This is a genomic window from Sorangium sp. So ce426 (assembly GCF_051475585.1).
Classification (GTDB): domain Bacteria; phylum Myxococcota_A; class Polyangia; order Polyangiales; family Polyangiaceae; genus Sorangium; species Sorangium cellulosum_B.
This window is the reverse complement of sequence record NZ_CP150341.1, coordinates 4,694,965-4,752,635: the sequence shown is the minus strand read 5'-3', so window position 1 is coordinate 4,752,635 and position 57,671 is coordinate 4,694,965. Positions and strand designations below refer to the sequence as shown.

The window sequence follows — 57,671 nt, the reverse complement described above, 5'->3', positions numbered from 1 at the left end:
ATGGACGGCTGATCACGTACCGCCACGATCGTGGGGGGCGGGTCGCGCGGATCGACTATCCCGACGGCGAATGGCGCGAGCTCGCCTACGACAAGCTCGGGAACGTCGTGGAGGACCGCGGGGCCGACGTCCAGATCACGTTCGAGCGCGACGCGCTCGGGCGGATCGTCCGCGCGGTCTGCGCCGACGCCACGGCGAAGGTGGTGACGGAGATCGAGCGTGACAGCCTGGGGCAGGTCGTCGCCGAGCGCCAGGACGGGCGCACCATCCGCTACGAAGTCGACGCATGCGGCCGGCGCACGGCGCGCATCGCGCCGGGAGGCGAGCGGACGGAGTACCGCTATGACGACGACGATCTGCTCGTCGGGATCACGCACGAAGGACGAGCTGTATCCATCCAGCGCGACGCGGAGGGCCGGGAGCGGCGCCGCGACTTCGGCGCCTTTCGACTGGAGCACGACCACGACGCCCTGGGGCGGCTCGTGCAGCAGCAGGTGATCTCCACGGAAGCGGCGGGCGCCACGAGCCTGGTCGTGAGGCGGCGGTATGGCTATGACACCGCAGGCCGCCTGACGTCGGTGAGCGACGGGCCCGACGGGCAGGGCGGCACCACAACGACGTACCGCTACGATCGCGCGGATCAGCTGCTGGAGGCGGCGAGCGGCAGGCTGCGGGAGGCGTTCGAGTACGACCCCACGGGCTCCCTCGTGGGCGCGGTGCGCGGTGGTGGATCACCGGATGTCGCGCGACGCTGGTCGCTCGGCCCGGGGAACGTGCTGAGAGCGGCGGGCGGCGCGCGTTATCTGGTCGACGGCCGCGGCAGGCGTATCCAGCGCATCGAGAGAGGCGCGGGCGGCGGCGAGGAGGTGACGATCTACGGCTGGGACACCAGGGATCGGCTCAGGGAGGTCGTCCTCCCCGACGGCAGGCGGGTGCGCTTCACCTACGACGCGTTCGGCCGGCGGGTCCGGAAGACGGTCCTTTCCCCCTGGGATCGCTCGTCCCTCGAGGGCGGGGCGAGCGGAGGCGCGGTGGTGGAGGCGTCGGTCGACTTCCTGTGGGACGGCGACGTCGTGTGCGAGGAGAGACATGCCACGGCCGAGGGGCCGCGATCCCGGATCCACGTGCACGATCCCGGCACCTTCACGCCGCTGCTCCAGGTCGAGCAGGGCATGGTCTTCGGCGTCGTCGTCGATCAGGTCGGCACGCCGAAGGAGCTCGTGGATGAGCGCGGGCGCGTGGCCTGGCGAGCCCATCACGGCGCGTGGGGCGACGTCGTATCGGTCGAGAGGGACCCGCGCGCGTCGCCCGTGGAGAGCCCGTTCCGGCTCCTCGGCCAGGTCGCGGACGACGAGACGGGCCTCTGCTCCACGAGGTTCAGGTACTTCGAGCCGGCGTGTGGAAGATGGCTCTCGCCGGATCCGATCAACATCCATGGCGGGTTGAACCTGATGGCGTTCGGCGGGGCGCCGACCGAGACGGTAGATCCCCTGGGTCTGGCGTATGACCCATGGCAGCCGCACTCCCCCGGTACCCAGGACTGGAACGACGGGAAAGGCACGCACTTCTACACCAACAACCCGGGCGTCGAGCTGGGAGTCCGGACCGACGGCAGGGGCAACGTCACCTTCGAGCGTGTCACGGGCACCGAGAGGAGACCTGGACCGGTGCAGACCGAGATCAACACCGCGAGGGAGAGGCTGAGGACCGACGCGGGCTGGCGATGGCAGCTGCTCCGGAACCTCTGTGAGGGCATCCAGCGCGCCTCGACAGGGACCCCGAGCGACAGGGCCCTGGCTGCGAGGATGGATCAGGTCAGAGCCGCTCTGGCGAGGCTCATCGCCCACAAGGGTCATTGATATGCTCCTGCCGCGACCCACCGTCGACTTCATGAACGAGCTCGCCGCGCGCCGCGCGCCGGAGATCGAGCTCTACCAGCAGCTCGGCTTCCCGGACTTCTTCTTCACCGACGGCGAGCTCTCCGGGCCTCCCTGCGAGGTTCAGTTCCTCACGTATGGACCTCGCGCGTGTGAGGTGATGCTGAAGGGGAGCCGGGTGCTCGGTCATCCACACACGGTCACGACGGACGAGGCCGGCGGGGTCCCATGGGATGGTGTGGCGCGGCCGAGGACGTTCCGGGAGTACCGAGCGCACGTGCAGTCGCTCGCGCCGTCGATCGCGCCGAGGTCTCCCCTCGGACGCGCGCTCAAGGAGCTCCGGTCGGTGGACCGACGCTTTCGCAGCGCAGAGTGGCTCCGGTTGATCGACTGGTGGGCGCTGAGCCGCGTGACGCGCGAGAGGCACCTGGAGCCGCTGCTGAAGAGCGCGCTCCAGCAGATCGGAGCGGCGTTCCACGGCGGCAGCTTGACCGCTCTCCGGCTCGCCGCGGAGCTCGTCGCGCCCGGCTTCGCGAGGCAGACGCTCATCGACGCGGGCGTCTGGCCTCCGTCGCGCCTCGGCGTCTCCGAGGCACGTCTGACCGAAGCCTTTCCCGCGAACCACCCGGACCGATACAGGGTCTATTGCCAGGCGACCGGGGAGCACCTCGGCCCCCTGTACCAGGTGCGGCCTCGGCTCGACCGCGATCTTCAGGAGGAAGAGCTCTTCGCCGAGGAGGATCGGCAGACGAGCTGGCGGCTGGGCGCCACCGGCTACGTCCTCACCGGCGACGGCAAGCTCTGGCGGCCGGAGAAGCACGGATGGCGTTGCTTCGGCCCCGCGATGGACGCGCTGCTCGTGCGGCCCCCGAAGGCCGAACGAAGGCGCTCGGGCTGACGCCCATGCACGTCACGCTCTCCCTCGATCCCCCGGCGACGACCCGCGCCATCGCGCTCCGGGTCGCGAGCGCGCTCGGCGGCGCGACGCGCGCCGAGATCGACGTATCCGCGCCGGAGCCGCTCGACTGCGAGGCCCTCACGGGGACGCCCGCGCGCATCGAGATCAGCGGCGACGACGGCGCGACCGCGGTGCACCACGGCATCGTCGCCGGGATCACCGCGAGCGCCACCGTGGACCCGGGCGCGCAGCGGCTCTACACGCTCGACGTCCGCTCGGCCATCGAGTGGCTGACGCTGCGCAAGGACGCCCGGGTGTTCCGCAAGACGACCGCCGCGGCGATCGTGGAGGAGCTCCTCGCCGGTGTCGGCATCCGGGACGACGCCTTCGTGAACGAGGCAGAGCCGCCGCCCGAGCGCGAGCACGTGACCCAGTGGGAGGAGACCGACGCCGTCTTCCTGCGCCGCATCTGCGAGGAAGAGGGCCTGTTCTTCCGGTTCGATCCGAAGGAAGGGTTCGACGCGTTCGTCCTGTGCGACCGGTCCGACGCGGCGCCCGACGGCCTGTCGGATCCCCTGATGTTCGTCGATGAATCGGGCCTGGTTCCGGGGCAGCGCGTGGCCTTCGCCCCCAGGCAGATCCGCAGGCGCCGGCCCGGCAAGGTGGCCCTCCGCGATCACGACCCGGCCAGGCCGGCCGTGAAGCTCGAGGCCAGGGCCGAGGGCGGGCTCGATCCCGAGAAGGCCGTGGAGGTCTACCAGGCGCCCGGCCGGTTCCGGACCGACGGCGAGGGGGAGCGCGAGGCGACGCTGCGGCTCGAGGCGCTGCGGGCCGACGCCGATGTGCTCGAGTTCGACACGACGGCCCTCGAGCTCCGCCCCGGCGTGCAGTTCGAGGCGGACGCGACGCTCTCCGCGGGGCTGGCGCCGAGCGGCAAGTACTTCGTCGTCGAGACCTCGCTGGCGTGGCGCGCGGGCGAGCCGGAAGGCCGGATGTCCGTGAAGGCGATCCCGCTGGGCGTGCCGTACAGGCTCCCGCGCGCCACCCCGCGCCCGCGCGTCCCGGGGATCCTGAGCGCCACGGTGACCGGCGCGAGCGGCGAGGAGATCCACACCGACGCGGCCGGCTGCGTGCGCGTCACGTTTCCCTGGGATCGCGGGGGCCCGAAGGACGAGACAGCGAGCCTGCCAATCCGCGTGATGCAGGCCCATCTCCCGGGGTCCATGCTCGTCCCGCGCGTGGGCTGGGAGGTCCTGGTGGGCTTCGAGGACGGCGATCCGGATCGGCCCTACGTGCTCGGGCGCTCCTTCAACGGCCGGCAGCTGCCAGCGTTCGGGTTGCCCGCCAACAAGACGATGACGGCGTTCGGCACGGTGAGCTCTCCCGGCGGCGGCAAGGCCAACATGATCACGCTGGAGGACGCCGCCGGGCGGCAGCACATGGTGTGGCACGCCGGCTTCGGCAAGACGACGACGGTCGGGGCCGACATGCAGAACCAGACCGTTGGGTTCGAGAACATCCACATCAAGGGCGCGCAATCGTGGCAGATCGGCGGCAAGGAGACGCTGTCGCTCGAGAACGCGTGGACGGTCGGCGTCGACAGCCAGACGGCCTCCGTGGGTGGCAATCAGGACATCACGATCAACGCCACCGGCATGACGAAGGTGGGGAGCGAGACGGTCTCGATCGGCGCGAACCTCATCGAGCTGGTGGGTGATCCGATCAGCGGGCTCAAGGGTTTCGCGGAATCGGCGGTTCTGGCCGGGGTCGGCCAGATCCCCGGGGTCGGCGCCGCCCTCTCGAGGGGCTACACCTGGGGAAAGGCGCTGGGCGAGGGATACCGTCGAGGCGGGTGGAGCGGCCTGGGAACGGCCGCTGTGCGGACGGGCCTTGGCGAGGTCGCCGGCCGGATCCCCGGCGGCGACGCCATCGTCGCGGCCGCGGACAGCGCCGGGCTCACGCCGTGGTCCGAGCAGGCCCGGCAGCGCGCGGCCGAACAGGAGGGCGGAGGCGGCGCTGCGGGCCCAGGCGGCGCGGGCGCCGGCGCGGCCGCCGCCGCGCCGGGGCACCGGAAGCTGGTCGTGAACGGCACGACCACCGAGGTGATCGGCGCCGTCCATGCCATCCAGACGCCGGGGTCGCTCAAGTGGACGACCCTCGGCGCGTCGAGCTTCGCCATCGGAGGGAGCCACGCCACCTCCGCCGTCCGCATCTCACGCCTCACGATGGCCGCGTCGGCGGACACCGCGGCGGCGACCTCCCTCCGGGCGAGGGCCGGGCTCGGGCGCAACGTCAAGACCGCCCATACCCTCAAGGCGGGCGGCGCCATCCAGCTCGATGCCGGCGCGGAGTTCGCCGTGAAGGCCGGCGGCGCGCTGTCGATCCAGGCGGGTGGGGCCATCACGCTCGACGGCGGCACCGTGGTGTTCGACGTCGGCGACGGCGCGTCCACGGTCTCGGTGCACGGCGGCGGGCTCACCCTCGAGTCCGCGACGATCACCATCAACGGCAAGACCCAGCACACGGGCAAGGAGAACGCCGGCTGATGGCGCTCTCCGTCGCCGAGATCGCCCTTGTCTCGCCGCTCGGGTCGAGCCCGAGCGAGCACGTCTTCTTCCATCGAGCGGAGGTCAATCCGCACGCGAGCGGCGCGTTCACGACCCGCGACGGGGAGGCCCTCCCCGTCCACCACTGCCCGTGGATCGCCGCTTCACGCCCGTGGTCGTCGCGGATCCGCCTGCTCGCGAAGCAGGCCCTCGCGCGCGCGGCGCCCGGGTCGAGGAAGACACCCATCCTCCTCGTCGCGCCCCGCGAGGCGCTGGAGGGCGAGGCGGACGTCGCGCGGTTCCTGACGCTCGCGGGTCACGCCGTCGTGAGCCAGCGATCGGGGGCAGCGGGGTATGTGCCGGCCCTGAAGGAAGCGCACGATCTTCTCCGGCAGGATCCAGAGGTGGTGGTGCTCGCCGTCGACTCCCGGATCCACCGGCCGGACATCGAGCGGTGGCTCGAGCTGCGTTATTCGGCCTTCACGCGCAATCCGCTGCCCCCCTCGGAGGGCGCCGCCGCGATGCGGCTCGTCGCGAGCGCGCAGGCGCCGCTCGCGGGCAAGGTGCACTCGTACGCCGTCGCGGAGAGCGAGGCGCGCGACGACAACGATCTGCCGACGGACGGCGCCGCGCTCACGCGCGTGTTCGCGGCGCTCCGGCTCCGTCCGGCGGTGCCGCTCGTCGTCGGCCCTCGCGACGTGGATCCGCTCCGGATCCGCGATTTCCACCTCGCCTCCGTGCGTCACCACGCGAGGCTCGGGCGCGCGGAGATGCCGAGCTTCGAGGGGCAGATCGGCGCCCTCGGCAGCGCCGCGGGCCTGATGTCGGCGGTCTTCGCGCTGGCCTGGCTGCGGCACGGGCTCCCTCTCCCCGGGCCGGCGCGCGAGCGTGTCGCGCTGGCCTGGGCCCGATCGCCCGACGGAACCGTGGGCGCCGCGCTCGTGGGAGACGAGCGGTCATGAGCGTCCGGCAGGCTTCTGCTGGGCTCCGGCGGGTGCTCCCCTCCCCGCCGCTCACCGAGCGAGAGCCGCCGCCCGCGGATCGGGATCTGCACGCGCTCGCGTGGCAAGGCGAGGTCCGCCTCGACGCCGAGCGGGCAGCGGGGGTCACCGCGGCGCTCTGGCAGCGGCACGTGCGGACCGGTCTCCTGGAGCGGGCGCTGGTGCTGGGGGCCGATCACCGCGCGGGGCCGCACCTCGATCGGCCCGAGGCCGCGCGCCGCCTCCTCGCGCACATCGACGCGCTCGCGGAGGCCGGGTTGACGCCCGTCGAGCTCGCCGCGTTCGCGGAGGAGGCGGACCTCGATCACCCGGGCACCTTGTGGGCGCTGGCGCTCCTCTTCGGCTGCCTGGAGGCGCGTGGCGTGGAGGACGCGTTCGAGGCGTGGCTCACGTCCCTGGACGGCTCGGCCTTCCCCACCTACCGAGGCATCGTCGAGCTCGCCGACGCGATAGCGACCCAGCCGAGCGCGGATCTGCGCGAGCGCGCGCGGCGCTGGGCGGCGCGCCTGGAGCAGCCGGTCCTCTCCGCGATCGCGCTCGAGGTGACGCCTCCCGGCGAGCTCCCGGGTGACGCGCTCGCCGCCCTGGCGCGGGCGCAGAGCCCCATCGTCCAGGCGGCCCTCGAGCGGCATCTCTCGCGGGCGCCGCGTGGCGCCGCGCTCGCCGCGCCGGGCCGCGCGTCGTGGCTCGACGTGGCGACCCCTGCGTTCGCCCACGAGGTGGCGCGCGCGCGCATCCTCCAGCGGGACCTCGAGCCGCTGCACCGGGTACGGAGCATGGATCCTCGCGCCGTCGCCGCGCTCGGCCCGTACGCGCTCGACGTGATCGCGCTCGCGGGGGATGCGGGCGATCAGGCCCTCGTGCGCGATCTCGCGGCCGGGTTTCCCACGACCCCGCGCTCGCTCGACGCCATGGGGCGGATCGGGCTGCCTTCCCTGTTTCCGCGCCTCCTCGCGGCGGTGGGGAGCGACGAGCTCCACGAGGACGCGCACGGCGCGCTCGTGACCGCGCTCGGATCGCGCGTCGCGCGGCCCTCGGTGAAGGCGTGGGAGGAGGTGATCGCGTCCCTCCCCGCGACCGCCGCGCCGACGCGCCTGCGGGGGGGCGAGCCTCATTCTCCGCGATCGGTGATCGAGGAGATGAGGCGCCCGGACCTGTCCGCCGAGGCCTTGCGCGTGCGCGCCGACGAGCTCCTCGCGCGGGCCGGCCGACCGGCGCAGGTGGCGTGGGACGCGTTCGGGGCGACACTGGAAGGAGCCTTGTCCGAACTGGCTCGCCTCGCGCGCTGAGGGCTTATGTCACAGGAGACGGTCATCTCGCTGGAATCGTACGCTGCCGTGATGGCCGGCCTCGGGGCGGGGCTCGACCTGCGGAGAGCCCTCGCGCACGCCGGCGTCGCTCCGGCGGCGTGGGAGCAGGCTTCCGAGCAGTGGCAGGCCAGGATCGACGAGAGCGCGGCGTCGGATCTCGCCGTGCTGGTGGCCTTCGACGCCGCCCTGCTGACCGCGAAGCGGCGGTTCGAGCCGACGTTCGAGCCCATCGAGTCGGATGTCCGCGCGTGGGCCCATTTCCGCCGGCACTTCGTGACCGCGGCGGAGCCGATCGCATTCCTCGCGCGCCACGACCTCGATCTCGCGACGTACGCGCGCATCGAGGCGGGCTGGGCGAACCGCGTCCTTCTGGATGAGATGCTCGCCGCGACGCTTCGAGGCCACATGGAGGGCGCTCTCGAGGACTGTCCTGCCCTGACGAGGACGCCTTCGCCGCTGCTCGCCGCGACGGACGCGGAGCCGGCGCCGGCGCCGGCCGTGGCGTCGCCGACGGTCGTGGGTTCGCCGGCGGTCGTGACGTCACCGGCGGTCGTGACGTCGCCGGCGGTCGTGACGCCGTCCGTCGTGGCGCAGCAGGTCGTGGCGCAGCAGGTCGTGCAGCACCCCGCGGTGGTTCAGGCGCAGGTCGCGGGCGAGATCGCGGAGCCGCCTCGGTCGCCGCCGCCTCCGCCGCCTCCGTCGATGCGCGACGCTCGTGCTGCCCCGCGGAGCATCCGGATGGGGACGACCGTGGCGGTTTCGGCCGTCCCGTTCCCCGAAGGCCTGCCGTTCCAGCGGCCCGCCCCGCCGGGTCAGGCGAAGGCGGAAGAGGGGCCGCCGCCCATCCCGCTGGAGCGGTATGCGGTGATGCTCGCCGACCACACGCTCTTCGGCATGACGGAGGCGCAGCTCTGCGAGAAACACCAGCTGACGCCTGCGCAGCGGGCGCAGGCGTTCCAGTACTGGAAGGGTCGAGTCGACGCGGACGCCGCGCTCAGGGGCCGCGTGAAGGTCGCGGTGGATCGTTATCAGGCAGCCCGCGCCAAGGCGGGACAACACGCTCCCGAGCGCTCGTCCCCACGACAGCCGGTCATCGCGCAGGCGCCCAACCCTCCGGCCTCCGAGCGGCGCGTCGACTTCAACAGGACCGTCGATCCGGGCGAGGTCGTGATGTCGCCCGTCTTGCCGTTCCTGGCCGGTTCCTCGCCCGCGCCGAGGCCGACCGCGAGCACGCGCGCCGAGCCGCAAGGCGGCGCCGGCGGGCCCGGTCAGCTCTCGCTGGAGCAATACGCGTCGCTCACCGTCGATCTCTCGCTCGATCCGGAGCGCACCCCGGAGACGCTCCGTCGCTACGGCCTCACGCCCGCGCAGAGGACGCTCGTGGACGCCACCTGGACGGCGAGGCTCGCCCAGAACGCCGCCGAGCGCAGCGCGTTCGAGGCGGCCCGTGCCTCGTACCGAGCGTGGCGCCTCCGCAACACGAGCAAGCCGTGATCGTGCAGGCGCGCTGGTGCGCGATGCGCGGCGCGCGGCGCGCGGCGCGCGGCGCGTGAGAAGCTCCCGGTCTCGACAGCGGGTGGCGACGAGCAGTTCGATCGCGGCAAGCGAGACCATGATCTGTGCTGAAATGACACAGGTGACGTTCCCTCGCGCGGACTACTGCACGCAGAGGAATGGATCTACGGATGGGGTGTCCAGGGAAGATTGGAGGACACGCCATGAAGACTGTCATCATTCGGAAGAACGCCTCGGAGTCGGACGCGTGGACGCTCGCCGAGCGCCCCGCTCCCAAGCCCGGTCCGGGGCAGGTGCTCGTGCGCGTCCGCGCCGCGTCGATCAACTACCGTGACCTCATGGTCGTGCGCGGCCGGTACGGCGGGGAGCGCAAGGACGAGCTTGTCCCGCTCAGCGACGCGGCGGGCGAGGTGGTCGCGGTTGGAGCGGGCGTGCGGCGCTGGAAGGAGGGAGATCGCGTGATCTCGACGTTCTTCCCGACGTGGGCCTCGGGGCCGTTCCGCGGGGAGTACCGCACCACGACGCTCGGCGCGGGCGGGAACGACGGAGTGCTCGCGGAGCTCGTGGTGTTCGGAGAGGACGCGATCGTCCGCGCGCCGGCGCACCTCGGGTTCAACGAGGCGGCGACGCTGACGTGCGCCGGGGTGACGGCGTGGACGGCGCTGTTCGAGTCGGGGCCGCGGCCGGCGCCGGGGGCGACGGTGCTTGTCCAGGGGACCGGCGGGGTGTCGCTGTTCGCCGCGCAGCTGGCGCGCGCGGCGGGGCTGCGCGTGATCGCCACGTCGTCCAGCGCGGCGAAGATCGAGCGGCTGCGCGCGCTCGGCGTGACCGAGGCGATCGACTACCGGAAGCAGCCGGAGTGGCACGAGGAGGTGCTGCGGCTGACGGGGGGCGAAGGGGTGGACCGGGTGATCGAGGTGGGCGGCGCGGGGACGCTGCCGCGATCGATGCAGGCGGTGAAGACGGGGGGCGTGGTGAGCCTGATCGGGCTGCTCAGCGGGGTTGGGAGCCAGATCGATCCGATGCCGATCCTGTTCCGGGCGATCCGCGTCGAGGGGACTGTGGTCGGGTCGCGGCAGGCGACCGTGGAGCTCGGGGCGGCGCTCGAGCTGCACGGGATCCGGCCGGTGGTTGATGAGGTCTTTCCGATCGAGCGGGCGAACGAGGCGCTCGCGAAGCTCGCGGCGGGCAAGCATTTCGGCAAGGTGGTGATCGGGATCGACTGAGCGAAGCGGCGGCGAGGGGGGAGTGGTTGCGATGGCCGAGCCACCTCACCCTGGAAACGCGCACCAGCAGATGCGCAGCGGTCCCGCGTACTCCATCACCGCGTCCGAGAGCGTCAGCGGATCCCCGGCTCGCAACGCAGGTGTTCACCGCGGCTCGTGGTGAAAGAGAGCTCCGCGAGCTCGCTTCGCAAAGGGGCCCGCAGCACGTTCACCGTGCGCCCCGTCTCATCGATGATCTCCAGCGATCCATCGAGCCGCTCGACACGCGCCTGGCCATTGTAGAACGGCTCCACCATGGCGAACCGCTGAGCATACGCAGGCTGCCCGCGGCCATCCACGTGCATCCACCCCCGCTCGTCGCGGGCGCGCGCAAAGCCCTTGTGGAACACGTCCAGGTCGAGATAACGGCGACCGTGGACGAGCTCGCCGCGCGCATCGATGTGCGTGGAGCGGCCATCCTCGCCCTGCGCGACAGCGGCGCCGTCGCGGTAATCGCCCGCGTAGCGCCACCGCGCCGCATACAGCGGACGCCCGGCCTGATCGATGTGGCCGTAGAGTCCCTCGCTGTCGCGGACCACGCACCGGCCGTCCTGGTAGTTGCCGCACCAGGAGTACCGCTCTGGATAGAGCTCAACGCCATCCGGCAGGATGTGATGCCAGCCCTCGGGAGCCGAGACGGCGGCGCGCCCTTCATAGAAACCGAAGGTCCTCTCGAACCTCCGCGCATAGGCGGGCTCCCCGCGCGCATCGATGTGCCAGGCCGTGCTGCCGCACCGCACGGGCGAGAGGCCCGGGGCGTGGAACGCGAGCACCTCCTCGAAGCGTGCGGAGTAGAGCGGCTCGCCGTCCACGAGGTGGTGCGTCCTCTCCGGGGCGACCCGGGCACGTCGCCAGTCGTTCATGGCTCACCGGCCGGCCGCCGCATGTTGCACCCAAGGCAGAGCGCACGGCTCCGGTAGGTCTTGAGCATCCGCAGGTAAGGCTCGCCGTTCCATATCTCCATCAGCCCCGCCTCGTGGAGATTGCCGAAATCGCCGAGCGTCCTGCGCTCCGCGTCGGGCGCGCAGCACGGGTCGAAGCGTCCCTCGGCGCTGATCCACACCTCCTGGCCAAGAAACGGGCAGCGACCTCCCGGGGCCAGGTCTTGGGGGGCCGACTCGTCGAGCAGGAAGATGTTCTCCAGCAGCACGTGCTTGCCGTTCGGCAATGCGCGCTCCGACGCCGCCTCTCGCGCGGCCAGCACGGCCTCGTTCCAGCGCCGGATCGCCGAGGCATCGCGGCGCATCGAGAGCGGCTTGATCTCCTCGAAATGCGCCCACAAGTGATGTCCCTTGACGCGGTCAACGCCGAGGCGGATCGCGAGCCGCACGATGTCGGCGAGCTCGGCGACGTTCGCCTCCAGGAACGTGAGCTGGAACGTGACCCTGCAGCGGTTCCCGCCGTCGGCGGCGTGCGCGTCGCGGACGGCGATGAACGCCTGCACGTTCTCGAGCACGGCTTCCCAGCGGGCTCCAAGCATGATCAGCTCGTGCGTCTGCCGCGTGGCCCCGTTCCAGGAGATCTTCACGTCGGAGGTGATCGGCACCAGCCGTTCGGCCCATTCCCGGGCCCCCCGTCGCGGGAAGGTCCCGTTCGTTGTCAGGTTGAGCTTGACCCCGTGCTCCCGGCAGATGTCGACGATCTCGTCGAAATGGTCATACAGGAGCGGCTCGCCCATGGTGGAAGGGATCACCTCGCGGAGGCCACGGCCCGCCGACTGGGCGATCACGCGACGCACGAGCTCGATCGGCATCAGCCGGCGCGGCTTTCCAGCAGCCTTCCGCGCCTCCTGCAGAGGGCTGTAGGGCGAGTGCTCCTCGCACATGATGCAGCGGAGGTTGCAGGTGTCCGGGTTCGTGTCGAACGTGATGCGCCACGGCCCCTGGCCGGGCTCGATCCGAGCGGCGTCGCGGCGGGCGATGACCTCGGCGTAGATGCGCTCCATCGCCTCGACGTGGCCTGCAAGGTCGGGCACGTGTCCGGACTCGGACTGCGCGTACCCACGCTGGCCGAGGCGGCGGGCGAGCGCCGGCTCGTCTGCGAGGCGCTGCATCTGGCGCGACATCGAGGAAGGGTCGCGGTGCTCGAAGAGGAGGCCGTTGACCTCGTGGTGCACGTACTCGGCCATGCCGCCGGCGTTCGCGGTGATCACCGGCACGCGCGCCTCCAGCGCCTCGTGGATGACGAGGGGTGAGTTCTCGACCCAGATCGATGGCACGACGATGCAATCGACCCTATCGAAGACGTCGCGCACGATATCCTCGTTGCGGTACTCGGGCAGCCACTCCACACGAGCGGCCGCGTCGCCCGGCAGCCTCTGCGCGATCGCGCGGAGCGCCTCGGTGTCCTGCCCGCGCGGTCGACCCCAGATGCGGAGCCGAGCGTCTCCCCTCACCTGGCCAAAGGCCTCGAGGAGCTGGTGGATGCCCTTCGCGGGGATGTGCGTCCCGATGTACCCGAACGTGAACGGCTCCCCCGGGGTTCGGGCGCGCCCGACGAGGCGGGAGAGATCGAAGCCATAGTCCAGGTAGACCAGCTTGCGCTCGGGCAGACCGAACGCCTCCCGGTACCGGCGCTCCAGGTAGCGCGCGGGCGCGATGAACACGTCGACGAGATCGGCCATCTCGCGCGCGTGGCGCATCCGGCGCGCGACCCAGCCTGTCCAGTAGGCGACGTCTTCCTCGCGCTCGTCCGGCGCGCCCGAGAAGAAGCGCGCGTAGCAGCGCTCGGCGCATTTCCGGTCCTCCTGGCCGTCGCACGCCGCCCACAGATCGTCCGGGTTCGTTGGGTGCGTCTGCATGAACTGCCCGCGCGGGCACATTACCCAGTAGTCGTGCAGCGTGTACACGATGGGGATCCCTCGCCCGGAGGCCTCCGCGACGAGCGAGGTCGAGAGGTGATTGAGGTGGCCGATATGGACCACGTCGGGACGGAGTCGGTCGCAGAGCTCGGCGAAGCGCTGGTCGACGCCAGCATGCCGGTAGCCGTCTCGAACGCGCGGCGTGTTGACGAGGTGGAGCGAGATGCGCGGATCGTCGGTGTCCTTCTCGTGGCGGAGCGCATAATCCGGCGCGAACGGGTCCTCCTCGCGCGTGAAGACGTGGACCTCGTGGCGGCCGGCGAGCCCGCGACAGAGCGTCTGCGTGTAGACCTCCGAGCCCGCGTTGTAGCGCATGGGATAGCCGTGGATGACCTTTAGGATCTTCATGAGCTCTCCTCGATACGGCCGTAGGATTCCAGCTCTCGCCAGAGATCGCGCCGCTTCAGCCCCATCTCGCGCGCTTCCTGACGGCCGAGATCCGCCTCCCTGCGGACGCCGGCGTGATCGCCCTGCGCCGCGCAGAGCCGCGCGCGGAGGGCATGAAGCCACGGGACACGGACGCGGTAGCGTGTCTCACGGAGGAGCGCCTCGGCGACATCAAGCTCCTTGGCCGCTTCCGTCAGCATGTTCTCGGCGAGGGCCACACGGGCGGTGATGAGCGCCGCGTCAGCTTCGATGAGGAGGAAACCACACCCTTCGAAGATCCGCCGCGCTTCAGCGAGATGCCTCCGGGCATGGTCGGCATTCCTGTCTGCCCAGAACAAGGCACAATCAAGGTAACAAGGCGGCAGGTGGTCCCACCGACCTGCATCGCGAACGATCTGCGCGGCCTCCTCGAACCGCTGCATTGCCTCGTCCGTACGCCCCAACGCAAGGGACGCCCGGGCTAACGTACGCATGGACAGGCCGCGATTGAGCAACGAGCTGGCGCCGGGATCGTCACTGTACGCCAGCTCGACGGCCAGGACCGCGCGGTCGTGGGCGAGCTCCACCTCATCGAGGTCGAGCAGCAGCACGGCGTGGTTCGCGAGCGCGTAGTGCTCCATCCCCACGTGGCCAGCGATCTCTCGATCTCGGATTTGCTCGATCTCCTCGAACGCGGCGTGGGCCTCGTGCAGTCGGCCGAAACGGTGCAGCAGGTGGGCACGGAAGTCACGCGCAATGACGCGAGGACGCAGCTTGCCAGAAGCATCGGCGTGGCGCACCGCGCTCTCCACGCACGCGATCGCCTCCGTGAGATTGCCTCTCAGCGAATGCACGGAGGCCAGGTTGCGCACGGACTCTGCTGCTTCCGCTATGAGACCAGCGCCGTTCGCTGTCCTGACGGCGTGCTCCAGGAGGCGCACGGCGTCGAATGTCTCGCCGTGCGCGCGGAGGAGCACACCGGCGCTGTTCTCAAGCCAATGGCGCTGCGCGGGGGCGAGGTCTCCCGTGACATCAAAAGTTCTCCGGTCGAAGAAGGCGAGAAAGGCGCGGCGGTCTTCCGCCACGGTGCCGTGCAACTTGAGGCTTCTGTGACGCTCCCCTTCACGGATACGGTCGTGCAAGACCTCGAACGACTCGGACCATCGATGGGCTTGAAGGCCGTGTGCGACCGCTGCATAGAGCGGATCGAGGTCCTCGCGGCGGACCGTGCCGTCGCTTGCGCGAGGAGACAGGTCGCGAAACCAGTCGAACAGGCGCTCGTGCGCGGAGCGGACCCCCGCGGGATCACTCGCTTCCAGCCGGTGTCGCCAGAAGCCACGCATGAGGGGATGCTGATCCCAGGCGTCCGTTTCGGTCTTCAAGAGGAGCGCGGTTTTCTCGAGGCGTGCGCAGATTCGCCGGAGCTGCTGGAGCGATGCTTCGCCGAGCGCCGAGGCGAAGCCGGAAGCGCCTGCCCGGGCGCCGAGAGCGGCGAGCGTGGCGAGATCGGTGGGCCGCTCGCAGAGCGCGACGATGCCGAGCACGGCGCGCTCCTCGGGCTTCAAGCGTTCTTCATAGAAGGAGAGGATGCGCTGGATCCGGCCGCCGTCGTCGATATCCTCCGCGCCGAGATCGAGACGGTCGGCCACGACGACGTCGCCTCCGTGCGCCTCGTTCAGGTAGTCGCCCACGAGGGCGAGCGAGAGGGCGTGGCGGCGCAGGCGATCGGCCAGGCGCCCGAGCTGCTCGTCGGACCCGCGCACGCCTCGGCTCCGCAGCACCTGGACGGCGGACGCGCGGTCGACGGGGCCGAGCTGGATGCGGCGGACGCCGGCACCTTCGAGATCGAAGGGGGGACGCGTGGTGATCACGCACAGCCCGCCGTACATCTGAGATGCCAGCTCGCGAACGAGGATCCCCATGTGCCTGTCGATCAGCTTTCCTCGGGCGTCCTGCAGCGGCTCCAGCCCATCGATGACCACGATCGTCCGGCGATCGCGCACGCGCCGGACCAGCCGGCTCACGTTCTCCATGGGATCTGCCGAGGGTGTCTCTCCGATCGAAGCGAGCAACACGGACACCGCCGCCGACGCAGACGGCGCTCCCCCGCCGTCCTGATCTTCGATGGAACAAGAGATCACGGCTTCGACCCCGCCATAGACCGGTTGCATGCGGTCGAGCCAGGTTCGGACGAGCTGCGTCTTGCCGGCTCCCCCCTCGCCGACCACCACGACGACTTGGACGGCGTCATTCACGAGCGCGTCATCCAGCGATCGCTTCTCCTGCTCGCGGCCCACGATCTCCCGTTCAGGCGGAGGGAGGCGGCCGAGCGCGACACACCTCGGACCGAGTCGAGCCGCCCGCAGCGCCTCGCCGACGCGACGCGCGATCGCGACGAGGGCTTCGCCGGGGTCGATGACGGTCGCCACCGCGGGATCCAGGATCGGCCCGAAGCGACGGAGCACCAGGTCTTGGTCGTCGACGCAGGCCCTCCAGCGCACGAGCGAGACTTCGGCGCGCCGCCGGTGAGCGAGGGCACGATGAGCGACGCTGCGCCATGCGGGCCAGTCGAGCAGTCGCGCAGAGACAAGGATGACGACATGGGTTGCCGCACGGAGGCGCTCGTCGATCCCGTGCTCCACGTGTTCGCCGCCCACGAGGCAAGAGTCCAGCACCTCGCCACCTTCTCCGCGGCACACCTGCTCGATGTGAGGCCGGAGAGCCCTCGCGCCGTCGTCGTCGTCCGGGCAGTGAAGCAGAAGCAGCTGCATGCGGACGAGAGATTCGCACGGAACACACGCGGCAGGACACCCTGCCGTGCGTTCCGTCCCCTGCGCAAAGACCTCGCCGGCTTCGTTCGAGAAGCGTGCCTGCTCGCTGCACACCCGCTCGCCTACCAGCGCGACGTGATCCCAGCCGAGTGCCAAGGTCCGCCGGCGGAGCGACGACAGGACGTGCTTCGACCAGACGACGGCCGGGCGGCTCGGTCAGGCGCGACAGACCGCGCCGCGTCGAACCGCTGGCGAGGGTCCGATCTCGGAGGCTTCGTGGTACAGGAACGTCCGCTGCCATGCCGACGAGTCCCCTCAGCCCGCTCAGCTGGCCCGTGCGCGAGATCGCCCGACTCGAGCGCGGCGGCCTTGTACCTGGAGACGTCGTGATCACGCGCATCTACATCGACAACTTCCGCACGCTCGTCAATTTCGAATGGAAGCCGGGGAAGCTCGCCCTGCTGCTCGGCGAGAACGGGTCCGGCAAGTCCTCGGTGATCGATGCCTTGTGGGGCATCCGCGCGCTGGTCGCGGAGCAGGGTGAGCTCCGGCGCTGGTTTCCCGGTGTATCTCGCGCGCGGGTGGGACGGTGAGTGATCGCGCGCAGTTCGTCGTCACGGCTATGTCGTCGCGAGCTACCCTCGCGAAGTGAAGGCGTTTCGCAGGCAGAACGCCAGCGCCTCGACAGGGCTGGTCGCGCACATCGACGCGGACCCCACCCATACGGTCGCCGCGCGCAGCTCGCGGCGGAGCTGCTCGGCCCCAGCTCAAGGCCCGAGCACGTCGAGGAGGCGACCGAGATCCGGGCAGCGGCTCAGCACCTCGGCGCGTCGAGCCGGGCCTGGCCTGATCCGAACGCGCAGGAGATCCTCGTCGTCGCGCCCCTTCTTATAGCGCCGCTCGGAGATGATCTGGAATACCCGGTCCAGACACTCCGCCGGCTTGCGGTACTGGACTGCGAACTCCTCGGCGCCGAGCGTCGCCGGAGGAGGGACACACCTGTCCAGCAGCGCTTGAACCTGTTCGCGGCGACCTTCGGCGTGCTCGAGGAGGGCGTCGGGGCACGCGACGAGCAGACTCTCCTTGTTCCAGCGGATACAGCGCACGTACAACCTCGACGACTTCTCCTCCGAGAGCGCAGACTCTCGCACGAGGTGGTCTTTCCATGACGCCTCGAAGGCGATCACCCATTGGTGCAGCGCTGCGCCGTCCCCTCCGGCGGACGCTGGCCGCGCGCCCGGAACGAGGTTTTGCGGCCTGTCGGCGTCCGCGAGGCAAACGACGCGATCGGGCGGGAGCTTCGTCTGCTTGAGCGGCGTCCGCAGGAGCCTGGGCGCCTCGTGCACGAAGTTGCCGGTGCCGCGGACGGGTCTCCCCTCCACGATCATCTCGGGAAGACCACGGTCTCTGCGCATGGCCTTGACGAGCAGGTGCAGCTCTTCGTGGTAGTCGTCCTCGTAGGCGATGACGATCGATCTCACGACACGGACGTCCCGTCTCGAGGAGGCGACTCCAGCATGCCTCGGGCGCGCAGCTCCGACAGCGAATATTCCTTGAGCCAGGCGTCGAGCAGCTCGCCGTCGAGCGTCTCCACGGTGACGCCGGCGTCGCTCGAAAAGCGCGTGATGCCGAGCGACGCGGCGGGGTCCTCCAGGTGATCGAGCAGGCGGTCGGCGTGCGTGGCCGCCAGGATCGGGGTCTTCTCCGCGCGCGACTCCATCACCTTCACGAGCCGCCGCATCGCCCTGGGGTGGAGGCTCCGCTCCGGCTCATCGAACGCGATCAGCGCGGGGCTGTCCGGCGCGTGCAGCGCGGCGAGCAGCGCCAGGTAGACGCGCATGCCTTCGCTCATGTCGTCGAGGTAGAGGGTCGCCCCCGAGCGCTTGTCACGCCACGTCAGGGTGATCACGCCTCGGCCGGGCCCGGGAGGGAATCGCATCTCCTCGCACCAGGGAAAGACGGCCTGCAGGTCGGCGAGCAGCGCGCTCCACGTGTCCGGGTATTCCTGCGAGAGGGTGTGGAGCGCGTTGAGGAGGTCGCGCCCAGACCGCTTGATGCGGCGCGTCCGCTCGACGGGCCGAGCGCCGATGGGCTCGTGCGCGCCCTCAACGCCGTCGGGGGCGGCGCCGAGGGCGAACGACGGATAGAAGGCGATGCTTTGCAGTGCCTCCTTGACGTGCATCGGCGTCGGGTAACGCACCTCGTCCGAGATGGCCGCGAGGCTGGAGTTCGTGAGCATCGCGCTGTCCGACTCCACCGGGGCCACGACATCGTTCTTCCTCGTCTGGACGTTGGCCGCCCAGGACGCGGCGCCGCCCTTCAGCGCGATGAACGGACGCTGCTCGAAGCCGTTTTTGTAAACCCGGACTTCTTCGTCGAGGACGGTAGGGCTCGCCCGGACGCTCCCGAAGCGGATCATGTATTCGACCGGCGCCCTCTCCCGCTGAAAGACGGGCGAGCGCTCCGAGAAGCGGGCAAGCAGCTCGATCTCGGTGCTCGTCCCGGCCCAGGCGACAGCGGCCCATCCGCCCCGATCGAGGATCGCCCGCCCGGCCCGCCCGCCCGCGGCCGCGCAGATCATCGCGACACCATCCAGGATGGAGCTCTTGCCGCTGGCGTTCTCGCCGATCAGCACCAGCGGTTTGCCTGGAGGCAGCGAGATCTCCACGTCCTTGAGCGCGCGGAAGCCTTGGATGCGGATCTTCTCGAGCATGGCGGCGCTCGCCGTCTATCGCGCGGATACGGTTCGTCGTCCAGATCTCATGCACGCCGAAGCCACCGGGACGGGCCCAGGACCCCCACACGCTGCGCAGCGGCCGATCGCTCGGAGCGCCGCCGACGATCCGTTCGCCGCGTTCGACGAGGCGTCGAGCGCCTCGCAGGACGGGGCGGCGAGCGACCGCGGGTCGCAGGCCTCCTCGGAGACCGCCGCGCAGGCGGCTGCCTCCGGCGCGAAGAAGCCGTGGTTCGCGCTCCTGTGGAACCTCACGGAGACCGGCGCCAGCGTCGACCTCGAAAAGCGACGACCGTGTGGATGCTGACTACACCGCCAGCCACCGCACCGTCCCCGCGATGTCGAGCAGAAAGCTCTCGACGACCTCCAACGCGAATCTCTCGGGGAGGCAGTCCTGGAACTTCGATAGCCGGTAGCCCGGCAACCTGGCGAGCACGGCCTGGCGCAACTCGGGTGCGTCCCAGAAGGCCGATGACGACATCCTGCCGATCGTCCCACGAACGCTCTCGTGACCGATCCCGTCACCCTCGATGCGAAGCTGAAAGTTGTCGGCAACGACCTTCCAACCTTCCGCGACCTCAAACCCGTACTTGAGCGTGTGATTCACACGGCCTCCCGCGAAGGTCCACCAGCGGGCGACGCTGCCGTCGGTCTGCACCGCGTGGCCCGCTCGCCGGAGCAGGTCGCCCAGATCTGCTCGCTTCTCCTCGATGTGCTTCATCCCGCGCTCGTCGACGTACGGGTAGCGAACGGCCTCCGTGAGCACCCGCTTCATCCTCTGGCACAGCTCGAACCCGAGGAGCTGCGGGATGAACCCGCCCCAGCTCGGCTTCACGCCGGCCGGCGCTTCGCGAACGACGACGACGCGGTCCCCGTGGCGCACGCGCTCGACGGTCCACGCACGGCCGCCGAGCAGGAACGAGCTCATCTGTTCCACGAGCCGATCCACGAAGTCCTGTTCGAGCGATCCGAGGTCACGCCCCGCACCCGTCACGACACGGTAGAGCACCGGCGACGAGAACACGGCGTACAGCTCCATGAAGTTCTTCTTGCCGTACGCCCGTTCGGCCTTCTGTCCCATGGACAGCAGGCCTCCCGCCTCGAAGAGGAAATCCTGCTCCTTCATGTGCCCGACGACCTCGTCGAACTCGGTCCGCGTGATCGACCGGAAATCGGGGGTCTTCTCGAGCTGCTCCCAGCAGCGCTCGGCGCTGATTGCGCCATATTGGAGCGTCATGGCGAGGAGCTGGTGAACCAGCACCGGCCAGCACCGCTCGTGCTTGGCTACCCGTTCGACCCAGCCTTCCCGGGCCAGCTCGATCAGCGCGACCGCCTGGAGCACGGCCTCGGGATCCTCGCAGAGGAACGTCGTGTTCGCGACGGTACCCGCCCGGCGGCCCGTTCGCCCCATGCGCTGCATGAACGATGAGACCGAGCTCGGGGCGTTCGCCTGGAACACGAGGTCGAGGTCGCCGACGTCGATGCCCAGCTCGAGGGTGGACGTGCAGACGATGCAGGCGTTCGTCCCATGCGCGAACCGCTCCTCCGCAGCCCTGCGCTCTTCCAGCGATACGGAGCTGTGGTGAACGAACACGTCGATGGACCGCCCGCGCATCCGCTCGGCGACGCTCTCTGTGAGCGACCTCGACGGGCAGAAGAAGAGGCTCTTCTTCCCGGAAGCGCGAGCCGCAGCCTCCACGGCCAGGCCCGCAACGCTGTCGTGCAAGCCGACGAAGAGGTCCCGCTTGGCCGGGATCTTCGGCGGATCGACGACGACGCCATCGCGCCTGGACGAGCCCGCAAGCCACGCGAGGATCTCCGTGGGGTTACCCACCGTCGCGGACAGCCCCACGCGCTGGACGTCGTTCTGGCTCGACGGAGCGAGCCTCTCGATGACAGACATCAGGTGGGCGCCGCGATCTGTCCCTGCGAGCGCGTGGATCTCATCGATGACCACGAGGCGGAGCTCTTTGAACAGTCGCTGCACCGGCGACTTCGGCGAGACGAGCATCACCTCCAAGGACTCCGGCGTCGTCATGAGGATCTCCGCCGGCTCCTTGATGAACCGCCGCTTCGCCTGATCGGTGACGTCGCCATGCCAGACGAAGCGCCGGAGCCCGACCATCTCGGCGTACGTGCCCAGGCGCTCCTCCTGGTTGTTGAGGAGCGCCTTGATCGGAGCGATGTAGATGACGCCCACGCCCTCGGGCTCGCGCTCGACGAGGCTCGCGAGCGCCGGGAACATCGCGGCCTCCGTCTTTCCGCCGGCTGTCGGCGCGAGCACCACGGCGTTCTTCCCGTCGAGGATCGCCTCGCCCGCCATTTCCTGGACGGGCCGCAGGCTGATCCAGCCCAGGCGGGACACGATGGCCTGCTGGAGGCGGGCGGGGAAGCGCGCGAACGCCGTCATGTGTGACCGCAGTCCTCCGCTCAAAACTCCACGGATGCCACCGGATAGCCCTTCTCGTCGTCGGGCTCCGGCTGGTATTCGTAAGGTCTCTTTCCCTCCGACGCGCGCTGCTCCTCGACCGTGGGCTGCGGCTCGGGGAGCGATGCGTCGGGGTTCTCCGCCACGGTGTCGAAGAGGTTCACGAGCCGGCGGAGGAACTGACGTGGAACGACGCCGACGTCTCCGCCGAAGCCCCGGCTCACCTCGTCGACAAGCGACTCGATCCGCTCCGGCGTCACCTTCTGAGCGACGATGTTCGGGTCGCCCATCGGGTAGAGCTGCTGGAGCCGGAGGCCGACGTCCTTCAGGCGGCCCTTGTCGAAGGGCTTCAGCTCCAGCTGCGGCTGGCGCATCGTGACGAGACCGCCCTCGTTCAGGAACTGGATGCGATCGTGGAGCGGTTGCAGCCCCGCGACGCCCCGGCGCGCGTCGAAGAACTCGGGCGTGCCCGTGAAGATCCAGAGCAGCCCCTTGTAGCGATCGGCCGCGTCGATGATCTGCCGGACGCCGTTCAGCGACTTGCCGCGCACGTCCTGGCGCATCCGCAGGATCGTCTCCGCCTCGTCGATGACGATGACCAGGCCGTTGTAGCCGGCGGCCTTGACGATCTCCAGGACGCCCTGGAGGTACGCCATCGCGTCCTTGCTCGCGATGTCGCCCTTGATGCCTGCCGCCTTCTTCTCGGACGCGCTGACGTTCTCGCTGCCGGAGAGCCACGACAGGAGCGCCCCCGCCTCGCGCACCTTGCCCGCCTGCTTCAGCTTGAAGACCTCGCGCAGCACGCGCCCGAGATCCTCGGGCGCCTTGCCGCCGGTCATCGAGGTGATCTCCTCCTCGATCCGCTTCTGGACCTTCTGATCGAAGTCGGGCGCGCGCTCGTCGGCGCCTCCGTCGATGAGCGCGTTTTCGACCTTGGCGATCCAGCGGTCGATGATGTCGCCCAGGGCGCCCCGCGGGCACGAGCTGGTCCCCAGCTCCTGGACGACCTTCCGGTACACGTCGTCGAACTTGTGAAAGTGCAGGTCGTTGTCCGAGACGACGACGAAGCTCGTGGCGAATCCCCTCGCCTGCGCGTCGAGCAACGCGAGCCGGGCCATGAAGGTCTTGCCGCAGCCGTAGCCGCCGCGGAGGAACTTGAAGACGCCCTCGCCCGACTTGGCCAGGTCGAGCAGCCGGCCGATCTCCGCCCGCTGCTTCTCGATGCCGACGGCGAACGCCTCCAGGCCGCGCTCCGGGACGACGCCGGAGCGGAGGCGCTCGAAGATGTGCTCGCGGTCTCGTTGGCTCGTCATCGGTCACCCTCTCGCACGTAGCGCTTGCCGCCTTCTCCAGGCTCGATCCGCACCTTGAAGGGGAGCTTAGGCAAGTGGGTCTCGAACTCCAGCGAGAACCTCCGGAAGGCGCGGGCCGATCCGAGGAGGTTCGTCACCTCCGGCTCCGTTACCACGCCGTGCTTCTCGATGTGCAGGAACACCTTGCGGATGCCCTCGTCGGCGATCGTGCTCGCCCACCCCTCCGGCGCGGGCGGCGGGATCGTGGGCGGCTTCGTCCCGCGGGAGGTGCCGCTCACCGCGTACCACCGGTCGGGCGTTGCGCCGTGGACCTTCTCGGTGCTGTCCGGGTGGTACACCTCGACGCGGACGCGCTCGTCGGCGGGGCCTTCGAGGCCGAAGAACACCTCCGTCCAGGCCTCGCCGACGGTCACTTGCAAGCGCCCGGGCCTGAGCGACGACGGCCCTGCCACGTCCTTGATGATCACGCGGATTTGAGGGCGGTCGGGGACCCGGAGCGCCAGATCGACGGCCCGCGCCGCGGCGAACCCGAGGCTCGTCGTCGTCTGCCGGGCGAAGCCGATCCGCAGGCGCAGCCGGTGGAGCCCCACCACGTCGTCCTGGGGCTCGACCTCCACGGCGTACTCCGCGTAGCCGGCCTGCTCGGCGCGCTTCCTCGTCACCGTGAGCACCGGGATCACCCGCTCCTGCGGGCTGTTCCCGCCGTGGACGAACGAGGCGCCGGCGTTGCCCGTCGCGAAGACGGCCGTGTCGTCCCGGAAGAGCAGGTAGCCCGAGATCCCCTCGTACCCGAGCGACGAGACGGACACGTTGACCATGCCGGCCTCGGCGCGGGGGTGCTCGTCGAGCACGTGCCTCCGCTGCGGATCGCTCTTCTTGCCGAACGGTCGGACCTCCGTCGTCTCGTCCTGGAGGAGGAAGCCGTGGTCCGCCGTGAAGACGCAGCTCTTCACGCCCGCGAGCTGAAGGTGGTGCCAGGCGGCCTTGATCTGCCGGAGCGTCGACTCGAACGTGGGGAGTCCGACGTTCGCTTCGCCCGCGTCGTCGATCTCCTGGGAGTGGACAACGATGAGCTGGTGCGCCTTCACGCTCTTCGTGAGGGCCGCCGTGCTGTCCTCGCAGACCTTGGCGAGCGTCAGGCGGAGGGCGGGCTTGCCCGCGCTGCGCATCCCCATCGCGCGGGCGCGATCCTCCGGATTGCGCACCGTGAACTCGCCCGTCTTGAAGCCCTGGAAGCTGCCGGCGACGGTGAGCCGGTCGCCCTGGGCCACCGGCGCGAGGACGTTCATCCCCACGGCGGTGATCGTCGGCAGCTCGGCGAGCCGGGGTTTCAGGTCGACGACGGTGCCGGCGCCCTTCAGCTCCTCGACGAGCTCGGTCGCCATCTCGTAGCGGAAAGCGTCGATGACGAAGACCGCGACCTTCTCGCTCGCGAGCGTCAGGGGGTGGACGACCTGCTCGAAGAGGCTCCGCTGCCGCAGGTCGGCGGACGGCAGGAAGCCGTGCTCCTTGCAGAGGGCGGCGAAGTCCTTCGCGAGCTGGTCGGCCCAGGCGCGGTGGGCGCGTCGCAGCTCGGTGGCCACCTCGCGGAGGGCGCCGTAGTGCGGCAGGCGCGAGTCCAATAGAGCGAGCCGACGCTGCTCGAACCGCCGGTGGGCTCGGTCGACCTCGAAGGCGGACGCGGCGTACCGCTCGACGGCCTCATCGAGGCTGCGGGCGCCCTCGAACGGCCTCGGGTGGCGCGCGAGCGTCTCCCCGAACTCGGCGGCCTCCGCCACGAGGCTCCACGCCCACCGCCGGAGCTGGTCGCGCTGGAGCCAGAACGACCGATCCCCCTGGCGCACCTCGCACCAGGCCTTCGCCTTCGACCACGCGCCGGCGCGGAGCGCGTCGACAGCGCCCGTGAGGACGCGGTTCTCCTCCTCCTGGAACGTGTCGATCTGCCCGAGGTCGTCCGGGGTCATCGCCGCGAGCTCGTCGGCGAGGAAGCCCTCGACCTCATCGGCCATCCGGGCGTAGGCCTCCGCGCTGTCCTTGCGGAGCTGCGCCGCGAGGTCGCCGCACGCCTTCACGAGCGGGGCCGACAGGCTCCGGAGGCGTCGCAGGTGCTCGTCGTGGGCGGGGCGCCGGAGGTCGTTGACGTACTCGACCGCGAGCACCCAGCCGACGAGCTGGTGGAGCAGCCGGTCGAGCTCCCTGGCCTCTCGCTCGCCCGCGTAGAAGGCCTCCCAGGCGTTGTCCATTCCGGTGAGCTTGTGGATGTAGCTCCGGAGGGTCGCCATCTCCTCGGGGCCCGACACGCGGGGCGCGAGCGCGCCGGGCTGCGCGAGGGCTTCGGCGAGCATCCGGGGGCCGAACTCGTCGAGGGCGGCGGCCAGACCGAAGGTGCTCTGCGAGACGGCCGAGGTGAGCCAGGCGTCGGCCTCCTCGAGCGTGGGCTGCTTCGCGACGAGCTTCTCGATCTCGGCGGGGGCGAGGCACGCGGCGGCGGCCTCGCGGATCAAGGTGTCGAGCGCCTTCCGGAACCGGACGCCCGGCTCGTACAGCTCCAGGACGGGCGTCTTGCGGATCGTGTCCTCGTTGAAGCCCGGCATGTGGATGAGGAGCGGCTGCTTGTCGAGCCCGCTCCCGAAGTGCTCCAGGTGGAAGAGCAGGTCGAGGAAGCTGCCGCGGAAGCCGACAACGGGGAACGGGAACTCGCCCCTGGCTTGCCTCGCCGCGAGGTCGTCGACGAGGCGCGTGTAGTGGGCGTCCTTGTCGAGCCAGACGACTATCCCCTGTCGGCGGAGCTCGCCGAGGACCTCTTGCTCGATGGCGGCGGAGACCGGGCCACGCCCGGTCGTGGAGGGGTCGCGTGGCTCAGTCATCGGGCTCCTCCGGGGCGTTCTCGTCCTGCTCGAACAGCGGACCCGCGCCGCCGTCGTCGTCTGCTGTGGCCGACGCCGCGGTCTTCTTTTCGCGGCGCTTCAGCTCCTTGGCCAGGATCTCGCGCGCCTCACGGTCGTGCTCGGCGAGGAACTTGGCGCGCGCCGCGTTGGAGGCGGGCTCGTCGATGATGAAATCGGGGCGAATCTCGTCCTGGAGGCGGAGCTCCCAGGCGTAGGCCTTCGCGGGGTGCAGCTCCCAGAAGCATTTGTGGGCGACGGCGAGCGAGGGGTCGTCGTGGCACTTCTTGCGCACGCGCGCCGGGAAGTAGCGGGCCGCGAGGTGGGACCAGTCGTAGTCCTTCTTCCCCTGGGCGGTCGCCAGCTCCTTCCACCACTTCTTCGGGTCCTTCCACTGCGGCTCCAGGAGCGGCCAGAGGGCGGCGCTGTTCACCATCACGCCGTCGTCGAGATCCATGACGTAGCGGGCGTCGACCTCGCGCTTCGGTGTCTTGTCGTCCGGGGGCGGCGGGCCTTTCTCGGCGATCTCGGTGACCTTGGTGATGAAGTCGTTCAGCTCTTCGACGAGCTTCTGCACGTCGGTGAAACGCCGCTCGGCCTTGCCCTTGTTGGCTCCGGAGGCACGCGCGGTGCGGAGGTCGTCCAGCTCGCCTTCGAGGCGACGCTTCGTTGGCACCAGATGATCGGCGAGCAGGACGTTGAGCGTGTCGTCGGCCCAGCGGTGGATCGAGATGCAGGCGACGAAGCTCTTCTTCGCTGAGGATAGCGGGAAGTAGATCGGGCGGTTCTCGTAGAGCTTACGGTGGTAGTCGAAGAACGATTTGCGGAGGTAGGTCCGGAGATCGTCACCCTCGCCGATAGGTGCTCCGTGCTCCTTCCATGCCGCAATGATTGGCGCACAGGGAGTTTGGTCAACGCTGTCACCTCCCTCGGACGAAACGAAGACTATGCCGCTCGGCAGCGAACCTGCGGGCGCTACGTCGAGGATGCCTTGGCCGTTCGCTTCGAAGCGACCGAGGGCAACGCCGACGGCAAAGGAGACGGGGGCCTCCGGGGCGGGCGGGTCGTGGACGGGCTCGTAGGGAGGGAGGGGGGAGCCCTCCGGGCGATCGACGGCGCGCTGGGCCCAGTCCTGGGCGTGGCGCCAGGGGGACGGGCCGGGGCGGCGGAACTCGACGGAGGGTTCGCGGTGGGATTCGTGGTCGGTGAACGCGCGGTTGATTATCCTGTAGATCTGGTCGGAGTGATGAATTCGAAAGACAGGAATTCGCTCGACGTCGCCCAGCTCAAAACCAATGCCTGGATTCAGTGACTGTGCAACTTTTTTTGCGGTGGCGCTATTGAGGAGACAGACCAAGTCCTCGGTGTTGTCGACTAGTACGGATGATCCCTTATTGCCAATGATGCTGGGGACACGGTGTGCGCGTGCCCTGAACGTGTTCCCCACTTGAGAGAACGCGATTCCGCCTCGTAGATGAATCGCTGGATTCCTTAGGCGAACACTGACGGACACTTCTGCGAAGCATTCTATTTCAATAGCGCAATATCGCCAGTTGATGACGGTTCGCGCTGACTCAAACCACGCGGCGTCCTTGCCGCCCATAACGAACGGTAGCCACTTTCGCTCGCTTCCTATTCCAGTCTCGAACGCAAGCCTCGTGAACCTGACGTCGTTCCCCGTAACAACGCCCTTTCTGATAGGGAACAATTGTCCCAATTTCGGCGCCTTACCATACTGATCGAGGAATTCCTTCCTCCACCAGTAGACGATCGGTTCGCCATCGATGACCTCGAACCCACGCGGGTCGAACTCATAGCGTCCGACGTGGACCAGAACAGCCGCCCGTTTTCGGTTCGTCCGCTGGCGATCATAGGATCTGTCATCCAGTGGAGTTGGCTGCATGGCGACGCTCGCGACCCGTGGATGGGGCGCCCGACGGAAGATGGGGATGCAGACAGCCAACACTTCGTTGGGCACCTCATCGAAGGCGCCGCGGTCGAAGTCACCGATGGATCTGAGGTCATTCGTTTTCAGGAGATGCTTGCGGAGCTCGGCGAACTGGCCAAGGAACATCCATCCACGCATGGTGAGGAGCGCCGACGCTCCCCCGGGTCGTGCGAGTTCCAGCCCTCGCTCCAGAAACGCAGCATAGAGATCCGCCTTGCCCTTTGGGTACGTCGCCACGACGTACCCGAGCGAGTTGGTCTTCGAGAGCCCCTGGTACGGCGGATTGCCCATCACGATGTTGTAGGTGCCCTCCTTCGCCATCCTCACGAACCGGACCCCGGCCGCGAGTTGCTCTCCGTCGAGGCGAAGCCCGAGATCCCCCGACTTCGAGTGCTTCGCGAGGAACTGCTCCAGCTTCTCGAGAACCGTCGCTTTTGCTACCCCAACGGACAGCTTCACCTGCTGCGCCGGGAACCCGCGGAATAAATCCCCCTGGCCGTGGCTCCGCTCGAACTCCAGCTCGACGTCCCTGATGGCCTCCTCGACGGCGGCGTCGACCTTCAGCAGCGAGCCGAGGTAATCAACACCGGCCAGCGATGTGAGAAGCCTTGTGGTCAGCTCCTCGGGGATCCCCACGTCGCGCTTCAAATCCCTCCGCAGCGCCACGATCGCGGGGTCGTCGGCCGGCAGGTTCCCCAGCTGAAGGACCGGCGCGACAAGGTTGACCCTCTTCGGCCGGGCCGCCTTCGCGAGCGACCTCGCCTTGAGGTACAGCCCCGCCGCCGCGATCTGGATAGCTCGGGAATCGATGTCGATCCCATAAAGATTGTTCTCCAGGATCGACTCCGCGATCTCGCGGTCCGTCACCGTCGTCCCGAGATGCCGTGCCTCCTCGCGGTAGAGCGCAGCGAGCAGGTCGAACGCGATCACGAGGAAATGCCCGCTTCCACAAGCGGGGTCGAGGATCTTGATCGCCCGGACCGACTCCGGCGCTTTCTCGACCGCATCGTCGGGGATCGGCTGCGGCACATAGTATTTCCAGTGCTCCTCCAGCTCCCCCTCGATGGGCATCAACGCATCCAGCGCCACCTCCCCGGCCTCTCTCCTCTTCCGCCACTCGGCCCTGCGCGCATCGAGCACCGGCAGGACACGCTCGGCCTCCGCCGTCCACCCTCGCTTCTTGCACATCGCCAGCCACGTCAGGCCGAGGCTGTTCTGCAGCAGCCACTCGACCATGTAGCGCTCGGTGAACATCTGCGTCTTCGACGCGATCTCGTGCGGCTCGATCTTCCCCCCGCCGTTGATCTTCGCGTCGAGCGCCTCCCGGTCCGGGTCGTTCCAGTACTGGTAGACCCACCCGAGCGTGGTGTCGTCGGTCCACGCCGACGCGAGCCCCGGCGCGTCGAGCCGCTCGATCACGTCCCGCAGCGTCGCCGCCGGGATCGGGAACAGCCGCGTCAACCCCACCTCGCCGAACACGCCGGGCAGGTCGATCGCCAGCTCATCAAACACGAGCTCCAGCAGCGTCCCATACCCCTCCGTCGCGTCCGTCGTCCCGTCGGTGCAGAGCGTGGGCGCGAACTCGCGGAACTCGCGGTATCCCTTGCTGTTCCACCCTCCGGTGACGACACCTGGCCTGGAGAGCCCGAGGGCCTCCAGATGGCGCAGCAGGACGAGCCGGTTGACGGCGGTCGCCGCCGCCTCCTTCTCGGCCTGGGCGAGCAGGCGCTCCTTCGTCGCCTTCAGCTCGGCCTTGTTCTTCGGCTTCGCAGCCCGCGCGCGCTCGTCGATCCACGCCTCGATGCGCTCCCGGCGCCTCCGGTGGGCCTCGTCGAGGCCGGCGTCCCCGATGGACACTGCGAGCCGGTAGCGCCGGTCGGCCTCGTCGTGGATGGCGCGGAGGAGCCGCGCGCGGATGCCCTTCTCGGGGTCCTGCGCCGTCCCTCGGATCGTCTCGGCGAGGAGCTTCTTGGCTTCGGGGGTGAGCGGCATGGTTCAAACGATCCGTACGCGAGCGCCCTTGTCGAGGAGCGGGCCGATGCGGTCTTCCAGCTCGCTGAAGACCGCGCGCAGCTGCTCGCGGCTGGCCACCTCGCGGCCTCGGAGGTGGGTCTCGACCTTGACCACCTGCCGATCGGTCTCCTTGCTCAGCTCCTCGTCGAGCCGGTCGTTCGCCAGCTCCTCGGCGGGCTGGAGGCGGCTCGCGAAGCGGTCCCGCACCTCGACGAGCGTGGGCGAGATGGCCTCCGCCGTCGTGTCCACGAGGACCTCGGCGACCGGCCGGAGCACGCGGTGGGCCTGGTCGGCGTTGAGCTGCGCGAAGCCCGGCCGCGTCTTCACACGGCCCCTCACCGCCTCGGCCTGCGCGTTCTGCTTGTTCAGGAGGCCCCGGCGAACCTCGACGTAGCGGGCGCGGATGCGGTCGAGGGCAGGCTTGAGCTGGCTCGCTTCACGCCACGGGAGCTCGGCCGACAGGTGATTCACCACGACCGCGGCGTCGTCCTCGATCCCCGAGAGCTCCTCCATCTGGCGGAGCTGCGAGAGCTCGTGATCCCGGATGCGCGCGGCCTGATTCACCGTCTCGATCGCGCCGGGCGTCAGCTCCGAGCTGCGCAGCCCGAGCTGCTCCAGGCCATCGCGGAGCACATCCAGGTTCCGCTTCACCTCGGCGACCGTCTGCTGGACGAACCGCGAGCGGCAGCAGTCCTCGAGGGCGCGCCCGAGCTTCTGGAGCGCCTGCGGGAGCGTCGGACGCCCCGGGAGCGCGTCGAAGCGCCGCTCCAGCTCCCTCAGCCGCTCGCGGTACGCCGGGAAGTGCAGGAACACGGTGTCGGCGATCGGCTCGTCCTCGGGATCCTGGTCGACCTGGAGGTACTTCTCGAACAGCTTCCGGATGGCGATGCGATCCTTCTGCGTGACGTCCCCCTCCGTGGCCGGGAAGAACTCGGCCCGCCGGAAGTCCCGGTCGCCTTTGAAGAGGTCGCGAACGCCCGGATCCTGGTGCGACTTGATGTCGGTGCCCTGCTCGGTGCGGATCCGGACCTTCTTGCCGCGCAGCAGGCCGGCGCAGCACGCCTTCACGAGATCGGGCGCGTACCCGTACGGCGGGCTCACGAACGTGGCCACGAGCGTCTGGCCGGAGAGCCCCCCGTGCTGCGCGATCTCCTGGGCGATCCGCGTCGGGAAGAGCCCGGCGCACGAGGCGACGTACTTGCCGGCGTCGAGGGAGAGGATGCCGAGCCCGCCGTCCATGAACTTCGTCGACGGCCCCGTCAGCTCCTTCTCCAGGAGCTGGCTTAGCTCCGTCGGGGAGATCGCGATCTCCGAGAAGTGCGGGTACAGGTCGGGGAGGAGCCGCGTGGCCATGCTGGAGAGGGCCGGGCCGAACGCGCTCCCGGCGTCCCGGGGACGCAGCGGCTGCCCGCGGAAGTAGGCGGAGCCTTCGAGGAAGGCCTCGGCCACCGCGGCCTTGACGCGCGCCTCCAGCTCGTCGAACCGCGCCTCCTCCTCGGCGAGGAGGCGCAGCTTCTCCGGCCTGAGGGACTCACGCCGGGGCCGGTTGCGTTCCAGCATCCGCTCCGAGCGGGCGAGCTGCCGCGCGTGATCTTCGATCGCCCCCGACTCGCCGACGACCCAGACAAGGCGGTTCCGGAGCTGGTCCTGGTCGCTCCTCGGCACCCAGACCGAGGAGGCCCGCTCCTCTTTCTTGCCGAGGAAGCGGAAGTCGACAGCCACGGTCGAGTCCTCGCGGGCGTCCTGGAGCTTCACGTCGTGGGCGTGGCGCCCATCGGAGAACCAGAGCGTCCACGGGAACGGCCGCCCCTTCCACCGCAGGCGCTCCTGCATCGAGCCCACGAGGTTCTTCAGCGCCTCCTGGGCGATCTTGCTGATCTGCTCCTGCGTGACGCCGATATCGTCGCGCTCCCGCTGCCACTCCTGGCCGGCGGAGCTCTGGATCTTGAACCCGTGCTTCTCGGAGTAGGAGAGCAGGCTCAGCGAGCGGAGCTTCTCCAGCGCCTCCGTGACCGGCTGAACGCGGTTGCCCTCGCCGAGCCGGCCGTAGAGGCAGGCGGCCACGAGCGGCGGCATCGTCGGCGTTTGCTCCTGGATCAGCTCCAGCAGGGCGACCGCCTTGGCGACGCGCTGGGCGAGCGCGTCGTCGCGGACCTGCGGGTCGTTGAAGAGGCGCGCGAGCGTCGTCTGCACGTCGGCGTCGAGCGCCGAGTGCTGGACCTCGAAGATGGCGTCGAGCGTGACGAGCGAGCCCACCTCGCCGTCCGCGAGCTTCTGCTCCCGGAACAGCTCGCCGAGGAGCTGCAGGAGGCCGCGGATGGCGTGGTCGTCCCCCTGCACGCGGGTCGAGCGCGTGCGGAGGTTCGAGGTGACCTGCATGAGCAGGTCGATGTGCCCGGGGAGCATCGGGTAGACCTCGACGAAATCCTCCTCGGTGATCTCCTCGCAGCCGTAGCCGTAGAGCTTCAGGTCCCCGCGGTGCTTCTGGAACAGGTCCCGGAGCGTGCCCTCCAGCTCGGGCTTCTTCTTGAGGAGCCGCTTGTGCACGACGTCGCGGATGTTCGTCGTGCCGAGGTGCACCCGCAGGTGCGTCGGGAAGCGATCCTTGAGCTTGCCGAGGTTGTTGCTCTCCGCCTGGTCCTCGAGCTTCTGCTGGCCGGTCGCGAACAGCCACACGCGCCCCTTGAGCCGCTGGCCCAGCTCCGACACGAACGACTGGAGCTTGAGCATCCGGCTCTCGTCCTGGTGGACGTACTGGCTCACCTCGTCCACGACGATGAACAGCGTGTTGTCAGCCGCGCGATTGTGGGCCATCGCGTCGATGGCCTCGACGACCTCGCGGACGCTCGTGCCCGCGCCCGTCCGCGCGCCCGCCCGGCTGTCGATCCAGCTCGTCGGATCGGGATAGCGGTCCGGCTTCATGACATGGAGCACGTGCGAGAAGTGGTCGTCGGCCTGCTCCTCCTCCTTCGCGGCCTTCCAGTCCTTGCCGAGGGTCTTCTTCGCGATCTGCACGAAGGTCTCCCACTCGCCGTCCCGCTCCAGGCGCAGCTCGAAGTCCGCGACGAGGTTGCTCTTCGAGCAGTACCCGAGCCGCGCCTGGACCAGGCGGAGCACGGCCGAGTGCACGTGCTCGCCGTCGCGGGCCACGCCGCCGATGTCGAAGACGACGGCCATCGGCGCCTTCACGTGCTTCGCGAGCGCGTGCCACGCCTCGACAAGCTCGTCCCTCCGGGGGGAGTCGTCCCGCTGGAGGAGGGCGGACCCAAGGGGCGTCCCGTCGGGGAGCACCACGCCGTCGAGGGAGAGCCCAAGGAGCTTCGCGAAGCTCGATTTACCGGAGCCGTAGAAGCCCGATATCCAGGACGCCGGCAGCTCGGGGCCGCTCTTCTTCGCCAGCTCGTGCGAGATCCCCCGGAGCAGGTGCACGAACTGCTCGTGGATGCCTGATTTCACCCGCCGCGCTCGCGGGTCGTCCTCGCGGTAGCCGCCCGTGATGATGTATTCGCTCACCTCCGCCTGCAGCTTCGCGGGCGACTGCTCATGAAAGTACACGACCGGCGGGATGTCCCGGGTCACGTTGGCGACGAAGAGGTCTCGGATCTTCATGGCAGCCTTCACGGGTAGATGCGGGGGCGGTAATCGCGGTCGGCGTCCAGCTCGCCCATGAAGGAGAGCGCTGTCGTGTCCTTGCGCTCGCCCGGGTAGAGCAGCACGACGGGGATGTTCCTCGTCTTGCCGTCGATATGCTTGAGGAGCGCCGAGGACCGAAAGAAGGGATAGAGCGCGCCGGCGCGGCCGAGGAGGACGAGGGTACGGCCTTCGCGATCCGGGTTCTGCTGCGCGAAGTCGGCGATGAGCTTCGCCACGTCGGCGGCGATCCCGCTCGGCCCCTCGATGTGGGGAGCGATCTTGTCGCGCAGGTACTCCAGCGCTCGCTCGGGGCTCTTCTCGTGGAGCCGCTTCTCCCGGCTCATGAGCGCCGCCACGTTCGCCTCCCCTGTCGCCCGGATCCGATCGAGCAGGAGCCTCTGGAGCGAGATGGGCAGGACCCCCCAGTCCTCGGCGCGCAGCTCGTCGGTCAGGCCGCGCATGAGCCGCCGGAGCTTGAACTCGTCCTTGGGGCGATACGGGAGGATCGCGAAGCGGTAATTCCGCATCGTGCTGATCTGGGGGCCGTCGGCGGCGAGCAGGTCGCGCCGGAGCGCGGCGACGGCCTCGTCGAGCGAGTCTTGCTGGAAGAGCGGTTGTGTCACAGCGTCGCCTCCGCCCAGGCGCCGAGGGTCGGCGCCTCCCATTCGAACTCGGTGAGATGCGCCATCCGGCGGAACTGGATGCCCGGAAGAGCGCGGAGCCTTTGATCGAGGAAGCCGTCCACGAGGCCCACGGACGCGAGATAGGGGTTCTCGGTCAGGGTCCCGGCGAAGCGGACGCCTCGCAGGAGGTGCAGCAGATAAGCGAGCGCGAGCTCGGGCACCTTGGGCAGGAGGAGCGCCCGAGGATCGCGCTTCGGCGAGAGGAGACCCGCCTCGGACGCGGCCGAGAGGAGCTTGCTCGCGAACTGCACGCAGGTCGCCGCGGACCACCGCTCGGGGAACTCGTTCTTCACCCACCGGAGCACGATGTCCCGGTCCACCTTCGGGTCCCGCAGGGCCCGGCGCTCGACGAGGAACATCCCCGTGAATCGCCGGTACAGCGGGTCGGAGAGCTGGAGGTGCCAGTGGCAGATCACCTGCCTCGTCGAGGCGTCCATCGCGTTCCACCGCCGGAGCACCCCGAGCGCCTCCGGGAAGGTGTCGTAGCGGTGCACGAAGCTCGAGAGGAGGAAGCGGACGCGCTCTAGGCTCTTGCTCCCGAACCACCGCTGCTCGAAGGCGAGGAGGGCGCGCTCGACGGCAGGCACGGCGGGGTCGATGTGCTCCCAGTACGCGCGCGAGTCCTCGATCCCCAGAGCGAGGCGCAGGATGCGCGTGTGGATATCCGTCGCCTCGGCAGGGCGCTCGGCCGGCGCGCCCGTGGGGTCTGTCGCGATCGTCACGGCCTCCACCCTGGCGGTCACCCCTCCAGCTTGTAAAAAGGCAGCGGGTATTGCTCGGCGAGCGGCACGAGCGCGGCGCCGAGGCGCCTCACGAGCACGTCGGTCGCGTCGGGCCGCTTGCCCTTGAGCTGCCGGCCGCCCGGGACCGTGGTGAACGCCGCGTCGCCTCCCTGGAGCGCCGAGACGAGCTTCTCCTTGGCGAAGTCGGCGGTGAGGGGTAGCGGGAGCAGCAGGACCTCGGCCGGCGGGCGCCCCGAGCGTTTGTGGGCTGCGAAGCGATCTCCGAGCTGCTCGTCGAGCTCGAAGCCGAGGAAGTAGAGCGTCCGCAGCTTGTCGGGATCGGCCATCTTGGCGCGCGCCTTCGCGTCGGTCCGCCGGGCCGCTTCGCGCACCGCTTCGAGGGACGCCCAGACATGCGTCTGCGGGAGGAGCCGCGCGAAGAGGTCACCGCCGCCCGCGTCATCGATCAGATCCGTGTCCCACCAGCCGAGGCGGCGCGGCGAGCAACGACCTTCACCCGCCCACGCGATTGTCACCTGCATCGCGAGGATCGCGTCGAGCGTCTCATCGGGGACCAGGGTTGCCATGCGGACGGTCGACGTTACGCGCAGGTTGCCGATCTGATCAAGGTTCGTTAGCATCGCCCCCGGTGCCACGTCGTCACCATCGACCAGAGCCGACCGAGCTGATCGCGACTGCCGAGGCGACGATGCTGCCCGGCGTCCACCTGCCGGCGTCGCGCCGGTGGGACGGGAGCGCGGAGTTTCCCACCCGCTGCCACCCGATCAACGCATATCGGATGGTCCTGCGCTTCGATGGGATGGAGTTGCGGAAGAAGAGCCTCAATGGGAGGAGGGCAGTGTAGTGCCGGGTCGCTCCGTAAGGCTGTTTCTGATCGACGGCAGTCCCCAGGGCATGCGCACGGCCGAAGTGGGCAACTGGACAGGGCTGGCCCTCGTCTGCCCTCGAACAGATCTCGCTCGCCTCGCGCTGCGTCCCGAGGTGAGGAAGACCGGCCTTCATGACCGTTCCAGGCGTCTCGCCAATGGCCCGCCCGGAACGACCTGCTTGTGGATCAGACTCCCGCGGCAGCTCAATCTCCGGGCAATGCCGAGACGAGAGCCGGCGGGTGGTTCACTTAGGTGCACCGCAGGCGCGCACTTTGTCCGCAGAAGCGGACAAGGTTCCCCTCACGCCACCGCCGCCGCAAACGACGCGAACAGGTCCCCCGGCAGCGCATGCTTCAGCCGCCACGTGATCGCCATCGGCAACTCCGACTCATGCCGCACATAGCTCGCCGGCCCCAGGAACCAGAACGCCCGCTCGTCGCTGCGCAGCCGCGCGAACAGCATCACCGCCGTGCCGAGCGCCTCGTGCTGCTGGTAGCGCTGCCCCGTCTCGCTCTCGGCGCGGGTGGTCGACTGGCTCTCCCAGTGGATCAGCTGCCGGTTGATGGCACGGTCGCGGTAGCGCGTCGTCGGCGAGAACTGCCCGTTCGTCTTGTCGAGCGTGAACGCGAGCAGGTCGGCGCGGGCGTCCTTCGCCCAGTACACTCCTGTCTGCCAGGGCGCGACCTTCGCGCTGCCCCCGACGCCGAACGCCGCCAGGATTTCGATGCGCGAATAGCGCGCGTGCACCTGGAGCGGCACGTCCGGATGGGTCGCGAGCCCCCGGTGAACGTGGCCCACGCGGGCGGCGAGCACGTCCATCACCTCGACGAGCTCCGCGCGCACCTGGGGGTGCGCCCAGACGAGGGCGCACGCCTGCGCAAGGGTGGTCGCCTTGTCGATGGCGCGATCGGCCACGGTGGCGACGAGCATGCGCAGGAGGCGGCGCTCCCGCACGCTCATCGCCCCGGGATCGGGGCACGCGTCGGACGCGAGCAGCCGGCGAACCACCTCGATCCGCACGAAGTCGTCGACGTGGAGCAGCCGCCCGCACGCGCGCCGCAGCACCTGCTCGTGCGGTCCTACGCCGAGCGACGGGAGCCCGGCGTCACCACGGAGGTCTGACCACGAGCGCTGCCCTGCATAGACGTCCTCGAGCTCGAGCCCGGTCTCTTCGAGGAACCGCGCAAGGCTCACGTCGCCGCCGCGGGCGAGCCGCCGCAGCTCGTCGACCTTGGCCGTCCACCCCGACGGCACCGCTTGCCGGATGTTCTCGAGCACGAGCTCCGATGCCTTCTGGTCGAGCTCCATGTGGCAGCCCGCGGGCAGAAACGGGAACCCGCCTTCGATCTGCTGAACGAGCTCTTTCCGGCTCCCGCCGAGCAGGGCTGCGAAGCGGCGATCGAAGCGGAACTCGCGCCGATGGTGCCCGACGAAGTCGAGCACCGTGCAAACGGTCTTGCCGGCGCTGCGCCGCAGGCCGCGCCCGAGCTGCTGCAAGAAGAGCGTGGGGCTGTCGGTCGGGCGCAGGAGGATCAGCGTGTCGACCGCAGGGACGTCGATGCCCTCGTTGAACAGATCCACGGAGAAGACAACGTTGACCCGCCGCGCGCCGAGATCGGCGAGGGCCGCGCGCCGCTCGTCATCGGCGCTGTCCCCCCACACCGCGCTCGCCGCGACGCCGGCCTCGCGAAAGACGCGCGCCATGAACCGCGCGTGCTCGATGCTGACGCAGAATCCGAGCGCCCGCATCGTTCGCGTGTCATCGACATGCGCGGCGAGCTGGGCCACCACCTGCCGGGCCCAGACGTCGTTGGCGGTGAGCAGCTTGGAGAGGCCATCGACGTCGTAGCCGCGCCCGCGACGCCAGGGCACATCGCGCAGGTCCAGCCCGTCGTGGATGCCGTAGTAGACGAACGGAACGAGCCGGTGCTGATCGATCGCGTCCCAGAGCCGCAGCTCTGCGGCGATCCGGTCATCGAACCAGCCGAGGAGCGGGAGCCCATCGCTTCTCTCGGGCGTGGCCGTGAGGCCGAGGAGCTCGACGGGACGCACGCGCTCCAGCAGCGCGCGGTACGACGGCGCGGCGGCGTGGTGAAACTCATCGATGATCACCACGTCGAAATGGGCCGGATCCAGGTCATCGAGCCCTGCTGCCGAGAGGCTCTGGATCGACGCAAAGACATGCTCGAAGCGCCGCGGGTGACGGCCGCCGACCCACAGCTCGCCAAAGGCATGATCGCGCAGGCCGTGACGAAACGTCGCGAGGCTCTGCTCCAGGATCTCCCCGCGGTGCGCGACGAAGAGCAGGCGTGCGCGGGGGAGCGCCTCCCGGAGCCGGGCGTAGTCGATGGCGGCCATGACGGTCTTGCCGGTGCCGGTCGCCGATACCAGCAGGTTGCGGTGATGCCCGCGCTCGCGGGAGAGCGCGATCTGCTCGAGCAGACGTTCCTGGAACGGCTCGGCGCGGAGCTCGATCGGGCCGAGCATCACCGGTAGCGCCGCGTTCGTCGCCTGATCGACGCGCTCCAGGAACTCCGCGCGGTCGTACGGCACGAAGTCGCCGCTGTTCCAGTAGCTCTCGAAGACGGCGGCGACCTTGGCGACGACATCCGGGTTGCGGGCGCCGGACACGCGAACGTTCCACTCGAGCCCGCTCGTTTGCGCGGTGTGTGTCAGGTTGGAAGAGCCGATATAGGCAGTCGAGAAGCCCGACGCGCGATGAAACAGCCAGGCCTTCGCGTGCAGGCGGGTCGTCCCCGTGTCGTACGACACGCACACCTCGGCGCCGATCTTGCGGAGCGCCTCGAGCGCCGCCGCTTCGGTCGATCCCGTGTACGTAGTCGTCAGCACACGCAGCGCGCGGCCCGCCTGACAGTGCACGCGGAGCGCCTCGAGCAGCGGGGCGATGCCGCTCCGGCGGACGAACGCCATGACGACGTCGATGCGGTCCGCCGAGCGAACCTCGGTCAGGAGCTGGTGGCCTACCCTCGGCTCGCCAGGCGCGTTGGTGAGCAGCGCCGTGTCGAGGAGCGGGATGAGCGGCTCGGGGATCGTCTCCGGCCTGCCGTCCGGCTGGCGCCCGACGATGGCGTGGAGCACCGTCGCCGGCTCGACGGGCGCCTCGGGCTGGAGCTCCGCGCCGGCGATCACCTGGTCGATCTGCTCGACGAGCCTCCGCGCCAGACCCACGCCGACGGCCACACGCTCCGCATCGGGCACGCCGGAGAGGGCGCGCTGCACGAGGCGACCCAGGTGCAGTGCGATACGGTCGGCGGCCTCAGCGGCCCGGAGCGCCGCGGTGCGGACCTCCAGGCTGGCGTCGAGCTCGCGCAGGCCGGACGCCAGCGCCTCCGTGATCAGATCCTGGTAGAGACCGCGCCGGTTCGCCGTCATGGCCAGCGAGTCTACGGCAGGCGAGCGCACATCCAGGCGGCATTCGACCGGTCGCTCGCCGCAGCGCCGCTCACGCTCGTCAATGACCGACGACGGAGAGAGCCATCACCACGCAAGCGAGAATGAGCGCCGAGCAGATGGGCACCACGATCCAGAAACCGAGGTACGGCGTGGAAGGGTGACGGACGCGAACGAGACTCACGACAAGGACGTAGAGCGCAGAGGTCAGCGTGAAGGTGAACGCCAACGGCCTGAGCATTTTCGTCCCTTCAATCGAAAAGACGTAGAGGGAAAACAGAGTTGGCAGCGCGAGCAAGAGGACGATGAGGATCTTGAGGAACATGCCGAACGCTCGTCTTGTCGGTCAGGGTTTCAGGTCCACGGCAACAGCAACTTTGCGCGGGATCAGGACAGCGGCCGCCTCACTCGAGCCGGCGGCTCACGACCGATTGTGTGGCGTGCGGCTCTGGCGGCCTCGCCATGCGCTCACGCGCACCACGAGGGCACGCGCTCAGCCCCTGGCGGCGCAGATCGTCGGGGTCTCACGGGGCGGCGGTGTACGTGCCGCTAGCGGTCTGACCGAAGGGATCGCGACAGGCTACCGTCACGCTCACCGGACCAGTGAGCGTGTCGGCGGCCTTGACCTCGATGTCCACCCGGCCATCGCCGTCCTCGTCCTCTGCCGCCGCCGCTCCGGCCATGAGATCATGGCCCGCCGACGTCACCGTGATGCCCTGCGCCGGCGTCGCCTGGCAGGACTCGACGCGACCTTCGGTGTCCGCGGTCACTCGGATGGCCTGGGACGGCCGCAGCGCGCTGGACGAGGGGAAGAGCGAGGGCCGGTCGGCGACGAGGATCTCCACCGGGGCGGCGCTCGCATCACCTGCTGTCGCCGTGACCCACGCCCTCCCAGGCCGGGTCGAGGTGAAGGTGGCCGTGGCCACGGCATTGGCCGTTCCGTCGCCCGCGAGCACGACCTGGTTGGCGACCGTGGCGCCCAGGGAGCCACCCTCGCTGGTCTGGAACGTGACACGCGCGCCCGCGGCCGCGGGAGCGGCGGTGATCACGAGCGTCGCGTGAAACTTCCCGTTCGCCGGGATATAGCCCTCGCCGTCCGGGTAGGTGCGGACGAGCGCGAGGTTCTCGACGGGAATACCGAGGTTCACCAGGAAGTCGGCCCTGGCTTCCTCCTCACACGCGTCGGTCGCCACAACGGGGACGCTCACCAGCCCGCCTTCCCCGGGCGGGAGGGACCGGAGGACCGCCAGGGGCACCGTCGCCGTCCAGCTCCGGAAGTTGAAGGCGTCGCGCGTCGCCGCGACTCCGGCCACCATGATGTTGCGAATGGTCAGATCCGCCGAGTGCTCGGCCGTGCCCCGGACCAGGAGGTCGGATCGCACGATTCGCTCCGGGTTCTGCTCGAGGACCTCGATCTCGATGTCGTCGCCCCGGCACTCGACCTCGACGTCCGGGGGTTCCTCGTCGAAGTCGCACGCGGCCACGACGAGCGAAAGCGCGATGGATCGGGCGGTAAGCTTTGCGACGTACATGGGCCGGTCCCTCACTTGAAGAAAGTCGCGCTGCTGCGGGTCGCGACCTGGAGAAATTCAGGGCTGAAGTTGAAGACGAGGCCCCCGCCGACGCCGTAGCGCTCGGTGGTAGGGACCGAGCCTGCGTCCACGGGTGACCCCACCTCGTACCCGGGCGCGAGGCGCGTCACGCGGCGCAGCACCACGGTGCCCGCGAGCGAGAAGCTGGGCGAAAACTCCCATTCGAGCCCGAGGTGCAGCGATTTGAGGAGCTCGAGGCTGGTGGCGCTCTGGTTCAACAGCCCGATCCCCACATAGGGAGCGACGCAGGTCCCGCATCCCCGGATCGCCGAGCGGCCGCCGTCGGCGAGGTAGTCGAACACGAAGGGGGCGAACCCCAGCACCAGCTCGACATCGACGTTGCCCGACGACCTGGCGACGATCTCGGGCTGCTGGCTGCCGGGCCGGGTGCTGGCTTCATACACGCGGTCGACCGCGCCGGTGAAAACCGGGCCCAGGCCGAGCCGGACGGCACCGACGTAGGTCTGCTCCACGAGGAGCTCGACGGTGTACGTCGGGTTCTCTGCGCCATCGAGGTGCTTGATCTTGATGTCCGCCTTGCCCGGTCGGCGCGGCCCGAACGTGGATTCGGAGACAACGTCGATGGACTTCTGGGATTTGCCACCTCCGCCCTTCAGATCGGCCTGGGCCCGTTCTTGGCCCGCCTTCTCCGAGAACTCGGTACGGATGCCCGGCTGGAAGAGGCCGCGCTCGCCATCCATGGTGATGTTCACCTTCTTTTCGCGAAGGTGCCGCACCCTCACCAGGACGGCCCGGTTCGGGCGGATGATCTGGCTGGTATCCGGCTCGAACTGGAAGACCGGCCGGTCTCCGTCGGTCACCAGATCGACGCAGATGAGAACCGTCTCTTGATTGCGATCCTTCTTGTTGCAGAAGGTATCCTCGAGCTCCAACGGCACGCCCCCCGCCGTGGGGGGCGATTGTTCGTCCTTGTTGTCGATCTGGAACTCGGCGTAGCCGGCGTAGCCGCTGCCGTCGAAGTCTGCAAACCCGGTGATCGCCTGGGCCCCCTTGAGCTCGATAGGCAGCGCCAGCTTGTCGCCCTGGGTCGGCACGATCCTCCATTCGCGCTTGCCGCCCACGTCGACCACGAACGCGACCTGGCCCTGGGCGGCGGGCGCTCCGCTCGCGACCTTCAGCGAATCCCCGTTCTCGTCGGCCAGCGACAGCTTCGTCCCGTTGCCGGAGCGCGGCCTGTGCTTGAGGACTATCGTCGCGTCGGGATTGAAGCTCGCCGGAGCGGTCTTGTCGAGGTTTGGCGAAGGGCCCACGAACGACAGGGTGAGCTGATCGTCGGGGCGCTGCGAGCGCCACAGGAGCGGGCAGTCGTCGAGGCCACCGGCGCTGGGCTTGATCGAGGCCTTATCGACATTGACCTTGCAGTGCTCTTCCTTCGTTACCACGCCGCCGTTCTCGGCCTTGATCCAGAAGTCCACGTCCGTCGCGACCGCGCCCGCCAGTCTCTTGAACACATCGGCGAAGGTCGGCCCGGCGATCGACTTCTGCGCAATCTGGAAGACATCGTAGGTCTCCTGGCTCGCCGCGCGCGCGTTCTGGGGGAGCAGCCATGCGGCGAGCATGGGCAGAATGAACAGGTGGGCTCTCATTGGTTGGATCCTCGGAAGAATTTCCAGTACATGGGCCCGATCTCGCGGGCAAGATAGCCGATGGGCAGCAGGAACGAGACGGGCCGGGTGGTGCTCCCGGCGAAGACGGTCCCGATGACCCGGCCATCCTCGCTGGTCACCAGGGACCCCGAGTCGCCGGCCTTGCTGAAGGCGCCATCCTCCAGAGAATCGATGACGAGCGCACCGGTGTAGTCGTGGGGGACCCCGTCGGGCAGGGTGACCCTCGTCGTCGACGAGGCGACCTGCCGCAGCCTCCCGCGGCGGATCGGATCCCTCCCGGCGATGACGCGAGAGAAGTGCCGCACTTTCATGCGATCGGCGCCGAGCGTCGCGAAGAGCGGGAACGGCGGGCCGCACTCGGTCGCAGGGTGATGACCGTTCACGCTCCACGCAGGGCCCGGATCGAGCCGGGCTATCGCGAAGTCGACGGGCTGGTTCGCCCCCAACCGACCTTGCAGCAGGGTAGCCCGGTGCGCTGTCCCGAGGACGTCGACGACCTGCACCTGCTCGTTCGGGCCGTCGCCAGGTCCGTAAAACGACCTGATTCGTCCGTCGCTGTAGGGCAAGGTCCCGTGCCCGGAGAGGAGCGCGTAGGTGACGCCGTCGTCTTGCATCACCGCCGAAAGGGTCGACCTGCGCATCCGGGGGCCGTGGCCGGAGCGCACCTCGCTGCGGACGTCCACCGTATGCGCCCGGATCTCCCCGACCTCGAGCACGTCGATGGAATACCCGTCGAGGCTCGCCGGCAGGCGCTCGCTTTCAGGTAGGTCTCTGCCGGCGCGCTTCCTCGCCACGTGGACACAGATGGCGGGCCGATCGAGCCACGCGCCGCCCTGGCGCTTCTCTCCCCAGAACACCCCCATCACGCCAGGTAGCCCCCGGAACCGGTCGGAGATGGCTGCCACCTCGGCGGAGACATCCCATCCCTCCAAGGTACCCTTGAGCATGATCATCTGGCATACATCAATTTCTTCGCAGACGCAAGAATTGCCGCGGCGCGCGCGTATCAAGTTGCCGCAGACATGCCTTCTCAAACGCCGCGATCGGCTCGGACAGCTAAATCCCCGCGGCGTGGAACAGCGCGGCGAGCTCTTCAGCCGCGGGTTGTTGCGGCCCTTGACCTGGGCGTTGTTGTAGCCGTCCCGTGTGAGGAAGCGCTCCTCGCGGCCACCGCCTTTACCGTACTCGACGAGGAAAGCGCACCTTGCCATTGAGGAAGGGCGCCCAGGGGGGCTCGCCGAGGCCGGAGGGTGGCCTCTCCACCGCGGAGACGGGTGCCACCCATCTTTTCTTAAAGGCACGTCCACCGGGAGATGGGTGCCACCCATCTTTTCTTGGAGGCACGTCCACCGCGGAGATGGGTGCCACCCATCTTTTCTTGGAGGCACGTCCACCGGGAGATGGGTGCCACCCATCTCCCCCGTGGACGACCCACCTCACCCGGACGGGTTCACGGCGCCCCGCCGGCCCCGAACGGGGGCGCCGAGACGACCTCGGGCTTCCTGGCCGGGGCCTTCCGACGGGCTCTCCCGAGATCGTCGACCATCTCGACGTAGGGCGCCAGCAGGAACGCGGCGAGCGCCTCGCTCCCCGGGATCTCCGGGTCGGCGTGGCTCTCGATCTTCTGGATCACGCTCCGCAGCGCATCCCGGGCGGCGCTCCACTGCGGCCGGCCGTCGGTCGGCCCGCCGTCCTTGGCGAGGACCACGGTCGTGAAGCCGTAGGCCTCGCCGAAGCGCGCGTGGGCGGCGACGAGCTGCCGGTAATGCCGGGTCCCGCCGAACTGCTCGATCACCGCCTGGGCGCGCTCCTCCTCCAGCGTCTTCATCCGCTGCACCATCGCGGCCCACTGGACGCGGGGCCGGCGCGTGATGAAGCGGAGCCCCTCGGGCGCCGGAAAGAGCTGCGCATACAGCCAGCGCGCCTCGGAGGGCGACGGCGTCTCCCCATCGTCGGAGAGCCCGGCGGCGCCCGCGTTCCACTGCTCGAACGCGCGCCATCGGTCGTCGCTCTCGGTGTTCGCCGCGCTCCGCTCGGCCTCGCTCGGCGCCGCATGACGCTGATCGGCCTGCGCGCTCGCCCGCAGGCCGCGGAACCCCTGGAGCTCTGTCGCGGCCGCGTCGAAGCGCCTCCACGGCCTGTCGATGTGCGGCGGCAGCGCCGCGACGGGCTCGACCCCCTTGGGCAGCGGCGCGTCGCCCTCCTTGCGTTTACCGCCCTTCGGCCGGAGCACCGCCGCGATCCGCGCGCTCATCTGATCTCGGAGACCGATCACGTCGTCCGCGACGAGATCCGGGGGGAGGACGATGGTCGAAAACATCGGTGTTTCACTCACGGGGGAAACCTCCTGTGATGTCTGATGGGTTCTGGCCTGCCGCCGTGGCGACACGCCGTGGTTTCGTTGCGGCGTGGCGGCCTGGCAACCCACGTGCCGGCGCGAGATGCGTGAATGTCTCGGCGAAACGTCTCAGACAGCGAGGGGCTGAGCGCAATGCCCCGTCATGATCCGCAACGGATTGCGCTGTTGCGCAACGCTCCCGTCAGCGCGTCACACACCGCCTGTGGCCTACCGGAGCGATCTCCAGCCTGGATCAAATTCGTTGCGCGGATTCCTGGAATCCGTACAATTTTCCACAGCCTCGCCCGGGTATCACACGGAGGCGTCGGGGGACGAGATCCTCGGGCATCATTTGCCGCGCCCGGGGTCACCGATCCAGAGGCTGGGGGCGCCGGGTCGGCCGTAGACACGGAGCTCACGTCGCGAGAGCCTTCGCGCGTCGTCGTGGAGCGGGGCGCGGAGAGCAGGCGGTTCACTCGGCAAGGGGCGGTCCTCGATGGGCCTGGGAGTCCGAACGGAGAACGTCGCGCCCGGCGCGGCGTCGAGGACGACATGGAGCACTTGCACGAGATCGGTGAGCTGCGCCGTGACGACGACCGTACGCGGCCGCCCTGCCGCATGGAAGAGGTCGCTCACCTGCTCGTAGATCTCGAGCTCCTCTCGCAGCCAGACGGAGGCATAACGGTCCGTACCGGGCCCGAGCACGGGCACATGGAACGCATCCGCCAAGGCACCGCCGACACGCTCGAACGTCTCGAGTGAGAACGGGCGTGATGGAGAGACCCGCCCAGCCGTGAAGACTCGTTCGAAGTACCTGGACCAGGATGCAGCGACGGGCGAGGGCGGCAGCCCGATTTCCCTTGCGTCCATATACAACGTGCCTTCTCGGTCCAGGTAATAGTTGCTGTCGGAGTCCGTCGCATGGCCGACGTGCACGAGCCGCGCAGCCATCGACCCCTCGATGGCTCGCAAGGCGAAACCGCGCTTGACGTGGGAATAGATCCCCCAGGAGAGCCCAGCGAAGGTCAATCCACCGCACGTTTTCTCGAACGCTGCGATCGGCTCGGACAGCTCCATCCTCGCGGCATGGAACAGCGCGGCGAGCTCTCCGGGCGAGCAGGCGTCGCCCGCGTTCCACCGGAGATCGATGGTCGCGTAATAGGCCAGCGTGCGGTCGGAGAGGTAGGGGCGCAGCGCCTCGAGCGGGTTCGCATAGTCGAGCACCATGCGGCCGTCGTTGTAGAGTTGCTCCGCCTTGAGGACGCGCCCTGCGTGCTCACGCAACACCTCGATCTCGACGTCACGGCCCGATCGCCTGGCGTAGACGTATCCGGCCTGCCCCGGCTCCTCCGATAACGTCCGAATGGCACCGCGCGCCCGCCGCTCCTCGGGAGAAAGCGGACGGGGGGCCTCCTCCGGCGGGCGAGCATCCTCCAGCATTTCGAGCCCCGCCACGTCGACGCCCGCCTCCTCGGAGGCGGCGCCGCGAGCCGTCTCGATGCAACAGGCCACGTCCGCGAGCGAGCTCGTCCAGACGAAGGTCTCGCCTGCAAGATCGTCACGGAAAGGGTGACCATCGGCGATCACGCCCCCCGGATAGACCCAGAAGGTGTGGGAGGCGTCGCTTGCTTCCACCGCCGGCAGCGCGGCCAGCGCCCCCGCGAGCTGTGCGCCGAGACGCGGGAGAAAGGCGGCACGGATGCGGTGTGCCTCGACAGGCTCACGATCGGCGAGCAACGCGAGCACCTCGATCAGGCCGCGCGCTGCCCCGGCCGCAGGCGCGCCGCTCGCGTGCACCAGGGCGCCTCGCTCATCGGCGAGCAACGGGAACGTCCGGCCGCCAAGGATCGCCAGGCCGACGGGAACGGCGAGGATCGCGCCGGATCGGGCACGAAGCGGTGGAGCGTGCATCGCCGGATCGTCGGACCCCGGGAAGAGCCACAGATCCGTCTGTCCGGGCGCGCGCCGGCAACCGATCCCAGCAAGCTGCGCGTGGAGCTCGAAGAGGACATCCCAGGCCGGCAGCCGCGCTCCAGCGAGATGGCGGCGGAGCTCGTCCAAGCTCATTGACGCGGGCACGTCGCGGGGACCGAGATCGAGCGTGGCGAGGGCGCGCGCTGACAGGCTCTTCAGGAACTCGTGCTGTTTGGGCTGGACCATCATGCGGTATCGTAGCCAGTCTTCGACGTATAGCCCTCGGGAGGCTTGTAGTTCGGGCTGGCCTGAGTGAAATTCGTCGGCTCGCTCCCTCGGTTCTGCTCCGGCCCGAAACCCTTGCGGATGACCTTGGGGTCCGGCGCACCCCACCGTTCGTGGAGGTTGGCGAGGAGCTGACTGCAGTTCGGGCACGGCGCGCGCTTGCCCCCGCCCTCTTCCTCCGAGCGAATGGCCGTGATCGAGCCGAGGCACTTCTTGATCTCGTCGTGGTCGCCGGGGTTATCAGGGTCGAGCCTGCGGCCGATCTTGCTCTCCCAGTTGCGAATGTGCTGGGAGAGAGCGCGCGGCTCTCCGCAGCTCGACGGATCCCCGCCGCCCAGGATCCAGACGCCAGGGTTCATGCCGGGGATGGCGGGGATGTTCGGAATGGGAGCCGTCCGTGCCACGAGCCGGATGCTAAAACCTGGTCTGCGGAGGTGCACGAGCGCTATCACGTCGGCCACGTGGGCTGCTCCGGAAGCGCGTTGACCGCTGGGTGGCGAGGCGGGAGACGACCAGCGGCCGTGGACCATCCGCGTGCTCCCGCGGCAGCACGGGACCGGCACCGTGCACGGTGCGTCGATGGTCGCGGCGACCAGCTCGAGGCGCAGCCGTCCAGAGTCGAAACCACGGAGCTCCGGCGCCAGCGCCGCGTCGGGCAGCGGCGTGGCCGGTCACCGCGCCTGATCGGTCAAGCAGCCGGACCACATGCTTCAGGATCCGCGCTTCATGCTCCTCCTTCGCGCGCATCAGCCCCGACGGGCGCCTGTCATGGCGGCGCAACACCCGCTGTCCGCGCGACGGTCACCTGTAACGCCGCCGTACCATCTCGCCGGGAAACGCGCCGTCCATCCGCCGCCGCCGCACGGCCAAATCCGCCGCCGCCGCGCCGCTCGCACGCGTGGCACGGCGCATGCTCCTTGTCCCCGGCACGCAGCGCGGCGATCATCGCCGCTTGTGTCCACGCTCGGCGAGGTCGCCGTTGCCGTGAACGAAGGCTCTAAACTCTCTGGACGAGGAGATCGCGATGAAGCGCTCGGTCGGTGCGCACGGGATGGTGATGGGCGTCGGGCTCCTCATGGCGGCTTGCGGGCCGGCGTCGGAGTCGGACATCGAGGTCGAGCTCGCCGGGCCGGGGCTCGAGGCGACAGGGCTGAAGCCCGGTATCCCGGACACCAACGGGACCGAGAAGCTCGCGTGGCACACCTGGAAGTACGCGGTGGTCACGGCGCTGCGGAACCCGCTGCTCCAGAACGACCAGATCCACCCGAACATCCTCGCCACCAAGATCCTCGACGCGGCGGCCCCCGGGGGCGTGGACGGCAGGGAGGTCTTCGATCACACCGTCCGCTGCGCCGCCCCCTACGGCACCGTCGTGCACCACGGCGGGGAGGTCTACCTGGGGCGAGGGATGGTGAGCAGCGCGTCGGCCTGGACGGAGCAGGGGCTCTCCGATGCCGTGATCGGCAACGTGCTGGAGTGCGTGATCGCCTACGTCAACGACGTGACCGACGGCCTCAGCGTCCTGCTCACGGGCACCCAGGTGGCCGACGACGGGGAGCCTCACACCGAGTACGTTCACCGCGAGGCGCTCTGGTGCGCGGTCCCCTCGACCGCGTTCGGCGCCATGGTGTTCGTCTATGCGACGGCCCCGTTCATCGCCCACTGCGACGTCAACCCTGAGTCGGCGCTGAAGCAGCGGTACTGCTACAAGGACGGGGCCTGCGGCCTCAACTACATGGGGTCCCTGGCGGACAGCGTCGATAACGGCACTTGCCAGCCCGTCGGACTCCCGGGGCACGGCCAGTTCATCTGCAACGAAAAGCCGTGCACGATGACGTGGCTGAAGGACATCGAGCCCGACTGGTGCCGTGAGCCCACGCGCGAGCGCACGATCGATCCCGCGCTGTTCCCCCGGTGAGCGCCGCGGGCCGCGGGGGCGGTCAGGGCGCGGCGGGGTCGGGCGCCTCGCCCGCGAGCCGCCGCGCCTCCGCGAGGCGCGCGCCCTCGGTCCGGGCGCGCAGCGGGTTCGCCTGGAGGGCCGCCTCCAGGGCCTCGGCCCCGCGCCGGGCGGCCTCCCGCCGGGCCGCCGCGCCGGGCGCGGCCGCGGCGCGCAGCAGCCAGAGCCCGCCCTGGGCCACGAGCGCCCTGTCGAACCGCGGGTGGAGCCCGAGCGCCGCGTCCGCATGCCGGAGCCCCTCCGCGATGTCGGCGGCGGCGTCCCCCCCGCGGTCCGCCCGGTGGGCGGCGCGGGCCTCGTAAATCTCGGCCAGCAGCGCGGGGAGCCGGGGATCGGCGCGCTGCCCGCCGCGCAGGGGGTCGAGCACGGCGAGCGCCGCGTCGAGCCGCGGCGCGTCCGGGCGGCCGCGCCGCGCGCTCCACCGGTAGGCGAGCAGCTCCACCTCGGCGCGCTGCAGCCGGTCCGAGACATCCCAGGGCGCCACCGCGATCTGGCGATCGAGCGCCTCGCGCGCGATCCGGATCGAGGGCGACGGGTCCTCACCCCGCGCGACCCCGGCGCGCGCCTCGAGCACCGCCAGCATCGCCCGCAGCGACTCCGGGAAGGCGGTCGCGTCCGGCGCCACCTCCAGCGCGCTCGCCCGGACACGCGCGAGCGCCGGGCCAGGATCCGCGCCCGCGTCGAGCGCGTGCAGCGCGAGCGCGTGCTCCAGCCAGACCCGCCAGTAGGGCGCCCAGCCCCAGGAAGGGTCCTTCTGATGCATCGCCTCGATCACCCGGAGCGTCCGCTGGACCGCCTCCTCGGGGGAGCGGCCGGCGCGGACGAGGTGCTCTGCCTCGTAGACGCCGGCGACGAGCCGCGAGGTGCGCGCGCCGTCGAGGCCCGGGTCGAGCGCGAGGACCTGGTCGCAGCGGGCCCCCGCGCGCTCGAACGAGCGGCTCGGGTCGCGGCCGTGCAGGGAGTCGTGGCGGCCGAGCTCGGCGTGGACGGAGCAGAGCTCGGCGAGGGCCCAGGCGAAGTCGGGCTCGCGCTGGAGCGCGGCCTCGTAGCCCTGGATGGCGCGCTCCAGGTCCTCGCGCTGGTCGCGGCCGAGCATGTCGGCGTGGTACGCCCGCGCGCGGGCGACCGCGGCGGCGACGTACCGGGCGAAGGCGTCGTCCGGGCTCCTGTCGAGCGCCGCCTCGGCGCGCGCTGTCGCGGCGCGCAGGGCGGCCTCGGCGTCCTCGCCCGGCTGCATGCCGCTCGCGGCCCACCAGGCGAAGCAGTTGTGGACCCAGGCGAGCTTGACCAGCGCCTCGGGGCTCCTCGGGCTCGCCTCGAGCGCCCGCTCGCAGGCCGCCCGCGCGCGCTCGAAGCTCGGGCGCATCGAGTCGCCGCGCTTGCCGGCGGCGTTCATGGTCTGGGTCCAGAGCTCGCACGCGGCGGCGTGGACCGAGGGGTCGGACCGGCCGTGATCGGCGGCGATCCGGTACGCCTCGGCGGCGCTGTCGAAGTGGCCCTTCATCCGGTCGAAGTCGAAGGCGGCGGCGTCGTGGCGGTGGCGGCTCCCGAGGGCGAAGAGCACGTCGCCCTCCAGCTTCTTCGCCTCGTGGAGCCACGGCGCCGCCGCGAACGCCTCCCGGGCCCGCTCCAGCGCCTCGTCGTGCCTGCCCTCGGCGAACGCGAGCAGCCCTTCCACGTAGGCGGGCGCCTCGATGGCGCCGTGCGCCGGCGCCTCGCCGGCGCCGCCCAGCGCCGCGCGGAGGTGCTCGATCGCCGGGGCCTTGTACTCGACCTCGATCGCCGCGATCCGGGCCTCGCGCTGCGCCGGGTCGCGGATGCGGCGGGTCTCCTCCAGGGCGCGGCGGTAGAGCTCGGAGAGCGCCACGCCGGCGGCGTGGTGGAGCCCCGGCGATCGGTACCCGGCCCGCTCGGCGGCGCGGAGGTGATCGAGCGCGGCGCGCGGCTCCTGGAGCGCGAGCAGGCCGCGGCCGAGCGCGTACTCGCCGGGGCCGCGGCCGACCTCGCCCGCTGTCGCCATTCGGGCCTCGACGGCCCCGAGCCGGGCGCGGACGACGTCGCGCTCGCGCTCGACGTCGTGGAGCGGCATCGCGTGGGCGGCGCGCAGGAAGAGCTCCATCTCCTTCACGGTCTCGCCGAGCTCGCGGGCGAGGTTGGCCTGCTCCGCGGCGGCGCGCCGGCCGCGGACGAGGAGGCCGGCGACGACGAGCGCCGCGAGCAGCAGCGCGGCCACGCTCGCGACCGCCGCCCGGTGCCGCCGCGCATGCCGGGCGAGGCGGCGGCCGAGGGAGGCGCGGCGCGCGAGCACGGGATCGCCGTCCAGGAAGCGCTGAAGATCCTCGCCGAGCGCGCGCGCCGACTCGTAACGGGCGCCGGGCTGCTTCTCGAGGCAGCGCATCACCACCGCCTCGAGATCCTGGGGGATGTCGCGGTCCAGGGTCCGGAGCGGCGGCGCGTCCTCCTCCAGCACCTGGCGGAGCACGTCCATCACGGTGCCCCCGGTGAACGGCGGGCGGCCGGCGAGCAGCGCGTAGAGCGTCGCCCCGAGGCCGTAGACGTCGGTCCGCCGATCGAGGGCGTGCACCCGCCCCGCGGCCTGCTCGGGCGCCATGTACGCGGGGGTTCCGAGCAGGGCGCCTGTCAGGGTGGGCCCGCTCTCCCCCGCCTCGCGCGCGATGCCGAAGTCCATGAGGTAAGGGCGGTAGGCGCCGTCGGTGCCCCGCTCCAGCATGACGTTGCTCGGCTTGACGTCGCGGTGCACGAGGCCGAGCCGGTGCGCCTCGTGCAGCGCGGCGGCGATGGCGCGGGCCACGCGCACCTTCTCCTCGAGGGTCAGGTCGCCGCGGGCGTCCTGGAGGGAGGGGCCGTCGATGCAGCGCATGACGAGGAAGGGCACGTGATCGGCGACGCCCGCCTCGTGGACCTCGCAGACGTTCTCGTGGCGGAGGCGCGCCTGGGAGCGCGCCTCGCGCAGGAAGCTCCCATCGATCTGCGCGCCCGCCGAGAGGAGCTTGATGGCCACGCGCCGGCCGAGCCGGAGATCCCGGGCCCGGTAGACGGCGCCCATGCCGCCGCGGCCGAGGAGGTGGAAGTCCTCGAAGCGGGCGTGGAGCGAGGGCGGTATCGGCGAATGTGGGATCGACGAGGGCGCGTCGGGCGTGGACCCGCGCGCGTCGGCGGCGCGCCGGCTCTCGTCGTCGAGGCCGAGATCGGACGTGGCCTCGGGCGCGGCGGGCGTGGCCCCGGGCGCGGCGGGCGAAGCCCCGGGCGCGGCGGGCGTGGCCCCGGGCGCGGCCGGGCCGGTGACGGTCGCGTCGTCGCGCCCGCGCCGCGGCCACGGCGGGGCGTCGACGCGGGGATCGTCGCCGTCCACGGGCAGCATCATCGGGCGCGGAGGCCGTGGCGCTGGAGCAGCCGGTGGACGAGCTGGCGGGAGACGCCCATCGCGTCGGCCGCCTGCGAGATGTTGCCCCCGTGCTGGCGGAGCTTCTCGGTGACGTAGGCGCGCTCCAGCTCCTCCAGCACGACCTCCCGCGCCTCGGGCAGCGGCAGCTCCAGGAGCCTGTGGAGGCGCGCATCCCCGGGCCCTGCCGGCGACGCGCCGGAGGGCGCAGCGCCCGACGGAGCCGCTCCGGCGGGCACAGCGCCCGAGGGATCGGGCCGCGCTGCTTCCGCGCTCAGGCTCCCCTGCGGCGCCGGCGGCGCGGCGCCGAGGATCTCGTGGAGCAGCTCGGGGAAGAGGACGAGCCGCGCGACGGTGTTCCGGAGCTCGCGCACGTTCCCCGGCCAGTCGTACGCCTCCAGCAGCGGGAGCGCGCCCGGCGGCAGGTCCGCGAGCGCGCGCGGCGGATCGCGCGCGGCCAGGAACCGCTCGACGAGGAGCGGGATGTCGTCCTTGCGCTCGCGGAGCGCGGGGACATGGACCTCCACCACCGAGAGCCGGAAGTAGAGATCGGCCCGGAACGAGCCGTCCTGGGCCTTCGCGCGCAGGTTCCGGTGCGTGGCCGCCACGATCCGCGCGTCGAAGGGGAGCCACTCGTTCGATCCGAGCCGCCGGATCTGCCGCCCCTCGATGGCGCGGAGGAGCTTCGGCTGGAGCTCGAGCGGGAGCTCGCCGATCTCGTCGATGAAGAGCGTGCCGCGGCTCGCCTGCTCGAGCAGGCCCGGCCGCGCCGCCGCGGCGCCCGTGAACGCGCCCCGGGCGTGGCCGAAGAGCTCGCTCTCGACGAGGTTCGGGGCGATGGCGCCGCAGTCCACGACCACGAAGGGGCCGTCCTTGCGGCGGCTCTGCGCGTGGATCGCCCGCGCCAGCACCTCCTTGCCGGTGCCGGACTCGCCCAGCAGGAGCAGCGTCTCGTCGGTCGGCGCAGCGCGCTCCAGCCGGGCGAACAGCGCGCGCATGGGGAGGCTCCGCCCCGCCGCCTCGCCGAACGCGTCCGCGGCGGAGAGCGGCAGGACGGCCGCGGGCCCCGCGGGGCCGACGACGATCTCGGAGCCGCCGACCGTGGCGGGGACGCCCGGCGGGAGGAAGGCCTCGCGGATCCGGACGTCGCGGATCAGCGTGCCGTTCTTGCTGCCCAGGTCGCGCAGGAGCACGCCCTGCTCGGTCAACCGGATCTCGCAATGCCTGCGCGAGGCGCGCGGATCGGCGAGGACCAGATCGCAGTCGGCGCCCGCGCCCACGAGGAGGGGGCGCAGATCGAGCGGCGCGGTGAGCGCGCGCCGGTCCGGGAGGGTGACGGTCACCGAGACGGCCGGGAGCCGGAGAGATCGCCCCTCATCGAAGCTCGTGAGCGTGCAGGCCGCCCCGGGATCGTCGCCCATGATCGCCATGGTGCCCCTGGAGGGGGCCGCGTCAACCCGGAACCGGCGCGCCCGCGGGCCGCGCCTGCACCGCACGCGCACGCGCACGTGCACGCGCACCGGTCGGTGGAGCGCCTGCAGGACCGCTGTCACGCCGCCGCGACAGCGCCCGTCGCGCGCGCGTGACAGCTGTCCCGGCCGCGTGTCGGCGCGCGGCGAAGCGCTCGCCGGAGACGCGCGGATCCGCCTGGAAACGCCGCGATTCGCGCTGCTGACCGATCCCGGCACACGCGTTGCGATGCGCCCCCCTCGAACGCGGCGAAACGCGGATTGAGGAGGATGCGGACATGACGTCTCGAAACAGCGGCGCGGGCAACATGGATCACCAGGGGATCGCCGGCGCGCGCCGATCGGCGCGGCTCGGGCTCGTCGCGCTCGCCGCGCTGGCGAGCGCCGTCTCGGCGAGCCGCCCCGCGGCCGCGGTGAGCGCCGAGCCCGGGCTGCGCGAGATCCAGCTCGACGCGACCGGCGCGACCTTCCGCGCCGAGGTGATCGGCGACGAGCACTTCGATTACCTCCGGATGGCGGACGGCACCGCCGTCGTGCTCAACGACCTCTCGGGCGACTACGAGGTCGCCGAGCTCGGCTCGGACGCGCGCGGCGCCCCGAGGCTCGTCCCCTCCGGCGTGCTGGTCCGCGATCTCCGCGGGCAGGGCGGCCTCGTGGATCCGGCGTGGCTCCAGCGCATCGACGACGAGGCGCTCGATACCCTCTGGGAGGCGGAGATCGCACATTCCCGGGGCGCGCTCTCGTTCGCGGCGAATCCGACCGTGAGCTCCGGGATCCGGCGCCCCCTGCTGACCATCCTGGTGGAGTTCACCCAGGGCGGCGGGCTCGCCGCGCCAGGCGCGTTCACCGGCAACTTCGCCACCGACCTCGCGTACTGGAACCAGACGATGTACGGGAGCCTCCCGGGCTCGGTGAACCATTATTACGCCGACATGTCGCGCGGGAAGTTCTCCTTCACCCGCGCGAAGGAGACCCAGGGCACCGCCAACGACGGCATCGTCCGGATCAAGCTCCCGTTCGCGCACCCCAACAGCAAGAAGGATTTCTCCCTCGTCCAGCTCTACCTGAAGGAGGCGCTGGTGATGGCGGATCCCTTCGTCAACTTCGCCTCCTACGACACCAACGCGGACGGCAAGGTCCGCGGCGACGAGCTCAACACGGTCTTCATCGTGGCCGGCTACGAGACCTCGAACACGAGCAAGACGCCCTCCATCTGGGCCCATGCGAAGGGCTTCGAGGACCCGATCACCCTCGACGGGAAGGTCCTCACCGGCTACGCCGCGCTCGGCGAAAGGCAGGTCCACGCCGTCCGCGGCGCGCCCACCACGATGCCGGCCACGGTGGGTGTCATCGTCCACGAGCTCGGGCACTCGGCGATAGGCCTCCCGGATCTCTACAAGGGCCCTACCCCGCTCGGTTCATGGTGCGTGATGGCGAGCGGGAGCTGGGGGAGCACGAGCGGCTCGCCCGGGGGCTCGACGCCCGTGGCGATGGGCGCCTGGAGCCGGATCAAGGCCGGATTCCTGGCGCCGACGGTGATCGAGCCCGGGTCCCCGCCGCAGGACATCGCCATCGTCCGGACGGCCGGCGCGGAGTTCCTCGGGCAGGGCGTCGCGCCGACGATCTACAAGATCGAGACCTCGGATCCGGACCAGTACTTCCTGATCGACAACCGCCATAACGAGGGATACGACCGCGGCCTGCAGCGCTGGCTCGACTTCGATGACGTCTCCGGCGGCGTGGCGATCTACCGCGTCGACGAGGCCAGGAAGGCTGGCGAGGGGAAGATCGCTGTCATGGCGAGCAACTCGAGCTCACCGAGCTCCATTGCCAACCTCTACAACGAGCAGGGGGGCCGGACCTTCACGCCGTTCACCGACCCGAGCAGCGACGACGCCGACGGGCAGTTCACCGGGCTCTCGGTCACGGACTTCAACGTCTCCGGGCCGATCATGCTCGCGCACGTGAGCTATGTCCCCTTCGCCTGCAACGCGATCACCGCGTCCGTGGCGGAGCACGAGATCCACGGCCGCGCCAACAAGCACATCGTCGATCTCGGGGACGACCAGATCTTCCTTGGATACCGCACGACGGGCGCGCAGCAGGCGCTCGGGTTCGACGAGGACGAGATCGTCACGCTCCACGTCGAGGCGCCCGGGATGTGGAGCGTCGGGGAGTGCGACTGAGCGGCCTGGCCTCCTGCCCGCGGAAGCGCGTGACCGTCTCGATCAGCGCGCGGAGCTTCGGCTGCTCCTGCGTGCGCGCGGGGAAATAGAGGCAGAAGCCAGGCCCCTTCGTGATGAACGCCTCGAGCACGCGCTCCAGCCGTCCCTCCGACAGGTCGCGCTCGATGGCCTGGTCCGGCACGTAGGCGAGGCCCGCCCCCGCGCACGCGAGCGCGACCATGAGCCCGATATCGTCGGTGACGACGCCGCCGGGGACGTCGACCGTGATCGTCTTGCCCCGGCGTTCCAGCTCCCAGCGATAGACGACGCCGCTCGCGAGGAGGCGCTGGCGGATCGCGCGGTGGCGGACGAGGTCCTCCGGCGCGCGCGGCCGCCCCGCCTGCGCGAGGTAGGCCGGCGAGCCGACGATCGACCACGACGAGTGGCTCGAGATAGGGACCCGCACCATGTCCTTCTCCACCGCGTCGCCGAGCCGGATGCCCGCGTCGAAGCCGGACGCCACGAGGTCGACGAAGGCGTCGTCGAGCGAGACCTCGATCGACAGCTCCGGGTACACCTCCCGCATCTGCGCCACGAGCGGGGCGACGAGCCACGCGCCGCTCACGCGCGGCGCGGTGATGCGGAGGTTCCCGGAGGGGCGCCCGCGGTAGTCGCCGAGCGCGGCGAGCGCGTCCTCGACGTCGGCGATCGCGGGCCGCAGGCGCTGAAAGAGGCTCTCGCCCGGCTCCGTGAGCGCGACGCGCCTCGTGGTCCGCTGAAACAGCACGACGCCCCACCGCCGCTCGAGGAGCTTGATCTTCTGGCTCACGGCGGTCGGGGTGACGCCGAGCGCGGCGGCCGCGGCGGTGAAGCTCTTGTGGCGGCCCACGGCGAGGAACGTCGTGAGCCCGTCGAGCGCGTCGGTCATGCTGGATTATGAACTAAATGTTCATAAAGCATCAACGTTTTGGCTCCTTTTCTTCATGCTCGGGATGTTGCATCTTCCGTCGTGTGAGGGGCGCGGCGCCCCGGGCAACGAAGAGGAGATCCCCATGGAAACGAGCAAGCACGAGCGGGTGTGGTTCATCACGGGCGCGTCGCGCGGCATCGGCGCGGAGATCGCGAAGGCGGCGCTGGCCGCCGGCGATCGGGTGGTCGCCACCGCGCGTGATCCGAAGAGCATCACGGACCGCTTCGGGCGGCCCGAGGCGCTCCTCCCCGTCGCGCTCGACGTGACGGACGAGGCGTCGGTCGCCGCCTCGGTCGAGGCGGCCGTCGCTCGGTTCGGCCGGATCGACGTCCTCGTGAACAACGCCGGTTACGGCGTCATGGGCGCGATCGAGGAGACCTCGGGCGACGAGGTCCGGCGCGTCTTCGAGACGAACGTGTTCGGCCTGCTCGCGGTGACGCGCGCCGCGCTCCCGCAGCTCCGGAAGCAGCGCGCCGGCCAGATCCTGAACATCTCGTCGCTCGGCGGTTACCGGGCGGGCGCCGGGTTCGGCGTTTACTGCTCGACGAAGTTCGCCGTCGAGGGGATCTCGGAGGCGCTCCACGCCGAACTCGCGCCGCTCGGCATCGCGGTGACGGTCATCGAGCCGGGCTACTTCCGGACGGAGTTCCTGGAGGCGAAGTCCGTCGTCGAGACGGGCAAGGTCATCGCCGATTATGACGAGACCGCGGGCAAGGTCCGGAGCCGCGCGAAGGCGGTCAGCCTCCAGCAGCCTGGCGACCCGGAGCGGCTCGCGCGCGTGGTCGTCGAGCTCGCCCGCGCGAAGAATCCCCCGCTCCGCCTCCCGCTCGGCAGCGACGCCGTGGCTGCAATCGAGGCGAAGAACGCGTTCGTGGCGCAGG

The 57,671-nt window shown here is 70.2% G+C and carries 36 protein-coding genes (2 of these 36 only partly in view); 12 read left to right on the top strand and 24 right to left on the bottom strand.

Annotation, left to right across the window (positions count from 1 at the left end):
• The 7 genes from WMF44_RS17460 to WMF44_RS17430 form a co-directional block, all read left to right on the top strand.
• Positions 1-1,859, top strand: the final stretch of a protein-coding gene (locus WMF44_RS17460) for a DUF6531 domain-containing protein (RefSeq protein ID WP_437300244.1). 2,137 nt of this gene lie to the left of the window's left edge; only the last 1,859 of its 3,996 coding nucleotides appear in the window; its start codon lies beyond the left edge, outside the window; it ends in the stop codon at positions 1,857-1,859.
• Between the two features lies 1 nt (position 1,860).
• On the top strand, positions 1,861-2,775 hold the full coding sequence (locus tag WMF44_RS17455) for a hypothetical protein (RefSeq protein WP_437300243.1): 915 nt from the start codon (positions 1,861-1,863) through the stop codon (positions 2,773-2,775).
• A 5-nt stretch (positions 2,776-2,780) separates the two neighbouring features.
• On the top strand, positions 2,781-5,321 hold the full coding sequence (locus WMF44_RS17450) for a type VI secretion system Vgr family protein (protein ID WP_437300242.1): 2,541 nt from the start codon (positions 2,781-2,783) through the stop codon (positions 5,319-5,321).
• Positions 5,321-6,283, top strand: a complete 963-nt coding sequence (locus WMF44_RS17445) for a hypothetical protein (protein ID WP_437300241.1) — start codon at positions 5,321-5,323, stop codon at positions 6,281-6,283. Before WMF44_RS17450 ends, WMF44_RS17445 begins: the two co-directional genes overlap by 1 nt.
• The gene (locus WMF44_RS17440) at positions 6,280-7,611 is read left to right on the top strand and encodes a hypothetical protein (protein ID WP_437300240.1); all 1,332 of its coding nucleotides are present in this window, start codon (positions 6,280-6,282) and stop codon (positions 7,609-7,611) included. Before WMF44_RS17445 ends, WMF44_RS17440 begins: the two co-directional genes overlap by 4 nt.
• A gap of 6 nt (positions 7,612-7,617) precedes the next feature.
• Complete coding sequence (locus WMF44_RS17435) at positions 7,618-9,126, top strand: hypothetical protein (protein ID WP_437300239.1); 1,509 nt, start codon at positions 7,618-7,620, stop codon at positions 9,124-9,126.
• A gap of 224 nt (positions 9,127-9,350) precedes the next feature.
• Complete coding sequence (locus WMF44_RS17430; protein WP_437300238.1) at positions 9,351-10,373, top strand: zinc-dependent alcohol dehydrogenase family protein; 1,023 nt, start codon at positions 9,351-9,353, stop codon at positions 10,371-10,373.
• A gap of 113 nt (positions 10,374-10,486) precedes the next feature.
• Here the strand turns inward: WMF44_RS17430 and WMF44_RS17425 are convergent, their stop codons facing one another.
• Genes WMF44_RS17425 through WMF44_RS17415 form a run of 3 tightly spaced genes read right to left on the bottom strand, consistent with a single transcriptional unit; the run spans position 10,487 to position 16,409 of the window.
• Entirely contained in the window at positions 10,487-11,275 is a 789-nt protein-coding gene (locus tag WMF44_RS17425) for a WG repeat-containing protein (RefSeq protein ID WP_437300237.1), read from the bottom strand.
• A complete protein-coding gene (locus tag WMF44_RS17420; protein WP_437300236.1) occupies positions 11,272-13,620 on the bottom strand; it encodes a glycosyltransferase in 2,349 nt (782 codons plus the stop codon). Before WMF44_RS17420 ends, WMF44_RS17425 begins: the two co-directional genes overlap by 4 nt.
• Positions 13,617-16,409: an NB-ARC domain-containing protein gene (locus WMF44_RS17415; protein ID WP_437300235.1), complete on the bottom strand. Its 2,793-nt coding sequence runs from the start codon at positions 16,407-16,409 to the stop codon at positions 13,617-13,619. The genes WMF44_RS17420 and WMF44_RS17415 overlap by 4 nt, the downstream gene beginning before the upstream one ends.
• Positions 16,410-16,708: 299 nt before the next feature.
• Here WMF44_RS17415 and WMF44_RS17410 point away from each other — a divergent pair, with 299 nt between their 5' ends.
• Positions 16,709-17,002 carry an AAA family ATPase gene (locus tag WMF44_RS17410; RefSeq protein WP_437300234.1) on the top strand — a complete coding sequence of 98 codons (294 nt, stop codon included), beginning with the start codon at positions 16,709-16,711 and terminating at the stop codon, positions 17,000-17,002.
• A 174-nt stretch (positions 17,003-17,176) separates the two neighbouring features.
• Here the strand turns inward: WMF44_RS17410 and WMF44_RS17405 are convergent, their stop codons facing one another.
• Complete coding sequence (locus tag WMF44_RS17405; protein ID WP_437300233.1) at positions 17,177-17,890, bottom strand: hypothetical protein; 714 nt, start codon at positions 17,888-17,890, stop codon at positions 17,177-17,179.
• Positions 17,887-19,122 (bottom strand): AAA family ATPase, encoded by a 1,236-nt coding sequence (locus tag WMF44_RS17400; RefSeq protein WP_437300232.1) that lies wholly within the window; start codon positions 19,120-19,122, stop codon positions 17,887-17,889. The genes WMF44_RS17405 and WMF44_RS17400 overlap by 4 nt, the downstream gene beginning before the upstream one ends.
• A 49-nt stretch (positions 19,123-19,171) precedes the next feature.
• Between WMF44_RS17400 and WMF44_RS17395 the strand changes: the two genes are divergently transcribed.
• Positions 19,172-19,450 (top strand): hypothetical protein, encoded by a 279-nt coding sequence (locus tag WMF44_RS17395; protein WP_437300231.1) that lies wholly within the window; start codon positions 19,172-19,174, stop codon positions 19,448-19,450.
• On the opposite strand, the gene WMF44_RS17390 is transcribed toward WMF44_RS17395, so the two are convergent.
• The 16 genes from WMF44_RS17390 to WMF44_RS17315 form a co-directional block, all read right to left on the bottom strand.
• Complete coding sequence (locus WMF44_RS17390) at positions 19,451-21,553, bottom strand: DEAD/DEAH box helicase (protein WP_437300230.1); 2,103 nt, start codon at positions 21,551-21,553, stop codon at positions 19,451-19,453.
• A gap of 20 nt (positions 21,554-21,573) precedes the next feature.
• Positions 21,574-22,884: a BREX system ATP-binding protein BrxD gene (gene brxD / locus WMF44_RS17385; RefSeq protein ID WP_437300229.1), complete on the bottom strand. Its 1,311-nt coding sequence runs from the start codon at positions 22,882-22,884 to the stop codon at positions 21,574-21,576.
• Positions 22,881-25,751, bottom strand: a complete 2,871-nt coding sequence (pglZ, locus tag WMF44_RS17380; RefSeq protein WP_437300228.1) for a BREX-6 system phosphatase PglZ — start codon at positions 25,749-25,751, stop codon at positions 22,881-22,883. The genes brxD and pglZ overlap by 4 nt, the downstream gene beginning before the upstream one ends.
• The gene (pglX, locus tag WMF44_RS17375) at positions 25,744-29,709 is read right to left on the bottom strand and encodes a BREX-6 system adenine-specific DNA-methyltransferase PglX (RefSeq protein WP_437300227.1); all 3,966 of its coding nucleotides are present in this window, start codon (positions 29,707-29,709) and stop codon (positions 25,744-25,746) included. Before pglX ends, pglZ begins: the two co-directional genes overlap by 8 nt.
• Positions 29,710-29,712: 3 nt before the next feature.
• Positions 29,713-33,339: a BREX system P-loop protein BrxC gene (brxC, locus tag WMF44_RS17370; protein WP_437300226.1), complete on the bottom strand. Its 3,627-nt coding sequence runs from the start codon at positions 33,337-33,339 to the stop codon at positions 29,713-29,715.
• 8 nt (positions 33,340-33,347) lie between these two features.
• Positions 33,348-33,986 (bottom strand): BREX protein BrxB domain-containing protein, encoded by a 639-nt coding sequence (locus WMF44_RS17365; RefSeq protein WP_437300225.1) that lies wholly within the window; start codon positions 33,984-33,986, stop codon positions 33,348-33,350.
• Positions 33,983-34,789, bottom strand: a complete 807-nt coding sequence (locus tag WMF44_RS17360) for a DUF1819 domain-containing protein (RefSeq protein WP_437300224.1) — start codon at positions 34,787-34,789, stop codon at positions 33,983-33,985. The genes WMF44_RS17365 and WMF44_RS17360 overlap by 4 nt, the downstream gene beginning before the upstream one ends.
• On the bottom strand, positions 34,786-35,409 hold the full coding sequence (gene brxE / locus WMF44_RS17355; protein WP_437300223.1) for a BREX-6 system BrxE protein: 624 nt from the start codon (positions 35,407-35,409) through the stop codon (positions 34,786-34,788). Before brxE ends, WMF44_RS17360 begins: the two co-directional genes overlap by 4 nt.
• Before the next feature lie 549 nt (positions 35,410-35,958).
• Complete coding sequence (locus WMF44_RS17350) at positions 35,959-39,051, bottom strand: DUF3427 domain-containing protein (RefSeq protein ID WP_437300222.1); 3,093 nt, start codon at positions 39,049-39,051, stop codon at positions 35,959-35,961.
• Positions 39,052-39,130: 79 nt separating this feature from the next.
• The gene (locus WMF44_RS17345; RefSeq protein ID WP_437300221.1) at positions 39,131-39,394 is read right to left on the bottom strand and encodes a hypothetical protein; all 264 of its coding nucleotides are present in this window, start codon (positions 39,392-39,394) and stop codon (positions 39,131-39,133) included.
• 199 nt (positions 39,395-39,593) lie between these two features.
• Entirely contained in the window at positions 39,594-40,601 is a 1,008-nt protein-coding gene (locus tag WMF44_RS17340) for a hypothetical protein (RefSeq protein WP_437300220.1), read from the bottom strand.
• 11 nt (positions 40,602-40,612) lie between these two features.
• Positions 40,613-42,268, bottom strand: coding sequence for a hypothetical protein (locus WMF44_RS17335; RefSeq protein ID WP_437300219.1), 1,656 nt, complete (start codon positions 42,266-42,268; stop codon positions 40,613-40,615).
• Positions 42,265-43,236, bottom strand: a complete 972-nt coding sequence (locus tag WMF44_RS17330; RefSeq protein WP_437300218.1) for a hypothetical protein — start codon at positions 43,234-43,236, stop codon at positions 42,265-42,267. The genes WMF44_RS17335 and WMF44_RS17330 overlap by 4 nt, the downstream gene beginning before the upstream one ends.
• A 503-nt stretch (positions 43,237-43,739) precedes the next feature.
• The gene (locus WMF44_RS17325; protein ID WP_437300217.1) at positions 43,740-44,609 is read right to left on the bottom strand and encodes a hypothetical protein; all 870 of its coding nucleotides are present in this window, start codon (positions 44,607-44,609) and stop codon (positions 43,740-43,742) included.
• A 366-nt stretch (positions 44,610-44,975) separates the two neighbouring features.
• Positions 44,976-46,790, bottom strand: coding sequence for a hypothetical protein (locus WMF44_RS17320; RefSeq protein ID WP_437300216.1), 1,815 nt, complete (start codon positions 46,788-46,790; stop codon positions 44,976-44,978).
• Positions 46,787-47,230, bottom strand: a complete 444-nt coding sequence (locus tag WMF44_RS17315; protein WP_437300215.1) for a YwqJ-related putative deaminase — start codon at positions 47,228-47,230, stop codon at positions 46,787-46,789. The genes WMF44_RS17320 and WMF44_RS17315 overlap by 4 nt, the downstream gene beginning before the upstream one ends.
• Positions 47,231-47,850: 620 nt before the next feature.
• Between WMF44_RS17315 and WMF44_RS17310 the strand changes: the two genes are divergently transcribed.
• Positions 47,851-48,744: a hypothetical protein gene (locus WMF44_RS17310; protein WP_437300214.1), complete on the top strand. Its 894-nt coding sequence runs from the start codon at positions 47,851-47,853 to the stop codon at positions 48,742-48,744.
• Positions 48,745-48,766: 22 nt separating this feature from the next.
• On the opposite strand, the gene WMF44_RS17305 is transcribed toward WMF44_RS17310, so the two are convergent.
• Both WMF44_RS17305 and WMF44_RS17300 read right to left on the bottom strand, forming a co-directional pair.
• On the bottom strand, positions 48,767-52,168 hold the full coding sequence (locus tag WMF44_RS17305; RefSeq protein WP_437300213.1) for a protein kinase domain-containing protein: 3,402 nt from the start codon (positions 52,166-52,168) through the stop codon (positions 48,767-48,769).
• Positions 52,165-53,616, bottom strand: a complete 1,452-nt coding sequence (locus WMF44_RS17300) for a sigma 54-interacting transcriptional regulator (RefSeq protein WP_437300212.1) — start codon at positions 53,614-53,616, stop codon at positions 52,165-52,167. The genes WMF44_RS17305 and WMF44_RS17300 overlap by 4 nt, the downstream gene beginning before the upstream one ends.
• Positions 53,617-53,933: 317 nt before the next feature.
• On the opposite strand from WMF44_RS17300, the gene WMF44_RS17295 reads away from it, so the two are divergent.
• Positions 53,934-55,841 carry a M6 family metalloprotease domain-containing protein gene (locus tag WMF44_RS17295; protein ID WP_437300211.1) on the top strand — a complete coding sequence of 636 codons (1,908 nt, stop codon included), beginning with the start codon at positions 53,934-53,936 and terminating at the stop codon, positions 55,839-55,841.
• Here WMF44_RS17295 and WMF44_RS17290 read toward each other — a convergent pair.
• The gene (locus tag WMF44_RS17290; RefSeq protein ID WP_437300210.1) at positions 55,789-56,748 is read right to left on the bottom strand and encodes a LysR substrate-binding domain-containing protein; all 960 of its coding nucleotides are present in this window, start codon (positions 56,746-56,748) and stop codon (positions 55,789-55,791) included. The two genes, WMF44_RS17295 and WMF44_RS17290, sit on opposite strands and share 53 nt — an antisense overlap.
• A gap of 124 nt (positions 56,749-56,872) precedes the next feature.
• Here WMF44_RS17290 and WMF44_RS17285 point away from each other — a divergent pair, with 124 nt between their 5' ends.
• A protein-coding gene (locus WMF44_RS17285; protein WP_437300209.1) for an oxidoreductase crosses the window boundary here: on the top strand, positions 56,873-57,671 show its 5' portion. It continues 50 nt past the right edge of the window; 799 of the gene's 849 nt are visible here — the first part of the coding sequence; it begins with the start codon at positions 56,873-56,875; the stop codon falls past the right edge of the window.

Bases quoted from the DNA above. Each gene is read 5' to 3' on its own strand.
- WMF44_RS17300 (WP_437300212.1), bottom strand. From the start codon at position 53,616: ATGGCGATCATGGGCGACGATCCCGGGGCGGCCTGCACGCTCACGAGC.
- WMF44_RS17400 (WP_437300232.1), bottom strand. From the start codon at position 19,122: ATGCTCGAGAAGATCCGCATCCAAGGCTTCCGCGCGCTCAAGGACGTG.
- WMF44_RS17325 (WP_437300217.1), bottom strand. From the start codon at position 44,609: ATGTTTTCGACCATCGTCCTCCCCCCGGATCTCGTCGCGGACGACGTG.
- WMF44_RS17390 (WP_437300230.1), bottom strand. From the start codon at position 21,553: ATGACGGCGTTCGCGCGCTTCCCCGCCCGCCTCCAGCAGGCCATCGTG.
- WMF44_RS17330 (WP_437300218.1), bottom strand. From the start codon at position 43,236: ATGCTCAAGGGTACCTTGGAGGGATGGGATGTCTCCGCCGAGGTGGCA.
- WMF44_RS17445 (WP_437300241.1), top strand. From the start codon at position 5,321: ATGGCGCTCTCCGTCGCCGAGATCGCCCTTGTCTCGCCGCTCGGGTCG.
- WMF44_RS17295 (WP_437300211.1), top strand. From the start codon at position 53,934: ATGACGTCTCGAAACAGCGGCGCGGGCAACATGGATCACCAGGGGATC.
- brxD (WP_437300229.1), bottom strand. From the start codon at position 22,884: ATGACGAGCCAACGAGACCGCGAGCACATCTTCGAGCGCCTCCGCTCC.
- pglX (WP_437300227.1), bottom strand. From the start codon at position 29,709: ATGCCGCTCACCCCCGAAGCCAAGAAGCTCCTCGCCGAGACGATCCGA.
- WMF44_RS17395 (WP_437300231.1), top strand. From the start codon at position 19,172: ATGCACGCCGAAGCCACCGGGACGGGCCCAGGACCCCCACACGCTGCG.
- WMF44_RS17305 (WP_437300213.1), bottom strand. From the start codon at position 52,168: ATGATGCTGCCCGTGGACGGCGACGATCCCCGCGTCGACGCCCCGCCG.
- pglZ (WP_437300228.1), bottom strand. From the start codon at position 25,751: ATGACTGAGCCACGCGACCCCTCCACGACCGGGCGTGGCCCGGTCTCC.
- WMF44_RS17440 (WP_437300240.1), top strand. From the start codon at position 6,280: ATGAGCGTCCGGCAGGCTTCTGCTGGGCTCCGGCGGGTGCTCCCCTCC.
- WMF44_RS17450 (WP_437300242.1), top strand. From the start codon at position 2,781: ATGCACGTCACGCTCTCCCTCGATCCCCCGGCGACGACCCGCGCCATC.
- WMF44_RS17425 (WP_437300237.1), bottom strand. From the start codon at position 11,275: ATGAACGACTGGCGACGTGCCCGGGTCGCCCCGGAGAGGACGCACCAC.
- WMF44_RS17410 (WP_437300234.1), top strand. From the start codon at position 16,709: ATGCCGACGAGTCCCCTCAGCCCGCTCAGCTGGCCCGTGCGCGAGATC.
- WMF44_RS17415 (WP_437300235.1), bottom strand. From the start codon at position 16,409: ATGCAGCTGCTTCTGCTTCACTGCCCGGACGACGACGACGGCGCGAGG.
- WMF44_RS17455 (WP_437300243.1), top strand. From the start codon at position 1,861: ATGCTCCTGCCGCGACCCACCGTCGACTTCATGAACGAGCTCGCCGCG.
- brxC (WP_437300226.1), bottom strand. From the start codon at position 33,339: ATGAAGATCCGAGACCTCTTCGTCGCCAACGTGACCCGGGACATCCCG.
- WMF44_RS17345 (WP_437300221.1), bottom strand. From the start codon at position 39,394: ATGTTCCTCAAGATCCTCATCGTCCTCTTGCTCGCGCTGCCAACTCTG.
- WMF44_RS17335 (WP_437300219.1), bottom strand. From the start codon at position 42,268: ATGAGAGCCCACCTGTTCATTCTGCCCATGCTCGCCGCATGGCTGCTC.
- WMF44_RS17320 (WP_437300216.1), bottom strand. From the start codon at position 46,790: ATGATGGTCCAGCCCAAACAGCACGAGTTCCTGAAGAGCCTGTCAGCG.
- brxE (WP_437300223.1), bottom strand. From the start codon at position 35,409: ATGCTAACGAACCTTGATCAGATCGGCAACCTGCGCGTAACGTCGACC.
- WMF44_RS17310 (WP_437300214.1), top strand. From the start codon at position 47,851: ATGAAGCGCTCGGTCGGTGCGCACGGGATGGTGATGGGCGTCGGGCTC.
- WMF44_RS17350 (WP_437300222.1), bottom strand. From the start codon at position 39,051: ATGACGGCGAACCGGCGCGGTCTCTACCAGGATCTGATCACGGAGGCG.
- WMF44_RS17420 (WP_437300236.1), bottom strand. From the start codon at position 13,620: ATGAAGATCCTAAAGGTCATCCACGGCTATCCCATGCGCTACAACGCG.
- WMF44_RS17435 (WP_437300239.1), top strand. From the start codon at position 7,618: ATGTCACAGGAGACGGTCATCTCGCTGGAATCGTACGCTGCCGTGATG.
- WMF44_RS17340 (WP_437300220.1), bottom strand. From the start codon at position 40,601: ATGTACGTCGCAAAGCTTACCGCCCGATCCATCGCGCTTTCGCTCGTC.
- WMF44_RS17430 (WP_437300238.1), top strand. From the start codon at position 9,351: ATGAAGACTGTCATCATTCGGAAGAACGCCTCGGAGTCGGACGCGTGG.
- WMF44_RS17290 (WP_437300210.1), bottom strand. From the start codon at position 56,748: ATGACCGACGCGCTCGACGGGCTCACGACGTTCCTCGCCGTGGGCCGC.